The sequence below is a fragment of the Sorangium sp. So ce321 genome (assembly GCF_051530195.1).
Classification (GTDB): Bacteria; Myxococcota_A; Polyangia; order Polyangiales; family Polyangiaceae; genus Sorangium.
Genome location: NZ_CP150329.1, coordinates 461374 through 517961, shown reverse-complemented (window position 1 = coordinate 517961; position 56588 = coordinate 461374). Strand labels below are relative to the sequence as shown.

General features: G+C 71.5%; 49 protein-coding genes (2 of these 49 only partly in view). 28 read left to right on the top strand and 21 right to left on the bottom strand.

Annotation, left to right across the window (positions count from 1 at the left end; translation table 11 throughout):
* Nucleotides 1-83 carry the 3' portion of a PAS domain-containing protein gene (locus WME89_RS02050; RefSeq protein ID WP_438007606.1) on the top strand. The gene continues 2320 nt to the left of window position 1, outside the view, so the window shows 83 of its 2403 coding nt (coding positions 2321-2403); its start codon lies beyond the left edge, outside the window; the stop codon is at nt 81-83.
* Between the two features lie 77 nt (nt 84-160).
* Here the strand turns inward: WME89_RS02050 and WME89_RS02045 are convergent, their stop codons facing one another.
* A complete protein-coding gene (locus WME89_RS02045) occupies nt 161-1072 on the bottom strand; it encodes an MBL fold metallo-hydrolase (RefSeq protein WP_438007605.1) in 912 nt (303 codons plus the stop codon).
* Nucleotides 1073-1511: 439 nt separating this feature from the next.
* Here WME89_RS02045 and WME89_RS02040 point away from each other — a divergent pair, with 439 nt between their 5' ends.
* The 4 genes from WME89_RS02040 (at nt 1512) to WME89_RS02025 (ending at nt 6952) form a co-directional block, all read left to right on the top strand.
* The gene (locus tag WME89_RS02040; RefSeq protein ID WP_438007604.1) at nt 1512-2273 is read left to right on the top strand and encodes an AzlC family ABC transporter permease; all 762 of its coding nucleotides are present in this window, start codon (nt 1512-1514) and stop codon (nt 2271-2273) included.
* Entirely contained in the window at nt 2270-2599 is a 330-nt protein-coding gene (locus WME89_RS02035; RefSeq protein WP_438007603.1) for an AzlD domain-containing protein, read from the top strand. The genes WME89_RS02040 and WME89_RS02035 overlap by 4 nt, the downstream gene beginning before the upstream one ends.
* A 280-nt stretch (nt 2600-2879) precedes the next feature.
* Nucleotides 2880-6143 carry a protein kinase domain-containing protein gene (locus tag WME89_RS02030; protein ID WP_438007602.1) on the top strand — a complete coding sequence of 1088 codons (3264 nt, stop codon included), beginning with the start codon at nt 2880-2882 and terminating at the stop codon, nt 6141-6143.
* 53 nt (nt 6144-6196) lie between these two features.
* Nucleotides 6197-6952, top strand: a complete 756-nt coding sequence (locus tag WME89_RS02025) for a glutathione S-transferase (protein WP_438007601.1) — start codon at nt 6197-6199, stop codon at nt 6950-6952.
* A gap of 48 nt (nt 6953-7000) precedes the next feature.
* Here WME89_RS02025 and WME89_RS02020 read toward each other — a convergent pair whose 3' ends face one another.
* Entirely contained in the window at nt 7001-7816 is an 816-nt protein-coding gene (locus WME89_RS02020) for a DJ-1/PfpI family protein (protein WP_438007600.1), read from the bottom strand.
* Between the two features lie 309 nt (nt 7817-8125).
* Between WME89_RS02020 and WME89_RS02015 the strand changes: the two genes are divergently transcribed.
* Nucleotides 8126-9391, top strand: a complete 1266-nt coding sequence (locus WME89_RS02015; RefSeq protein WP_438007599.1) for a PAS domain S-box protein — start codon at nt 8126-8128, stop codon at nt 9389-9391.
* A 6-nt stretch (nt 9392-9397) separates the two neighbouring features.
* Here the strand turns inward: WME89_RS02015 and WME89_RS02010 are convergent, their stop codons facing one another.
* Nucleotides 9398-10072, bottom strand: coding sequence for a TetR/AcrR family transcriptional regulator (locus tag WME89_RS02010; protein ID WP_438007598.1), 675 nt, complete (start codon nt 10070-10072; stop codon nt 9398-9400).
* A 127-nt stretch (nt 10073-10199) separates the two neighbouring features.
* Here WME89_RS02010 and WME89_RS02005 point away from each other — a divergent pair, with 127 nt between their 5' ends.
* On the top strand, nt 10200-10808 hold the full coding sequence (locus WME89_RS02005) for a VOC family protein (RefSeq protein ID WP_437654426.1): 609 nt from the start codon (nt 10200-10202) through the stop codon (nt 10806-10808).
* Between the two features lie 217 nt (nt 10809-11025).
* On the top strand, nt 11026-11451 hold the full coding sequence (locus WME89_RS02000; protein WP_438007597.1) for an organic hydroperoxide resistance protein: 426 nt from the start codon (nt 11026-11028) through the stop codon (nt 11449-11451).
* A gap of 66 nt (nt 11452-11517) precedes the next feature.
* Here the strand turns inward: WME89_RS02000 and WME89_RS01995 are convergent, their stop codons facing one another.
* Nucleotides 11518-13422, bottom strand: coding sequence for an ABC transporter ATP-binding protein (locus WME89_RS01995; protein WP_438007596.1), 1905 nt, complete (start codon nt 13420-13422; stop codon nt 11518-11520).
* On the bottom strand, nt 13419-15362 hold the full coding sequence (locus WME89_RS01990; RefSeq protein ID WP_438007595.1) for an ABC transporter ATP-binding protein: 1944 nt from the start codon (nt 15360-15362) through the stop codon (nt 13419-13421). The genes WME89_RS01995 and WME89_RS01990 overlap by 4 nt, the downstream gene beginning before the upstream one ends.
* Nucleotides 15363-15929: 567 nt before the next feature.
* On the opposite strand from WME89_RS01990, the gene WME89_RS01985 reads away from it, so the two are divergent.
* The 5 genes from WME89_RS01985 to WME89_RS01965 are packed head-to-tail and all read left to right on the top strand — an operon-like array spanning nt 15930 to nt 20514.
* A complete protein-coding gene (locus tag WME89_RS01985; RefSeq protein WP_438007594.1) occupies nt 15930-16544 on the top strand; it encodes a response regulator in 615 nt (204 codons plus the stop codon).
* 46 nt (nt 16545-16590) lie between these two features.
* A complete protein-coding gene (locus tag WME89_RS01980) occupies nt 16591-17322 on the top strand; it encodes a sensor histidine kinase (RefSeq protein ID WP_438007593.1) in 732 nt (243 codons plus the stop codon).
* Nucleotides 17319-18218, top strand: coding sequence for a hypothetical protein (locus tag WME89_RS01975; RefSeq protein WP_438007592.1), 900 nt, complete (start codon nt 17319-17321; stop codon nt 18216-18218). The genes WME89_RS01980 and WME89_RS01975 overlap by 4 nt, the downstream gene beginning before the upstream one ends.
* Nucleotides 18215-19750: a sensor histidine kinase gene (locus WME89_RS01970; protein ID WP_438007591.1), complete on the top strand. Its 1536-nt coding sequence runs from the start codon at nt 18215-18217 to the stop codon at nt 19748-19750. Before WME89_RS01975 ends, WME89_RS01970 begins: the two co-directional genes overlap by 4 nt.
* A 14-nt stretch (nt 19751-19764) precedes the next feature.
* A complete protein-coding gene (locus WME89_RS01965; RefSeq protein WP_438007590.1) occupies nt 19765-20514 on the top strand; it encodes a response regulator in 750 nt (249 codons plus the stop codon).
* A gap of 16 nt (nt 20515-20530) precedes the next feature.
* On the opposite strand, the gene WME89_RS01960 is transcribed toward WME89_RS01965, so the two are convergent.
* A complete protein-coding gene (locus tag WME89_RS01960) occupies nt 20531-22069 on the bottom strand; it encodes a hypothetical protein (RefSeq protein ID WP_438007589.1) in 1539 nt (512 codons plus the stop codon).
* Between the two features lie 669 nt (nt 22070-22738).
* Here WME89_RS01960 and WME89_RS01955 point away from each other — a divergent pair.
* Nucleotides 22739-23650, top strand: a complete 912-nt coding sequence (locus WME89_RS01955) for a LysR family transcriptional regulator (RefSeq protein ID WP_438007588.1) — start codon at nt 22739-22741, stop codon at nt 23648-23650.
* 114 nt (nt 23651-23764) lie between these two features.
* Here the strand turns inward: WME89_RS01955 and ilvE are convergent, their stop codons facing one another.
* Both ilvE and WME89_RS01945 read right to left on the bottom strand, forming a co-directional pair.
* Nucleotides 23765-24658: a branched-chain-amino-acid transaminase gene (ilvE, locus tag WME89_RS01950; protein ID WP_438007587.1), complete on the bottom strand. Its 894-nt coding sequence runs from the start codon at nt 24656-24658 to the stop codon at nt 23765-23767.
* Nucleotides 24659-24663: 5 nt separating this feature from the next.
* Nucleotides 24664-25377: an IclR family transcriptional regulator gene (locus tag WME89_RS01945; protein ID WP_438007586.1), complete on the bottom strand. Its 714-nt coding sequence runs from the start codon at nt 25375-25377 to the stop codon at nt 24664-24666.
* Between the two features lie 235 nt (nt 25378-25612).
* Here WME89_RS01945 and WME89_RS01940 point away from each other — a divergent pair, with 235 nt between their 5' ends.
* The 4 genes from WME89_RS01940 (at nt 25613) to WME89_RS01925 (ending at nt 30285) form a co-directional block, all read left to right on the top strand.
* A complete protein-coding gene (locus tag WME89_RS01940; protein WP_438007585.1) occupies nt 25613-26314 on the top strand; it encodes an alpha/beta hydrolase in 702 nt (233 codons plus the stop codon).
* 167 nt (nt 26315-26481) lie between these two features.
* On the top strand, nt 26482-27216 hold the full coding sequence (locus tag WME89_RS01935) for a TauD/TfdA dioxygenase family protein (protein WP_438007584.1): 735 nt from the start codon (nt 26482-26484) through the stop codon (nt 27214-27216).
* A gap of 22 nt (nt 27217-27238) precedes the next feature.
* Nucleotides 27239-28048 (top strand): class I SAM-dependent methyltransferase, encoded by an 810-nt coding sequence (locus WME89_RS01930; RefSeq protein WP_438007583.1) that lies wholly within the window; start codon nt 27239-27241, stop codon nt 28046-28048.
* Between the two features lie 338 nt (nt 28049-28386).
* Complete coding sequence (locus WME89_RS01925; protein ID WP_438007582.1) at nt 28387-30285, top strand: DUF5939 domain-containing protein; 1899 nt, start codon at nt 28387-28389, stop codon at nt 30283-30285.
* Between the two features lie 43 nt (nt 30286-30328).
* Here the strand turns inward: WME89_RS01925 and WME89_RS01920 are convergent, their stop codons facing one another.
* The 4 genes from WME89_RS01920 to WME89_RS01905 form a co-directional block, all read right to left on the bottom strand.
* Nucleotides 30329-31657: a hypothetical protein gene (locus WME89_RS01920; protein ID WP_438007581.1), complete on the bottom strand. Its 1329-nt coding sequence runs from the start codon at nt 31655-31657 to the stop codon at nt 30329-30331.
* A 42-nt stretch (nt 31658-31699) separates the two neighbouring features.
* A complete protein-coding gene (locus WME89_RS01915; protein ID WP_437623115.1) occupies nt 31700-32338 on the bottom strand; it encodes a peroxiredoxin in 639 nt (212 codons plus the stop codon).
* A gap of 176 nt (nt 32339-32514) precedes the next feature.
* On the bottom strand, nt 32515-33834 hold the full coding sequence (locus tag WME89_RS01910; protein ID WP_438007580.1) for a S41 family peptidase: 1320 nt from the start codon (nt 33832-33834) through the stop codon (nt 32515-32517).
* A 251-nt stretch (nt 33835-34085) separates the two neighbouring features.
* Entirely contained in the window at nt 34086-34295 is a 210-nt protein-coding gene (locus WME89_RS01905) for a hypothetical protein (RefSeq protein WP_438007579.1), read from the bottom strand.
* A 423-nt stretch (nt 34296-34718) separates the two neighbouring features.
* Here WME89_RS01905 and WME89_RS01900 point away from each other — a divergent pair, with 423 nt between their 5' ends.
* The 3 genes from WME89_RS01900 (at nt 34719) to WME89_RS01890 (ending at nt 37284) form a co-directional block, all read left to right on the top strand.
* Nucleotides 34719-35207, top strand: a complete 489-nt coding sequence (locus WME89_RS01900) for an RICIN domain-containing protein (RefSeq protein WP_438007578.1) — start codon at nt 34719-34721, stop codon at nt 35205-35207.
* Between the two features lie 882 nt (nt 35208-36089).
* A complete protein-coding gene (locus WME89_RS01895) occupies nt 36090-36377 on the top strand; it encodes a hypothetical protein (protein WP_438007577.1) in 288 nt (95 codons plus the stop codon).
* A 118-nt stretch (nt 36378-36495) separates the two neighbouring features.
* Nucleotides 36496-37284: a hypothetical protein gene (locus WME89_RS01890; RefSeq protein ID WP_438007576.1), complete on the top strand. Its 789-nt coding sequence runs from the start codon at nt 36496-36498 to the stop codon at nt 37282-37284.
* Nucleotides 37285-37633: 349 nt separating this feature from the next.
* Here WME89_RS01890 and WME89_RS01885 read toward each other — a convergent pair whose 3' ends face one another.
* Nucleotides 37634-38614 carry a quinone oxidoreductase family protein gene (locus WME89_RS01885; RefSeq protein ID WP_438007575.1) on the bottom strand — a complete coding sequence of 327 codons (981 nt, stop codon included), beginning with the start codon at nt 38612-38614 and terminating at the stop codon, nt 37634-37636.
* Nucleotides 38615-38699: 85 nt separating this feature from the next.
* Here WME89_RS01885 and WME89_RS01880 point away from each other — a divergent pair, with 85 nt between their 5' ends.
* The 4 genes from WME89_RS01880 to WME89_RS01865 all read left to right on the top strand — a co-directional run bounded on the left by WME89_RS01880 (nt 38700) and on the right by WME89_RS01865 (nt 42154).
* Nucleotides 38700-39656, top strand: a complete 957-nt coding sequence (locus tag WME89_RS01880) for a LysR family transcriptional regulator (protein WP_438007574.1) — start codon at nt 38700-38702, stop codon at nt 39654-39656.
* 410 nt (nt 39657-40066) lie between these two features.
* Nucleotides 40067-40423 (top strand): YciI family protein, encoded by a 357-nt coding sequence (locus WME89_RS01875; RefSeq protein WP_437745607.1) that lies wholly within the window; start codon nt 40067-40069, stop codon nt 40421-40423.
* 80 nt (nt 40424-40503) lie between these two features.
* Nucleotides 40504-40917, top strand: a complete 414-nt coding sequence (locus tag WME89_RS01870) for a DoxX family protein (RefSeq protein WP_438007573.1) — start codon at nt 40504-40506, stop codon at nt 40915-40917.
* A 4-nt stretch (nt 40918-40921) separates the two neighbouring features.
* Nucleotides 40922-42154, top strand: coding sequence for an RNA polymerase sigma factor (locus tag WME89_RS01865; protein ID WP_438007572.1), 1233 nt, complete (start codon nt 40922-40924; stop codon nt 42152-42154).
* Nucleotides 42155-42287: 133 nt separating this feature from the next.
* Here the strand turns inward: WME89_RS01865 and WME89_RS01860 are convergent, their stop codons facing one another.
* From WME89_RS01860 to WME89_RS01830, 7 genes are all read right to left on the bottom strand, one after another.
* The gene (locus WME89_RS01860; protein ID WP_438007571.1) at nt 42288-45416 is read right to left on the bottom strand and encodes a Kelch repeat-containing protein; all 3129 of its coding nucleotides are present in this window, start codon (nt 45414-45416) and stop codon (nt 42288-42290) included.
* Between the two features lie 165 nt (nt 45417-45581).
* Nucleotides 45582-47165, bottom strand: a complete 1584-nt coding sequence (locus WME89_RS01855) for a S28 family serine protease (protein WP_438007570.1) — start codon at nt 47163-47165, stop codon at nt 45582-45584.
* 245 nt (nt 47166-47410) lie between these two features.
* Nucleotides 47411-48736, bottom strand: coding sequence for an LLM class flavin-dependent oxidoreductase (locus WME89_RS01850; RefSeq protein ID WP_438011880.1), 1326 nt, complete (start codon nt 48734-48736; stop codon nt 47411-47413).
* 47 nt (nt 48737-48783) lie between these two features.
* Nucleotides 48784-50136 (bottom strand): LLM class flavin-dependent oxidoreductase, encoded by a 1353-nt coding sequence (locus tag WME89_RS01845; RefSeq protein ID WP_438007569.1) that lies wholly within the window; start codon nt 50134-50136, stop codon nt 48784-48786.
* A complete protein-coding gene (locus tag WME89_RS01840; protein ID WP_437654456.1) occupies nt 50133-50921 on the bottom strand; it encodes an ABC transporter ATP-binding protein in 789 nt (262 codons plus the stop codon). Before WME89_RS01840 ends, WME89_RS01845 begins: the two co-directional genes overlap by 4 nt.
* Complete coding sequence (locus tag WME89_RS01835) at nt 50897-51826, bottom strand: ABC transporter permease (protein ID WP_438007568.1); 930 nt, start codon at nt 51824-51826, stop codon at nt 50897-50899. The genes WME89_RS01840 and WME89_RS01835 overlap by 25 nt, the downstream gene beginning before the upstream one ends.
* A complete protein-coding gene (locus tag WME89_RS01830; protein WP_438007567.1) occupies nt 51823-52986 on the bottom strand; it encodes an ABC transporter substrate-binding protein in 1164 nt (387 codons plus the stop codon). Before WME89_RS01830 ends, WME89_RS01835 begins: the two co-directional genes overlap by 4 nt.
* 332 nt (nt 52987-53318) lie before the next feature.
* Between WME89_RS01830 and WME89_RS01825 the strand changes: the two genes are divergently transcribed.
* Nucleotides 53319-53900 carry a TetR/AcrR family transcriptional regulator gene (locus tag WME89_RS01825; RefSeq protein WP_438007566.1) on the top strand — a complete coding sequence of 194 codons (582 nt, stop codon included), beginning with the start codon at nt 53319-53321 and terminating at the stop codon, nt 53898-53900.
* A 118-nt stretch (nt 53901-54018) separates the two neighbouring features.
* Here WME89_RS01825 and WME89_RS01820 read toward each other — a convergent pair whose 3' ends face one another.
* Nucleotides 54019-54972 carry a LysR family transcriptional regulator gene (locus tag WME89_RS01820; RefSeq protein WP_438007565.1) on the bottom strand — a complete coding sequence of 318 codons (954 nt, stop codon included), beginning with the start codon at nt 54970-54972 and terminating at the stop codon, nt 54019-54021.
* Nucleotides 54973-55116: 144 nt separating this feature from the next.
* On the opposite strand from WME89_RS01820, the gene WME89_RS01815 reads away from it, so the two are divergent.
* Both WME89_RS01815 and WME89_RS01810 read left to right on the top strand, forming a co-directional pair.
* A complete protein-coding gene (locus WME89_RS01815; protein ID WP_438007564.1) occupies nt 55117-55917 on the top strand; it encodes a dioxygenase family protein in 801 nt (266 codons plus the stop codon).
* Nucleotides 55918-55938: 21 nt separating this feature from the next.
* On the top strand, nt 55939-56588 hold the 5' portion of the coding sequence (locus WME89_RS01810) for a YceI family protein (protein ID WP_438007563.1). 7 nt of this gene lie beyond the right edge of the window; 650 of the gene's 657 nt are visible here — the first part of the coding sequence; the start codon lies at nt 55939-55941; its stop codon lies off the right edge, out of view.

Here is a 56588-nt window from a genome sequence, read left to right as displayed (position 1 = left end):
AGGCGCACGGCGGCAGCATCTGGGTCGAGAGCTCAGGCGACGGTCACACGACGTTCTATTTCACGCTGCCGCTCGCGGGGTGAGGGCCGGGCTCGCGCCGCCGCGCGCCGGGACCTGCGAGCGCCAGGCCGCGGTCAGCTCGGGGGTCCGAGACAGGCTGTCAGCGCGCCCCGGCGGCCGGCGAGGGCGCGGGGCCCCACTGCGGCTCGGGCTCGTCGACGCCCGCGCCGCCCGCGGGGACGGCGTGGCTTCGCCCGGTGATGCGCTCGAACTCCACGACGTCGTGGGAGCACACGAGGGTCACCTCGTGGCCGTGCTCCTTGCGCAGCGCGCGGAGCCGGCGCTGGTTCTCGAGCCGCGCGCCGCGGTCCTTCTCCATCATGACCTGATAGAAGCGCAGGCCCGGCGTGCAGCGCGGCCGCGCGAGGTCCATCTCGCGATGATAGAAGTAGGCGTCGCCGGCGAGGAGCAGCCAGCCGCCCTCGCTCCGGACCGCCACGCCGGCGTGGCCCAGGGTGTGACCGATGAGCGGGACGAGGAGCACCTCGTCCTTCAGGCCGAGGGCGGCGCGCGCGCCCTCGAAGCCGAACCAGCGCTCGCCCCCCGACGGATAGGCGATCCAGCTCGGCTGCGTCGACCACTGGGCGGGCCGGTAGCGCATGCGATCGAGGAGCGTGCGCCGGGCGAGCGCGGCGTCGCGCTCGTCGGCGAGCAGGTGGACCTCGGCCCCGGGGAAGTCGTCGAGGCCTCCGGCGTGGTCGAAATCGAGGTGGGTGAGCACGATGTGGCGGACGTCCTCGGGCCGAAAGCCGAGGCGCTGGATCTGCCGGTACGCCGTCATCTCGGCGCGGAATTCCGGCCGCACGAGGAAGAGGAAGAACCGGCTCAGCCGCTTCCTGGCCATGGAGACGTCCAGCAGCCCGAGCCCGGTGTCCACGAGCACCAGGCCGCTGTCCGTCTCGAGGAGCAGGCAGTGGCACGTCAGCCTTCCACGGAGCCCCAGCGTCTGCCCATCCATCAGCGCGCCGCCGATCGGGCAGGTCGAGATGCAGTTGAGATGATGGATTCGCATGCTACCCTCTCGCGGCCAGGCGCCCACGCGGTTGCATGCAGGTGCATGGGGCATGCCGGTCGAGGGCGTCACTGCCGGTGAGCGGCGACCTCGCCGGAGGCCCGACCCGGGTGGCCGCGCTCATGCCGATGCGCGCTTCATGTCAGGCGTTTCCGGGCTTTTCAGCCGTTTCCGGATGAGAGCGCTACCTTCCGCCACACCGAGACACTTGGCGACATCGATGCGCGGACTGCCCTGCTTCGCGGGCGGTGATCAGACGAGAAGAAGAAACGCCAAGGACGCCGAGAGCACCGAGGATGCCAGGAGAGAGAAGAGGAGCTCTTGTGCCTCTCTCTCCTGGCGTCCTCGGTGCTCCTGACGGTTTTCTTTTTTCTTTCTCCGGCCCGGCGGCCTTGACTTTCGGAGCGCGCCTGGACAGTTCCTAGCCCCCGAGCGCCGCATGTCCTTCGCCGCCTTCGCCCGCGCCACCGCGCTCCACCCCGAGTTCCGCCGCGGCGCGTACGACATGCTGCACGTGTCGTTCGGCGTGGCCGCCTGGGGCCTCGTGACCGGCGTCGCGATGGTCAAGGGCGGGCTCTCGGCGCCGCTCGCGGCGCTGATGTCGCTGCTCGTCTTCGCCGGCAGCGCGCAGCTCGCCACCATGCCGCTGATCACGTCCGGCGCGCCGATCTGGGTCATCTGGGCCACCGCCACCTGCGTGAACCTGCGCTTCGTGATCTTCAGCGCGATGTGGCGGCCCTACTTCGCGCACCTCCCGCGCTGGCGGCGGTGCCTGATGGGCTACTTCAGCGGCGACCTGAACTACGTGATCTTCATGAAGCGCTTCCCCGCACCCGAGCCGGCGCCCGAGCAGGAGCCGTACTTCTGGGGCGGCGTCGCGACGAACTGGTCCTCGTGGCACGGCTCGTCGCTGGGCGGCATCGCGCTGGCCAACGCGATCCCTGTCGAGTGGGGGCTGGGCTTCGCCGGCGTGCTCGCCCTGCTGGGCATCACCTGCTCGCTGCTGCAGGACCGGGCCACGTGGCTGGCGGGCGGCACCGCCGCCTCCGCCGCGCTCGCGGCCTACGCGCTGCCGCTGAAGCTCAACATCCTGGTGGCGATCGCCGCGGCGGTCGCTGTCGGCCTCGGCGTCGAGGCGGCCGAGGAGGCGCGGCGACGCGCGCGCGAGCGCGCCGCGGAGGCCGCGGAAGCCGAACGATGAGCGCCTGGGAGACCGCCGTCGCGATCGTCGGGCTGGCGCTGATCACCATCTGCACCCGCAGCTTCTTCCTGTTCCCCGACCAGGACCTGCCGATGCCCGGCTGGCTCCGGCGCGGGCTGCGCTACGCGCCGCTGGCGGCGCTGGTGGCGGTGATCGCGCCCGAGGTGCTGATGACGCAGGGCCACCTGATCGCGACCCTTCAGGACGCGCGGCTGCCCGCGAGCGTCGCGGCCAGCGTTTACTACTTCTCGCGCCGAGGCATCCTGGGGACCATCGTGATCGGCATGGCGGTGTTCCTGCCGCTGCGCATCGGGCTGGGCTGGTAGCGGGCGGGCTCGGCTGACGCCCGTGGCCGGGCGAGGCTGCTGTTCAGCTGGACCTGCAGCGCATCGTCGGGCGCGGTGGGCCAGGGCGCGAGACCGAACAGCGCCCGGACACTGAGCCTCTTCCGCAACACGAAACGGTCGTGAGCACGTCATGGTCTTGTAAACACCCTCCCCGTGCTCCCCTGAACAGGACACCAGCGCCTGCGGGGCTGTTACCCACGCTCTGGGTCGCTGCTCGCGCAGGTTCTCTTGATGGGCCGAGGCTGGTAGGCTGGGCGACATGTCGGACAAGGGTGTTCACCCGTCGGACGAGCCGGAGGTGTCCCCCGCGGACGCGCGCGGCTCGCCCGGGGCCCGGAGCCACCTCGGCGAGGGGGATGTCGTCGGCGAGCGCTTCCGGCTCGAGCAGCTGCTGAAGAAAGGGGGCATGGGCCGCGTCTTCCGGGCGACCGATCTGCGCCTCGGCGAGCAGGTGGCGCTCAAGCTGATGGATCCGGCGATCCTCGGGACCGAGCGGGCGCGCGCCCGCTTCCTCCGCGAGGCGCAGACCGCGGCGAGGCTGCGGGGTGCGAACGTGGTCCAGGTCCTCGACTTCGACATCGACGCTGCCACGCAGGCGCCCTTCATCGCGATGGAGCTCCTCCGCGGCGAGGACCTGGCCGAGCGGCTCGCGCGCGGGCCCCTCGCCTACGCCGAGACGGCGGCGATCCTCGCCGACGTCTGCAGCGCCGTCGGCAAGGCCCACGGCATGAAGATCGTCCACCGCGACCTCAAGCCGGCCAACATCTTCCTCGTCGAGGACGAGGACCGCCCCCTCTGCAAGCTCCTCGACTTCGGGGTCGTCAAGCTCGGGGATCTCGGGCTCGATCGCCAGGGGACGCCGCAGACCGACGCCGGCTCGACCCTGGGCACGGTGAGCTACATGGCCCCGGAGCAGCTCGCGAACGCCCGGGAGGTCGACCTCCGCGCGGACCTCTGGTCGATCGGCGTCATCGCGTACGAGTGCATGACGGGGCGCCGGCCCTTCCGCGGCGACTCGCTCTTCGAGCTGGTGCACCAGATCTGCAACGTCACCCCGGTCGCGCCCTCGCGGGTGGCCGACGTGCCGGGCGGCTTCGACGCCTGGTTCGCCCGGGCGACGCACCGCGACCGCGACCGCCGGTTCGCCTCCGCCCGCGAGCTCCTCGAGGCGCTGCGGGCCCTCGCCGGGCGCCCGCCGGAGCTCGTCGTGGAGAGGCTCCCCGATCTCCCGCCCGAGCCCATGAACCGCCAGAGCTGGGCCTCGGACGCCAACCAGATCGACATCGGCGCGCTCAAGGACCTGACGTTCAAGAACGCCGTGGTCCGCGAGTTCCTCGACAGCGCCAACAAGCACTTTGTCTCGGGGAGCAAGGGGCTCGGCAAGACCCTCCTGCTCACCTACAAGCGCTCGGTCCTCAGCGACATCTACCTGGCGGCGAACGGCCGCGACCGCCGCCACGCCGCCGTGCAGTTCATCCCGGAGGGGCGGCCGTACCTCGACCTCATGGGCGACCTGGCCAGCGTCGACCAGACCCAGGCCGCTCTCATGTCGGGCCTCTACGAGTGCAAGCGGCTCTGGAGCTTCAGCTTCCGCCTGTCGATCGTCTCGTACCACCCCGCCCTCCTCGGCGATCCCGAGGACCTCGCGCCGCTCCCCCGGGGCCTGCGCGGGTTCCTCGAGGGCCGGCCGGTCGAGCCGACGATGGTGGTGAAGGAGCTCCTGTCGCTGACCGTCCGCCAGATGAACCAGGTCATCGACGCGATGGAGGGCCCGCTCGAGCGGCGGCTCCGCTCGCTCCACAGCGGTATCTACATCTTCGTCGACAAGCTCGATCAGGCGCTCCGCCGGCTGCCGCGGGCCGCGTGGATCCACATGCAGGCGGGGATGATCGAGGCGGCGTGGGACCTGATGAACGCCAACCGGCACGTCAAGATCTTCGCCGCGATCCGCGAGGAGGCGTTCTCCGCCTACGAGTCCGACATCAAGGCCAACCTCTACGGCGCGACCTCGACGCTCCGCTACGCCAAGCACGAGCTCTTCGAGCTGCTCGAGAAGCTCACGTATTACTACGAGCGGCTGCCGCTCCGCGAGTTCATCCACCTCGACATGGTGAGCACCGGGCGCTCGGCCCGCGGGGAGAGGGCCTTCGACTTCCTCTATCGCCACACGCTCGGGCGGCCGCGCGACCTCGTGATCCTCGCCTCGGAGATCTCGCGCAACCGCCGGGCCCTCGACGAGCGGACGTTCACGCAGATCGTGCAGGGCACGAGCGCGGGCCTCCTGGTCGCCAACATCTTCGACGAGATGCGGGTCTTCCTCGAGGTGCTCTGTCACCGCGACAAGCGGAATCAGTTCATCGGCCTGCTCCCCCGCGACGTCCTCACCCACGACGAGGTGGTCGAGGTCTGGTGCAGCTTTCACGGGGTTGATCGCGCGTACTTCGACGCCCACGGCCGGAGCGCCGATGACGTCTACCACCCTTTCCGCGAGCTGTTCGAGTGCGGCCTCCTCGGGGTCCTCAGCGCCGACACGGCGGCCGGGGGCCACGTCCAGCGCTTCCGCCAGCCGCATGACGCGGTGGTCGGCTCGCGCCACGAGCTGCCGCGCTCGCGGTATTACCTCCTCCACCCCGCCTTCCGGGCGATGATCGAGCGGTTCCCCGGCGGCGGCCGGTTCAACGCGGTCCGCCACGTCGTCATCGGCCATGGGGAGCCCTGGCCTCGCCACGCGGACCTCGTGGTCGAGGTCCAGCGCGAGCTCTTCCGGCGCCCGGACGCCGGCGAGGAGATCGGCGAGGCGGTGTTCTCCCTCCTCGACCGGCTCGCGGCCGATATCGCCGATGGGGAGAGCGTCGACGCCGCGCGGCGGGCGATCGCCGCTTCGCCCGCCTTCGCCCGCCTCAGCGCCGAGCTCGACCGGATCCACTGGGACGAGCTCCACGTCGCGCTGCTCGACCTCTTCCCTTCCGGGCGGCGGTCGGAGCCGGAGCTGACCAACCGGGTCGAGGTGGCGATGCTCCTCATCGACATCGTGCGATCGACCCACATGATCCGCGACCTCGGCGACACCCGCTTCGTCGACCACCTGGAGCGGCTCCGCAGCGCCCTGCGCGAATCGGCGAACCTCCGCCTGCTGAAGGGGGTCGGCGACGGCTACCTCGCTGTCTATCCCACGGTGGCCCGCGCGCTCGAGGCGGCGCGCATGCTCCGTGGCGCGGTCGACGATCCTGCGCAGATACGCCTCGTCATCCACGCGGGCCTCGTGCGGATGAGCGACCATGACGTCATCGGCACGGAGGTCCACCGGCTCTTCCGGATCGAGGCGGTCACCGACGAGGATCGCGCGGAGGAGCCGCACACCGGGGTCACCGTGCCGCACCCCGGCCGGGTGACGCTCTCGCGGTCGGCCGTGGCCGCGCTCCCGGAGGCCGCGCGCGCGGGCTTCCGCCGGGCGGGCGCCTTCCGGCTCAAGGGGTTCGACGAGCCCGAGGCGATCTGGGTGGAGGCCGGCGCCGGCCCGTGAGGGCCTCCCGCCTCGACGAGCTCCTCGGCCACGTGTGGTAGCCTGTCGCCACCATGAACGAGCTGCTGGGTCTCGTATTCTCGCCCTGGACCGAGAAGGCGCGCTGGGCGCTCGACGTCCGGCGCGTCCCGTACACGTTCCGGCACTACCAGCCGCTGATCGGCGAGCCGGCGCTCCGGGCGAAGCTCCGCCGGCTCACGGGCCGCGTGAGCGTGCCGGTGCTGACCACCGACGAGGGGCGCGTGCTCGACGGCTCGACCGACATCGCGCGCTGGGCGGACGGGCGCGGCGCCGGTCCGACGCTGTTCCCGGCCGAGCACGAGGCCGAGATCGCGCGCTTCATCGAGCTGTCGGAGCGCGCCCTCACCGCCGGGCGCGCCCGCGCGCTGTCTCGCATGCTGGCCGACGACGAGGCGCTCGCCGAGATGGCGCCCGGGCCAGTCCGCCGCGCGCTCGGTCCCCTCGCCTCCCGGCTCGGGGCGCTGGGTGTCCGCCGCACCCTCCGCAAGTACGACGGCCACACGGCGGACGGCGAGGCGCACCGGCAGACGCAGGTGGCCGTGCTGGACGAGCTGCGCGCGACGCTCGCGCGGAAGACGCTGGCCGGAACGGGGGCGAAGACGCTCCTGGACAGCTTCACGTTCGCCGATATCACGATGAGCCAGGTGCTCGTGAACCTGGCGCCGCCCGCCGAGCTGGAGCTCGGCGCCGCCAGCCGGCGGTGCTTCTCCGAGCCCGAGCTGGGCGAGCGCTACGCCGACCTGATCGCGTGGCGCGACGCGCTTTACCGCGCCTTCCGGACCAGCTGACCGTCCGTGTCCGGCGCGTCGGTCCCGCGCGCGGTCACCAACGCGCGATCACCAGCGCGCCTGGGCCTGCTGGGCTGCCAGCCTGGCCTCGGCGAGCGCCGGCGCGATCTCGCCGCGCGTCTGCTCGACCAGCGCCGCGGGCGCGGACTCCGGCGATCCCGCCTGGAACGGCGGGGCGGGGTCGTATTCCATGATGAGCTGCGCCCTCTGCGCCGCCGCGTCGCCCCGCATCTTGGCGACGACCCGGAGCCCGAAGTCGATGCCTGACGTCACGCCGCCTCCGGTGATACGGTTCTTGTCCTCGACATACCGCGCGTCGACGCGCTCGGCCCCGAGGAGCGGCAGCACCTCGCGAAAGCCCCAGTGCGTCGTCGCGCGGTGTTCGCGGAGCAGCCCTGCCGCGCCGAGCACGAGCGCCCCCGTGCAAACGCTCGTCACGTAGCTCGCCTGCTCCGCCCTCGCCGCGAGGAAATCGAGGACATCGCCGTCCTTCATCACGGCGATCGTGCCCGCCACGCCGCCTGGCACGAAGAGGATCGCGAGCTCTTCAGGGCATGTCTCGAAGCTCGCCGAGGGGACGAGGGTGATGCCCGAGTCCGTCGTGATCGGGTCGAGCGTCTTCCAGACGAGGTGTATCTGCACGTCGTCGAGGAAGCTGAAGGCGGTCTGGGGACCGATGAGGTCGAGCGCGGTGAAGCCAGGGTAGACGAGCATGGCAATGTGCTGCACCGCGGAGCTCTCTCCTCCTGGCGTTGCGGGGGTTTGCCCGGGCGCGCCGTCGTCCTGCGCGCACCCGCCGATCGTCTGGAGGGCGGCGAGCGCGGCGCTCGCGGCGGCGAGATCAAGGATCTGTCGTCGTCTCATGAGCCCTGTCTACTCACTGCAACGCCGCTCGACCATGCGACAGGTTGTCCTGCGTCGCCATGTCGCATCGAGAGCTGCTCGGATGCGCACGCGCCTCCGAGGAGGCTCGTCCCGAGCTGGGTTGCTCCGGCGGGACCTGCTCCCTCGCGCCGCCGACGCCCCCGAGCTGACGACGCGCAGAATGCGCCACAGGGTGGGCCAGGTGGGTATACCAGCGCACGATCGCGACGTGTGTCCGCTCCACCGGGCTACAGGGTCGACTCTGGCGCTCGAATTTCAGCGCAGGGTCTGATACCGGTGGAATTTACCATGAACCAAGCGTGGCAGACGGACGAGCTCGGGCGGTTCTTCGAGCTGTCCGTCGATCTGGTGGGCACGGCCGGTTTTGACGGGTATTTCAAGCGGATTGGCCAGGCGTGGGAGCGGACGCTCGGGTTCTCGCGCGAGGAGATCCTGGCGATCCCCTTCATCGACCTGGTGCATCCCGAGGATCGAGAGCGCACGCTGGCCGAGTCGGCGCGGTCGTTCGCCGGGACCGGGAGCGTGACGTTCACGAACCGCTACCGGTGCCGCGACGGGTCGTATCGATGGATCGAGTGGAACTCCGCGCTTCATCGCGAGGCGGAGCTCGTCTATTTCGTCGCGCGCGACATCACGGATCGCAAGCGCGCGGAGGAGTCGCTGGTCGCGGCCGAGTCCCGGTTCCGGGCGGCGATCGAGGGCAGCCTGGACGCCTTCTTCGTGCTCCGGTGCGCGTTCGACGAGGCCGGGGAGATCGAGGATTTCGTGTTCACCGAGGCCAACCAGAACGCCATCGACGGGCTGAGGAGGCCTCGCGAGCAGATCATCGGCCGGCGGTTCACCGAGGTCGTGCCCTCCGCGCGCGCCCTCGGACGGCTGGAGACGTACGCGCGCGCCTACCGGACCGGCGAGCGGATCCTCGAGGAGCGGGAGAGCCAGAGTCCGGGGTACGAGGGGCGATGGCTCCAGAACCAGATCATCCCTCTCGTCGACGGGGTCGCGATCGCGGTCAGGGACATCACGCCCGCCAAGCGGCTGGAGGCCGAGCTCAGGGAGGCGCTCCAGCGCCGGGAGGTCTACGCCGGGGAGCTCGAGCAGAAGCACCGGCTGCTCGCGGAGGAGAACGCCGAGCGCCAGCGCGCCCAGGCGGTGATGCGGGAGCAGCGGGAGACGATGCTGGCCATGTCCACACCCATCATCCAGGCGTGGGAGGGGATCCTCGTGCTGCCGATCATCGGGACGGTGGAGACCGCGCGGGCGGCGCACCTCATGGAGCGGCTGCTCGCCGAGATCGTGCGGACGGGCGCGCGCTTCGCCGTCCTCGACCTGACCGGCGTCAGCGCGGTCGACGGCGCGACGGTCGCCCACCTCCTCGCCCTGGTGCGCGCGGCGAGCCTCCTCGGCAGCAGCTGCCTCGTGTCGGGGGTCTCGCCCGCGATCGCGCGGACGATGACGGAGCTCGGCGGGGCCGAGGGCGCGTTCAGGACCTTCGGTCTGCTCCAGAACGCCTTGAAGTATGCGCTCTCCCGCTGTGGCGCGGGGGACGCGCGGTGAGGCCGTTCACGCGCGATTGCGCGCCCGTTTGCCTGGTGCGGGGGAGGGCGCGGGGGCGAGCCATCGATCGAGCTCGCCCGCGACGTGGTGGAAGTCGAACGCTCCGGCGTCGACGCCGAGCTGGGTCATCGCGCCGATGATGAAGGACGTGATCGCGAGGGCGGCGGCGCGCGGGTCCAGGTCGGAGCGCAGCTGTCCGGCGCGAGCGCCTTGCCGCACGAGGTGCTCGACAGCGAGGTTCCACTCCTTGTGGGCGGCGCGGAACGCGGCCCGCGCCGCCGGGTCGCGCTGCGCGCGCAGGGAGAGCTCTTGCAGGACGGTCGCCAGGTGCGGATTGTCCTGGAAGCTGCGCCATGCGCTCTCGAGGTGCGCTCTCACGGGCGCGAGCGCGTCCGCCTGGCCAGCGGGGCTCGGGCCTGCGGGCCGGCGCTGCGCCTCGCCGAACTTGCCCGTCACGTGCGCGACGATGGCGGCGAGGAGCGCGTCCTTCGTCCCGAAGTAGTAATGCAGCGTCGAGATGTTGACGCCGGCGCGCGCCGCGATGTCGCGCGTCCGCAGCCCCTCGAGGCCCTTCTCGGCGATCAGCGTGTACGCCGCCTCGAGCAGATCGCGCCGCCGCGCTGCACCGAGCTCCGTGGACGAGGCCTTGCCGGCCGCGGCGGCGCGTCTGATCTTCGCCAAGCCCGCGCAAAGCTACAGGTTTCCTCCGCCCCCAGCAAGCGCCCGCGGCGCGCCGCCTTGACCGCTCGCCCGCCGTCGCGTACGTTCAATCAACTGATTGATTGACATTCGTTGCATGGAGGAACGCATGATGTCCCCGGAGCTCACTGCCGTGCCGCTCTCCGCGCGGGTCCAGCGCAAGGCGATCGGCGTGGGAATGCGCCTGTTCTTCGCCTGGTCGCACCTCGCGTACCGCCTGCTTCCGCCGTGGGGCGGCAAGCTGCGCGCGGTCGATCACCTCACCGTGCCGTGCTCGGATCTGCGGGTGGCCGAGCGGTTCTATGTCGGGCTGCTCGGCGCGCGTCTGATGATGCGTGTCGACGTCCCGTTCTTGACGCGCATGGGGCGCCCTGCCGACGAGATCGCGCGGGGCGTTCATCTGTCGGTCGTGTTCGCCGGGGGTCCGCGACTCGACCTCTTCGAGTCGTCGATCGGGCAGCCGCCGCGCGCGGCGTCTCATCCCCATTGCGCGCTCTGGGTGGCGCCGGGCAAGCTGCTTGCCTGGAAGAAGCGCCTGAGCGACGCGGGCGTGCCGACGTACGGTCCCACGCAGCTCGGCCCGCCGGGCCAGGCGTCGCTCTACTTCAACGATCCGTTCGGCAACCGTCTTGAGCTTGTCACGTTCGGGTTCACCGGCGAGATCCCGGTCGGGCCGCCCGACCTCTCCGCGCTGGACTACACCTGGACGGGCGCCTGAGCTAGCGCGCGCGGCTCGTGGACGCTCGCCGGCGGCGTGCGTGCGGTCAGCGCTGCGTGCCGGCGGCGTGCGCGCGGTCAGCGCCACCTCCTCGATGTCCGGCGCCCGCTCGTACCTCGTTGCGCACGATCGGGTTGGTGGTTATGGGTGCGTGTCCTGGCGGCTGCCTGGTCGGGCCCAGCCCGGCGGGGTTTTTCGCCACGAAAGGAGCGTTTCGATGCCTGTCGACGTGAAGTACACGACTCAAGCCACTGCTCATGGCGGCCGCGACGGCCGCGCCACCACTGCGGACGGTGCCCTTGACGTCAAGCTCTCGACGCCGAAGGAGCTTGGCGGTGCGGGCGGTGAGGGGAACAACCCGGAGCAGCTGTTCGCGGCGGGTTATGCGGCGTGCTTCCTGGGGGCTTTGAAGTTCGTGGCCGGGCAGGAGAAGGCCCGGATCCCGGCCGACGCCACGGTGACGGCGACGGTCGGCATCGGTCCTCGGTCCGAGGGCGGATTCGGCATCGATGTGGCCCTGCGCATCGCTTTGCCGGGTCTGGAGCGGGCGCAGGCGGAGCAGCTCGTCGAGAAGGCGCACCAGGTTTGCCCTTATTCGAACGCCACCCGCAACAACGTCCCGGTCCGCCTCGAGGTCGCCTGAGCCCCTGACCCGAGCCCCCGCCCTCATCCAACGCCCCCAACCACCGTAGGCCCCCGGCGAGTGAGCTCACTCGCCGGGGGCCGGGCCAGCCGCCAGCTCGCGATGGAGCGCCGCGAACGCCCCCCCTCGCGCGAGCAGCTCCGCGTGCGTCCCCTGCTCGGCCACCCGACCGTGATCGAGCACGATCACGCGATCCGCATTCCGGATGGTGCTCAGCCGGTGCGCCACGACGAAGCTCGTGCGCCCTCGCAAGAGCCGCCCCAGCGCCGCCTGCAGCCGCGCCTCGGTGAGCGCGTCCACCGAGCTCGTCGCCTCGTCGAGCAGCACGATGCGCGGCTGGGCGACCATCGCGCGCAGGAAACACACGATCTGCCGCTGGCCCAGGGACAACCCCGTCCCCCGCTCGCCCACCTCGGTGCTCAGGCCGTCCGGGAGCGCGTCGAGCACGTCGAGCACATCCAGGCTCCGCGCCGCGCCGCGGATCTCCGCGTCCGTCGCGGCCGGGTTGCCCAGGCGCACGTTGTCGAGCACCGTCCCGCTGAAGAGGAAGTTGCTCTGCAGCACCAGCCCGAGCTGCGCGCGCAGCGACTCGGACGAGGTCTTCGCGAGATCGTGCCCGTCGATGGTGATGGCCCCCGCCGTGGGCCGGTAGAGCTTCGCGAGCAGGTTCAAGATCGACGTCTTGCCGCTGCCCGTGTGCCCGACGAGCGCGATCATCTCGCCAGGCTCGGCGACGAGGTCGATCCCGTGGAGCACCGGCTTGCCCGGCTCGTAGGCGAAGTGCACCCCCTGGAAGGCGACCCGGCCGCGCACGGGGGGCAGCGCCGGAAAGGCGCTCTCATCGGGCCAGTCAGGCTCCCTGTCGAGCACGCGAAAGAGCCGCTCGGCGCCCGCCATGGCCGTGAGGGCCTGGTTGTACTGATTGCCGAGGACCGGGATCGGGTTGAAGAGGAGGTTCGCCAGGAAGAAGAACTCCACCAGCACCCGCAGCTCGATCGCGCCGCTCAGGGCCTGATAGCCGCCGACGACGACGAGGACGGCCAGGAAGAGCTGCCCGTTGAACTCGAGGAGCGGCAGGAAGACCGCCGAGTGGCGCGCCGCATCCATGTTGTAGCGGGAATGGTCGAAGATCAGCGCGCGGAAGAGCCCTCCGTTGATGTCCTGCCGCACGAACCCCTGCGTCACCCGGACCCCGGTGACCGACTCGGCGAGCGTGGCCGTGACGCGGCTGAAGCTCTCCTGCGCGCGCTGGTGCGCGGCGCCGAGGCGCCGGTGGAAATAGACGATGATCCCCCAGAAGACGGGGACCATCGCGACGACCACGAGGAAGAGGGGGAAATGCGAGTAGGCCATCAGCCCCATGGCGACAGCCATCGTGCCGAGCTGCACGGTGCTCACGAACACGACGTCCTGCACGGCGACCCGGATCGCGTCGATATCGGAGGTCATCCGGCCGATGAGCCGCCCCACCTTGGTCTTCACGAAGAAGCTCATCGGCATGGCGAGCAGGTGCCGCTCCAGCCGATCGCGCAGGTCGAACACGACCGCCTCCCCGAGCTCGAGGGCGAGGCGCGCGCGGAAGTGGAAGACGATCTCGGTGACCAGGGCGAACAGCGCGAAGCCGAGGACGGAGAGCAGCGTGGCGCGCACATCGCGGCGGGCCACCGGGCCGCTGATGATCGAGCCGACCCCCCAGGCCAGGAGCGGGAGCTGGATCGACCGCACGACGACCAGCATGAAGAGCAGGTTGCGCTTCCTGGCGTACGGCCGGGTGAAGCCGAGCAGGCGCCGCGCGAGCCCGAGGTCGAGCCTCCGGTGCTCGCCGTCGCGCTCGTCGTCGTCGAGCGAGGCGCGCGCGAGGCCGAGCCTCACGTCGATGACGGCCGGCGCCCCGGCGGCGGGGCGCGCCTGCTCCGGGGCCTCCGCGCGGTGGCGCGACGCGTCGCCGGGCGTCGTTGACGCGCGGCTCACGCCGGGTCCCCCGCCGGCGTCGGCGCCGCGGCGCGCGCGCCCGCGCGGCTCGCCGGGGCGGCGTCCGCGCGCGCCGCGCCCACGTGGGCGTCGTGCAGCGCCAGCGCGCTCGCGTAGTGACCGCGCCGCCCGAGGAGCTCCTCGTGGGTCCCCCGCTCGGCGACGCGGCCCCGGTCGAGCACGATCACCTGGTGCGCCCGGCGGAGCAGGTGGGGCCGGTGCGTGGCCATGAGCGTCGTTCGCCCCCGGGTGGCGCTGAGGATGGCGTCGAGGATCTCGCGCTCGGTGCTCGCGTCGACCGCGGCGGTGGGGTCGTCGAGCAGGAGCAGCGGCGGGTCGAGCAGCACGGCGCGCGCGATGGCGAGCCGCTGCCGCTGGCCGCCGGAGAGGTTGGCCGCCGACTCGCCGAGCTCGGTGTCGTAGCCCTCGGGCAGGTCCCGGATGAACTCGTGGGCGCGGGCGATGACCGCGGCGCGCTCGATCTGCTCCCGCGTCGCGTGCGGCGCGCCGAACGCGATGTTGGCCGCCACCGTGTTGCTGAAGAGGAAATTGTCCTGGAAGACGACCCCCATCCGCCGGCGGAGGAGGTCGAGGTCGTGGCGCCGGAGGTCGGTGCCGTCGAGGAGGACGCGCCCGGAGGTCGGGTCGTAGAAGCGCGGGATCAGGCTGAGCAGGGTGCTCTTGCCCGCGCCTGTCGGCCCGACGACGGCGACGAACTGCCCGGGCGCGATGTCGAGGTCGATGTCGTGCAGGACGGGCTTCGACGCGTCGTAGCCGAACGTGACGCGCTCGAAGACGAGGCGCCCCTCCACCTGGGCGATGCGCGCGGGCGCCTCGGGGCTCGTGATCTCGACGGGCGTGTCGAGCACCTCGAAGACCCGCCGCGCCCCGATGAAGCTCTGCTGCGCCGTGTTGACGATCGTCGCCATGCTCGCGATCTGCCCGGAGAACTGCTGCAGGATGCCGGCGAACACGACGAGCTGCCCGAGCGTCATCCGGTCGCGCGCGACGAGCAGCCCGCCCATGCCGAGGAGGATGACGAGGTTGATCTGGCCGAGCAGGTCGATGGTCGGGCTGAGCACGCTGACCTTCCGGAACGTGTCCTGCTGCTGCTCGCGGACCTCGCGGTTGCGCTCGTCGAAGCGGCGGTGGGCCTCGCGCTCCCGCCCGAGCCCCTTGATGACCTGGATCCCCTGCAGCCCCTCCGCGAAGCTCAGCACCATGCGGTCGACGAGCTCCCGGTTGCGCAGGTAGGCGGGCCGCACCCACCGCGCGAAGAGCGTGCTCGTGATCCAGAGCAGCGGCGTCGGGGCGAGGCACGCGAGCGTCAGCAGGACGTGCGCGCGCAGCATGTACGCGACGTACACGCCGAGGGACAGGACCATGATGACGCTCTGCAGCAGCACGCCGTCCACGAACGAGCGCACGAGCTGCACGTCGCTGGTGACGCGGTTGATGAGCGAGCCGCTCTTGTTGGCGTCGAAGAACCGGAAGCTCAGCCGCTGGAGCTTGTCGTACACCCGCGCCCGGAGATCCGGGACGATCTCCATGTGGACGAGGTGGCCCACCGAGAGCGCGTAGCCGTAGTTGAGCACCGCGCGGGCGGCCGCCATGGCGAGGATGGCGGCGCCGATCGAGAGGACCGCGAGCATGGGCGCCCGCTCGACGTCGACCAGCCGGCCGAGGCCGAGCGGCAGCGCGGGCGCGGCGACCGACCGGTCGAGGCGGTGGCGGAGGATGTCGATCGCGAGCCCGGTCAGGCCGAGCCCCGCGAGCCCGAGCGAGAGCAGGACGATCTGGTAGCCGAGGACGCGGAAGACCCGCCCCCGGTACACCCAGGTCAGCCCGAGGAGCCGCAGGAGGAGCGAGCGCCCGGCGCGGGAGCGCCGTGTTCGAAGCTCGGACTGGGTGCCGAGGTCACGACGTGAGCAAAACAACATTCTGGAGCGATTCGCCGGACGGCCAGGGCGCCCGGGGCCCGTAAGCTACCGGTTCGCACGGCGTTGGCCAGCAGCTGGGACACACGGCTCGGGCACCGAGGCGGGAGAGATGTGGTGCCCGGGGCCGCGCGCGAAATCGGGTCGGGCTGCGCGGGAGGCTCGTGCCCAGCGGAGCGAGCCTCGCGCGCGGCGCGCGCCGCGCGGTTCTTGCGGCTGGGCTTCCAGGAGAAGGATGCCGTTTGTTCTCGACGAACAACGCCGTCCCCGCGCGAATGTCAATTGAGCAAGCCGAACGGAACTCCATCTCTTCGCTCTGGAGCATTGAAAGCCCTGTTACGCCCGTTGACTCACGCAAACATGGTCATGTAGATCTCGTCACTGGCTGGCGCGGCCCGAGGGGGGAGGCGCCGCAACAACACAGCAGGGATCACCCAAGCGCGCTCGTGCGCACGCGAATCAGCGGGACGAGACTCGAGCACGCGATGGCGGCAGGAGGCAGCAGCGATGTCAGTGTCCTTAAGAGCTCATCGCACACTCTCACAGGTTCAGAGCGGCGCCGAGACCTCCATGCTGCGTCGAAGGCATCGAGTGCTCGTCGTCGACGACGACGATCGAGCGCTGCGCAGCATCTGCGCGGTCCTGTCTGCGGAGGTCCACGTCGTGACCTGCACATCGGCAGAGCAGGCCTTGAGGTTGCTCGAGGTGGAGCAGTTCCACCTCGTTTGCTCCGACTTCCTGATGCCTGGTATGAAGGGCGACGAGCTGCTCCGGAGGGTGTCGAGCATGCCGCTGTACACGAGCGGTCTTCTGATCACCGGGGCCGATGAGTACCTTCGTTCCAGGGATGGCAGCCACAACTATGTCATCCTGAAGCCGTTCGATCCTGAGCGGCTCATCGGGCTCGTGCTCCAGCTGGCCCGCCTCGCCGATATGAAGCGCTCGGTCCACACGATGGCGGGCTCTCTCGGGACGACGAGCCCCACGGCGCCGACCTGCGGGGGCGAGACGGTGTCCTGCGAGGCCGCAGACACCTGCGCCTCACCCGAGTCCTCACAGTCCGTCCCCTCTTCGAGGCTCATCGCCTGCTCGACGGCCGCACCGGCGTCAGGCCTCCAGCACGGGCCGGAGTCGACGAGAGCCGAGCGCCTCGCGCTCTGCGCCTCGGAGCGGCATCGCAGATGAGCTGGCGAGCAACGCAGCTGGCGAGAACGGAGGGTCGAGGAGGGGCATGATCAGCCGGGATCCCTTGGGCGCAGCAGAGCAGGCCGCGGTGACGGACGAGATCTTGTCCGTGCTGCGTCACGATCTGCGCAATCGCTTCGCCATCGTCCGCAATGCGTCGTTCTATATCCGGCGGAAGGTCGCGCGAGAGGCCTCTTGCAAGAAGGATCCGAAGATCGAGGAGTTCTTCGCGATCATCGACGACGAGGTGGTCGAGGCGAGCGCGCAGCTGGATGAGCCCGTCGACGCTGAGCGGCTCTTCGATCGGCGGACGGTGCGGGTGAGCGCCGCCGAGTGCGCGCGGCGCGCAGCGGCGTGCGCGCGTATAGGCGCCACCGGGGCTCGCGTCGAGCTGACGGCGCACGAGGGGGACGTCGACGTGGACCCGATCGAGCTCTCCGTCGCCGTGCGGTGCCTGATAGAGAATGCAGTGGAGTCGATGCCAGGCGGCGGCGTCGCGGTGCTCCGGGGTGCCTCGATCGGCTCACGTTATGTGATCGAGATCACGGACACGGGGGTCGCCCCCCGCGACGTGGACCGCGAGGCGATCATGTGTCCCTTCTACACCACGAAGCCAGGTCACTTCGGCCTTGGGCTGAACATCGCGAAGCGAGTCGCCCGACGTTATAGTGGGAGGCTCGTCGTCGAGCCGCGGGAGCAGGGCACCTCGGCGGTCATCGAGCTGCCGCTCGCCGCCTCGCCGGGCCCCGGCGACGTCGGGCTGGAGCCGGCGCGATGATCGCGGGCGAACGCCTCGCCGGGCGCTCGAGGCCGTCGCGGACGCCGGCGCCCTGGGCCGCGGCGCGGCGCGCGCCCGCGTGCCCGTCGCTGGGCGTCCTCCTGGCCGCGTCGACCGCGGCCGCGCCCGCGGCGTCGGCGCCGCGGCGGGTGGAGGACACGACAGAGCCGGAGCAGCCCGTGATCGAAGAGCTGTTCCTCGGCGAGCTCGCGTTTCCGCAGGAGGCGCTCGAGCTGCAGATCGCGAGCTCGCCGGCATGGCGACGGGACGGACGCCTGGTCCAGTTCAGCGTCCCGCTGCAGCTGGAGCTCGGCATCACCGATCGCCTCCAGATCGGCGGAGAGCTCCCGCTGGAGCTCGTGCGCCACGACAGGGGCGTCGCCGCCGGGCTCGGCGCCGTGCAAGCGGAGGCGCTGTACAACTTCCTCGATGACCGGGCGCTCGGACTGACGTTCTCCGCGGGCATCGAGGCCGGGTTCCCCGCCGGCTCACGCGAGCTCGGCGCGGCCGGGTACGCGCTGGAGCCGTTCGTGAGCTTCCACAAGACGCTCGGATCCGTTCACCTGTGCCTCTCCGCGTCGGCGGAGGTGACGCTGCCGACCGCGCGGAGCGACACAACGGAGATCGGCCCCGGCGTCGCGCTGGCGGCCGTCTTGCCTGTCGGCGACCTCGCGCCGACCGTGGAGCTCGCCGCCGAGCTCGACGACGCCGCGTCGCTGCTCTTCGCGCCCGGGGTGCGCTGGCACCCGGCGCGCGGCCTGGAGCTCGGCGCGGCGCTCAGCCTGGGCCTCGGGGACGACGCGCCCGATCTCGGGCTCTTGCTCCTCGTCACGAAGGAGATCCAGCTCGCGGACGACGACGTCCCGGAGCACGAAAGCAGGAGGCGCTCCCCATGAGCATCCGAGCAAGGCTGGCCTCGATCTTCGCCGTCGCGCTGGCGGCCGTCCTCATCGACGGGGGTGCCCTCTACTTCACCATCGATGAGATGCTGGTCTTTCAGAAGCGGTCCGAGATGTCTTACGAGGACCTGACGCTGCATGTCACCCTCGCCAGCGACACGAGCCAGTACATGAACGAGGCCGTGACGGTCGCGCTCGGCAACAGCCTCGGCCCGGAAGTGGCGAAGGCCGCCGAGCGCGTGACCCATGATCTGGCAGCCATCGAGGCGCTCAAGCGGAGGCTGAACGCCGCCCCGGAGCTCCGCGAGAGCACGGAGGAATCGACGGAGGAGCTGGAGCACATCGGCCTCATGCGCGAGAGCTTCGGTCGGCTCGTCGCGGGCGTGGCGGAGATGAACCGGATCGCGCATGAGCGGGCGAGCGAGCGACACGCGATGCTCGAGTACCTCGCCCAGCAGGAGTACGAAGAGCGGTTTCTCCCGCACATCAGCGCGGCCGTCCACGACGCGGAGCGCGACGTCGCCAGGGTCCTGGACGACGCGCGCCGCCTCCGCTGGCGGGTGGCGGCGCTCGGGGCGGCGGCGACCGGCGGCGCGCTCTTCATCCTCATCGTGCTGCTCGGCAGGCTCCTCCGCTCGATCGATCGCGGCTTCAGCACGCTGGTCGAGGGCTCGCGGCAGATCGCGCAGGGCGACCTCGACCTTCGCCTCCCCGCGCTCGATGGACACGAGTTCGGACGCATGAGCATGGCATTCAACGACATGGCGGCGAGCCTCTACTCCGCCCAGGAGTCCAAGCTGCGCATGGAGAAGCTCGCCGCCGTGGGGCAGCTCGCGGCGAGCGTCGGACACGACCTCAGGAACCCGATCGGCGCTGTCCGGAACGCAAACCACTATCTGAAGAAGCGCCTCTCCGGGACGGCGCTCGGCGCCGAGCCCCGCGTCGCGCAGTTTCTCTCGATCATCGACAGGGAGCTCGCGGCCTGCACCAAGATCATCGGGAACCTCCTCGATTTCGCGCGCGAGCGGCGCCCGTTGTTCTCGGAGTGTGCGGTGAGATCGCTCGTGGAGGACGCCATCTCCGTCGTCGACGCCCCGCCGCACGTGCGTATCCAGAACGAGGTTCCGGACGCGCTGCCTACCGTGGAGCTCGACAAGGACCAGTTCCGGCAGCTGCTCGTGAACCTGATCCAGAACGCGGCCGAGGCGGTCCCGGCCGGGCGCGAGGGGCACGTGCGGGTGGCCGCGAGGTGGACCGACGACAGGCTGGCCCTCTCGGTCGAGGACAACGGGTCAGGCATCTCCGACGAGACGCGTGCGCGGCTCTTCGAGCCGCTGTTCAGCACCAAGCTGAAGGGGACCGGCCTGGGTCTCGCGATCAGCGCGGGGATCGTCCGCCGGCACGGCGGTACGCTCGACGTGACGAGCGAGCTTGGCAGCGGCACGACCTTCGTCATCCAGGTGCCGGTGCACCAATCGCATGTCGTGAAGGCGCGCTCTTCAGCGCCCCCGGGACCTCACGGCGCATGACAGGGGAACCATCCATGGTCGAAGCACAGGCGGCGCAGGAGACGAAGCGGGTGCTCGTGGTCGATGACGAGGAGGGCATGCGCTTGACGCTCGCCGCCAACCTCGAGCTCGAGGGCTACGAGGTGGTCGAGGCGAGGGACGGAGCTCACGCGCTCGAGCTCGCCGCGCAGCAGAGGTTCACGGTGGTCGTCAGCGATGTCCGCATGCCCGGGCTCAACGGCGTCGAGATGTTCCGTGAGCTCAAGAGGCTCCAGCCGGATCTGGCCGTCGTGCTCATGACGGCCTTCGCGCTCGAGAAGCTCCTCGAGGAGGCGATCTCCGAGGGGGTTTACACGGTGATCCACAAACCGTTCTCGATGGACCACCTGGCGCGCATCGTCGCCCGGGCGGTCGACTCGCCGGCGGTCCTCGTGGTGGACGACATCCCGATGGTCGCGGAGTCGATCGTCGCGACGCTCCGGACGGCGGGGGTATCAGCGCACGCGGTTCACGACGGGCGGACTGCGGTCCAGCGCATCGTGGAGCGAGGGGTCGACGTGTGCGTGCTCGATCTCGTGATGCCCGTTCAAGACGGCATCGCGACGTGCGAGCAGATCATGGGGCTGAAGAAGCCTGTCACGGTGATCGCCATGACCGGTCACTCCGTCCCCGAGATGGTCAACGCGATCATGAGCAAGGGCGGATACACGTGCCTGCGCAAGCCGTTCGACGCCCGGGAGCTCATCCACACGATCGCCCGCGCGCGCGGGGACGTCGCGGCGTGAAGCGAGAAGTCCCGCGCTAGTACATCAGGTTGCCCTTGCCGAGCCGGTAGGTGATGTTGGAGCCGAACTGGTCGCGCGCGACCTTGACCCGCGAGATCGCCGCCGCGAGCCGGCGCTGGCGCTGCGACCAGCGCGTCGCCTCGAGGCCCGCCGCGATCTCGGCCTTCGCCAGCCGGAGTCGCTCCTTGGAGACGGGGTGCAGCGGCGTGCCGCCGATGGCGAGGACCTGCAGCGCGTCGTCGAGCTCGACCTCGGCCAGCTCCATCAGGCGCTCCTGGACGTCGGTCCTGCTGTCGTGGAACCGGTCGACCAGCACCAGGGCGGCGTCCAGGCGCTGCCTCGCCAGGTCGACGTTGAACGCGGCGCTCAGGACGCGGAGGAAGCGCCCCATCTTGATGATGTCGGAGTCGGGGAACGCGATCGGGGCGCCGAACCGCGCCTCCAGCTCCAGGCCGGCCGGCGACTCCTTGAAGAAATTCGAGATGTAGTACGCCACCGCGGCCTCGATGTCGGGCCCGAAGGCGCTCGTGTGGAAGAACGGCGGCGTGTCCACGGCCTCGATGAGGGGCGGGGTGTTGAACGTGCCGTCGCCGAACCCGTGCTTGAACCCGAGGCCGATGACGTCGAGGTTCGGCTCGGCCTGGTCCTTGCCGCCGAACCCGCCGTCGAACGCCCCGATGGTGCTGCACGCCGGGGCCTTCCGGGTCCCCGTGTCGAGGTTGCGGTTCAGCCCCGAGTCCAGGTGGTTCGCGCCCGCGTTGGAGTGGCACACGTTACAGCGGCCGCGCGCCGGATCGAGGAACGCCAGCCGCCCCTCGTCCGCCTCGGGGTCGGCGAGGACGACCTGCGTCAGATCGAGCTCGTTCGTCCGGCCGAGGCTCAGCTGGTAGGCCAGCGTGAGATCGAGCTCCTCCTCCGTCGGGAGCCGGAACGCGACCCCGGGCTCGCGGCCGAGATCGGTCGGCATGTGCTGCGTGATCCCGCCGGTGAGGAACTCGCGCAGCGAGCCGGTGCCCGGCGCGCCGTCGCCCGACCAGCCCGTGCGATGGACCTGAACGCCCTCCGTCCCGTTCGCCGGGTCCGGCGTGATGGTCGTCGCCAGCGACAGCGTGTGCTGGACCCCGCGCATCACGTACTTGTTGTCGAGGTCGTCATAACCATCGATGTTCACGCGGATCAGGCCGAGCGTCTTCAGCTCGAACGTCTCGAGCTCCTCCAGCTCGGGCTCCTGCTCGAAGATGAACAGCGGGTCGAGGGGGTTATTGTCGATGAGCGTGTCGATGAACGGGATGTCAATCGTGAAGTTGTTTTCGACAGGATGGCAGGTCCCGCAGGAACGGCCATTGCCCTCGAACGTCTCGCGAAAGAAGATATCAGCGCCTGCGCAAATTTCCCGCGTGACGAGCCCGGCGACCACCCGGGGGTCCTGTTCGCACGCGGTGAGCCGAGCCTGAGCGGTGAGCGCGCTCGACGCGGCGCCGTGGCGCTCGCCCCCGGGCGCGGGAGGCGCGCACGAGGCGAGGAAGGCAACGGCGGCGATCGGAGCGAGGATCAAGGAACTCAATTTCGGACTTGGCATGGCGCTCTCACTCCCTGTTACCGTCGTTCCGTACAGTTGCCGAAACGTGCTGTTCATGGGCCCGGCACATGGCGCCGGGGGAAATGCGGTGGAAACTGGCCCGTCACGGGTCAACACAGCTCGATCCAGGACCGCCGGGGTCAGCCGGAGGCGAGATGGCCACTCAAGGCCATCCAGGCGGCCCTCGAGGCTCGCCGAAGGCTCATGTCCGCTCGCGCGCGGCCCGATCCGGGCACCGTAGCCGATCTGCCGCGACGCGAGCCGCGCGGGGGCTCGCCCTCCGGGGCGATCTCAGGCGGCGTCTACTTAGCGGACCGGACCAGGTAGGGCAACCAACACCTGGGCTTACAGCACGATTCTGACTGCTTCATTTTCTCGACAAAGGCGACCGTGGGGATGACATGCGCCGACCGCCGATGTGCAACCTGGTTGCGGCGGCGACCGCGGGCGATCGCCGCCGAGACCGGCGCGAGCAGGAGCCGGAAGCAAGTCTCCGCGGGTGTGCTCTGAAGATCGAAGCGAGGCATCTGCGCGATGACCGGCGGCATCCTCCGCCTCCCCAGGCGGGGCCGTCCGTGCCGGCTCAGTGAAGAAGCTCTAGGGCGACCGATGGCGCGCTACCAACTCATTAGTAGCATGGGCCCCATGCATCCCGTGCATCTTGCCTCGATCGACCTGAACCTGCTCGTCGTCTTCGACGCCCTGCTCGCGGAGGGGAGCGTCACGCGCGCGGCGGCGCGCGTCGGGCTGAGCCAGTCGGCGATGAGCCACGCGCTCGGGCGCCTGCGCACGTTGATCGACGATCCCGTCCTGGTGCGCACGCCGCGGGGGATGATCCCGACGCCGCGCGCGCAGGAGCTCATCGGCCCCATCCGCGAGGCCCTCACCCAGATCGAGACGACGGTCGCGCGCAGCCCGCGCTTCGAGCCCGCGACGTCGCGCCGCTCGTTCGCCGTCGCCACGGTCGATTACGTGGAGCTCATCCTGCTGCCGCGCCTCGTGCACAAGCTCTTCGCCGACGCGCCGTTCGTCGACCTGATCGCGCGGCCGTACGACAACGAGATGTGGAGCTCGATGGAGACCGGCAAGGTCGACCTGGCGATCGGCCTGCTCCCCGCCGTGCCATCGGGGTTCTACCGGCAAAGGCTGCTCGAGGAGCACTACATGTGCGTCGTGCGGCGGAATCACCCCGTCGTGCGGAGCAAGCTCACGCTCAAGATGTACACGAGCCTGCCGCACGCGCTCATCAGCCCGCGCGGCGAGGGCGGCGGCCGGGTGGACGAGGTCCTGGCCCAACAGGGGCTCTCGCGCCGCGTGGCCCTGCAGATCCCGCACTTCCTGGTGGCGGCGCACATCGTCGCACAGACCGATCTCGTGCTGACCGTACCGGCGCGCATCGCGCGCGTCTTCGCCGGGATGGAGGCGCTGCGCGTCATGAAGCCGCCCGTGGAGCTCGGCGGGTTCTCGCTGGATCAGGTGTGGCACGAGCGGCAGGCGAAGGACCCGGCGCACACCTGGCTGCGGGGGATCTTCGCGGAGATCGCCCGCGAGAGCTGACGTGCCCTCCGGCGGGCCGCCTCCCCGGGCGACGGCCGCCGGACGACGGGCGACTTAATCGGTTAAGTCCCTTTCCGCTCGCCGCCTCGCTGCGCTCTCCTCTCGGCCCCCTGCCTACGCCGGACGACCGCCGGGCGGCGCGATGATCTCGACGCCCTCGCTCTCGGCGAGCCGCCGGTGCAGCGCGGTCAGGCGGCTCGTGACGGGGCCGCACTCGCCCCCGCCGATCGTGCGGCCGTCGAGGCTCCGCATCGCGATCACGCCGGCGCCGGTGCCGGTCAGGAACGCCTCGTCGGCGGCGAAGAAGTCGAGCCGCCCGAGCGAGCGCTCCACGACCGTGAGCCCGAGGCTGCGCGCGATGTCCATCACGGCCGCGCGGTTGATGCCCTCGAGGCACCCGTCGGTGACCGGCGGCGTCGAGAGCACGTCGCCGCGCAGCGCGAACACGTTCGCCACGCTCGCCTCGGCCACGTGGCCTCGCGTGTTGAGCAGCAGCGCGTCGTCGGCGCCGCGCTGCCTGGCCTCGAGCTTCGCGAGCGCCGAGCCCAGGTAGTTCAGGCTCTTGATCCGCATGTCGAGCGCGTCCGCGTCGGGCCGGCGGTGGCTCGACGTGATGAGCTCGAGGCCGCGCCGCCGCTGCTCGTCGCTGAACAGGCGGATGGCCCCCACGATGCAGAAGAGCCCGGGCCGCTCGCACGTCGTGGGGTCGACGCCGAGCGGGCCGACGCCGCGCGTCACGACGAGGCGGACGTAGGCCTCGCGCTCGCCGTGAGCGCGCGCGGTCTCCTCGACGATCCCGCGGAGCTCGTCGAGCGAGCGCGGCAGCGCGATGCCCACCGCCTTCGCGCCCACCGCGAGCCGCGCGAGGTGGCGGTCGACGCGGAAGAGCCGCCCCGCCGCGACGCGCATGCCCTCGAAGACGCCGTCGCCGTAGAGCAGCCCGTGGTCGGTCACGTTCACCGTCGCGTCCGCCACGTCGACGACGCGCCCATCGATCCAGGTCTTCATACAGTTCACCTCCTGCTTTCCCCATGAAGAGCGCGCGCGACGCGCTCGGCGACGTCGCGCGTGTGGTGCACCGCGGCGTCGAGACGCTCGCCGCGCAGGCTCTGGGCGGCCGCGGCGCAGGCGATGCAGCCGTGCAGGCCGCCGCGCGCGAGCACCGGGGCCGCGATGACGGTCAGCCCGTCGATCCACTCCCCCTCGTTGACGTCGTAGCCGCGCTTCGCGGCGCGCTGCGCCGCCCGCTGCGTCGCGGGGGCCACGTCCGGGGCGCCCACGAGCCCCGGCGCGTGCGCGAGGTAGAGCCGGCCGCTCGCCGTGACGTCGACCGGCACCTCGGCCCCGACCGTGGGCGCCGCGCGCAGGAGCCCCGTGCCCTCGGCCTTGTCGAGCACGACGAGCCGCCCGGCGCGCGCGGCGACGAGGAAGAACGTCTCGCCGAAGGCGCGCGCCGCCCGCTCCAGCTCCGGCCGCGCCACGCGCGCGACGGCGTCGAGCCCCTGCGCCCCGAGCCCGAGGCGGATGAGCCCGACGCCGAGCCGGTAGCGCCCCTCGCCGTCCTGCTCGACCAGCGCGTGCGCGGCGAGCGACGCGAGCAGCCGGTGCAGGGTCGCCTTGGGCATGCGCACGCGCTCCGCGAGCTCCGCCAGGGACGCGCTGCCGCCGCCCTCCCGCAGCGCCTCGAGGGCGCGCACCGCCTTGTCGACCGTCCCAGACCGTTCCATTATTCGGAATGCCGTTCCGATAAATGATCTACCCTGGAATCGGGCCGCCGTCCAGCGCGCGCCTGGATCGCGCCGCGGGCGCGCGGTATTTTGCGCGGAGCTCGATGCGGGGGCGGCAGGCGGGGGTGCGGGGGCGGGCCGGCCACCGGCGCGGGCGGAGCGCGGGCTGGTGCCGCTCGAGGGGGTCGGATAGCGTCGGGCCCGCCCGATCGCGGGCTGCAAAGGCGGGGAGCTCATGAGCGCAATCACCTCGGTCGTACTCGTCCATGGCGCCTGGCACCGGCCGTCGTGCTGGTCTCAGGTCGCGTGCCGGCTGCTCGACAGCGGGATCGACGTCCGTGTGCCCGACCTGCCGAGCGCCGGGCCCGCGACGGGCCAGCTCGGGGACCTCGCGGCCGACGTGGCCGCGGTCCGCGCGGCGCTCGCCGAGGTGCCCGGCAAGGCGGTCGTCGTCGCGCACTCGTACGGGGGGCTGCCGGTCACGGAGGTGGCGGCGAGCACGGGCAAGGTCGCGCACCTCGTCTACCTGTGCGCGTTCATGCTCGGCCCGGGGGAGTCGCTGCTCTCCGCGGCCAGCGGCCAGGACCCGCCGTGGTGGATCACCTCCGCCGACGGCAGGACGGTGACGCCCGCCGACCCGCGCGACATCTTCTACAACGACTGCACCGACGAGGTGGCCGCCGCCGCCGAGGCGGCCCTTCTGCCCCAGGCCAGGGCGTCCTTCACGCAGCAGCTGACCGCCGCGGCCTGGAAGGAGCTGCCCTCGACGTACGTGATCTGCGAGCGCGACAACGCCATCCCGGTGTTCGCGCAGGAGGCGATGTCGCAGCGCGCGCGGGAGGTCCGGCGGCTCGACGCGGGCCACTCCCCGTTCCTCTCGCGGCCCGACGACGTCGCCGCGCTCGTGCGCGACGTCTTCGCGAAGGCGTCCGGCTGAGCCGGCGCGCGAGCGGCGCCGCGACGGCAGGACGGCCGGCGACGGCCCGGGTCATCTCATGAAGCGATCATTCTGGAACGATCATTCTAGAATGATCGTTCCAGAATGATCCTTGATCCGGACGGCGACGGACAGGCCCGGTCGCCTGGGGCCTCTCGGTTCAGCGGGTGGTCTCGCCGAGCACATCGAGCATCGCGCCGGTGAGCGCGCCCGCGCCGGCGCCTCTGAACCGGTTCAGCGGGTGCTGTCTCTGCTGTGCGCCCTCCGGCGTCTGCCGTGCGCCCTCCGGCGTCTGCCGTGCGCCCTCCGGCGTCCGCCGTGCGCCCTCCGGCGGTCCGCGCCGTGCGCCCCGGCCAGCTGCGTTGCTGCGCGGCTGCTCCGGGGGCAGCAGCGCCGCGCCGCGCCCTGCCCGGCGGCGCCCGGCGCCCGCAGCTCTCGGCCCCTGGTACGCCCTGTGCCCCGCGTCGGCTGACGCAGCGCGCCCGCGCGCCGGCGCTCGCTGCTGGCCCCGTGCTCGCAGCGGAGCGGCGCCGGCGGCGCGGGCTCGCCCTGCCGAGGCTTGTCTCATCCACCCGGAGGCAATCGATGTCCCTCGTCCTCACCGCAACCGCAGAGCGCCCACCGACCTTCCACGCCGTCGAGGTGCGCCGTCACACGCCCCTCCTCGGCGCCACCGTGACCGGCGTCGACCTCAGCCGCGAGGTCGACGCGGCGACCGCCGCACGACAAGCGAGAGCCTGCTGCGGCTGCTCTTCGGCGTGCTCGCCGATCCGGTGCTGCACGCCCGGTTCAGCTGGAGGCCCGGCTCGCTCGCGATCTGGGACAACCGCCTCGTGCAGCACCGCGCCATCCACGACTACGGCGATCAGCGGCGAGTGCTGTATCGCGCCACGCTGGCCTGAGGCCAGGAGAGGTCCCATCCCCATGTCAGAACGCAAGCTCTTCTACCCCGAACGATTCAAGACCGCCTCGCGGTACTACACCACCGGCCGCCCCGCCTATCCGAAGCTCCTCAGCCGCCGCGTGGCCGAGCTGGTCGGGGTCAACCAGGACGCCAGCGTGCTCGATCTCGGGACCGGCCCGGGCTTCCTCGCGATCGACTTCGCGTCGCACGCCGGGTCGGTGACCGCCGTCGATCCGTCGCCCGAGATGCTCGCGGCGGCCCGGGAGAACGCCGCGCGCGCCGGCGCCTCGATCCGCTTCGTGCAGGGCAGCTCGTACGAGCTCGGGCCGCACCTCGGCCGCTTCAAGCTCGCGACCATCGGCCGCGCCTTCCACTGGATGGACCGCGTCGAGACCCTCCGGTCGCTGGACGCGCTGCTCGAGCGGGGCGGCGCGGTGGCGCTGTTCGGCGAGACGTACCCGGAGGTCCCGGCGAACGCGTGGCACAAGGAGTTCCAGGCCCTCATCGACAAGTACTCGACCGAGGACCCGGCGCGGCCGCAGATCCGCGAGTCCGCGAAGAACGAGGCCGTGCTGCTCGACTCCGCGTTCAGCCACCTCGAGCGCATCTCCGTGCTCGAGCCGCGCGAGACCCCCATCGAGCGCTTCGTCGACCGCGCCCTGTCGTTCGCGGCCACCTGGCACGGCCGGCCGGGGTCGCGCGAGGAGGACCTGGCCGTCGAGGTCCGCAAGGCCATCGCGAAGCACGCCGGCGCGGACGGCACCGTCCGCGAGGTCCTCGAGGGGCACGCGCTCGTCGCCCGCCGCCCGCGCGAGGCGCTGGCCGACTGACCCGCGGCGCTCGGGCCGGGCGGTGCCCCCGCCGCGCGCCGGGAACCGGGTTGTCCCCGGAAAGCCCGGGCCGTAGAGAGGCCTCGATGCTTCCTTCCGGTGCCGCGGGCCGCCTCCTCCGCGCCTGCGCTGCAGCGTGTGAGCTCTGGCGACATGTGAAGCCACACTGGAATCCCGTCGCAATGTAAGCTCGTTCGCGATCGGCCCGTCGCCCTACGGCAAATGCGGGCAATGCCTGGATGTAATACCAGCTGCCCCGAACAGCCGCGCTCCTGGCAGCGGCTAGACTGGACGCCGAGATGGGCAGGTGAGCCCAGGTCGACCCACGAATCGGCGCCATGAACGAGCACCCCTGGACGAGCGAGACACGAGACCTCGGTCCACCCATGGAGTGGCGCTTCTCGTTCGATCTCCAGGCCAGCCCCGAGGAGCTCTGGCCGATCCTCATCGACACCGACCGGCTCGATCGCGCCATGGGGCTCCCGCTCATCGCCTACTCGGAGCGAGACGGCGTGCTCCGGGGCGCGTCGAGCGCCCTCGGCTATTCCTTCCAGTGGACGGAGCCGCCGTGGGCGTGGGTCGCCGAGCGGGAGATGAGGGCCCTGCGCGTCTACGACAACGGGGTGGCGACGCACCTCTCCATCGCCTTCTCCCTCGCGCCGCGCAGCGCCGGGGGCACCCGGGTCGAGATCCACCTCGCGTGGTACCTGCGGAGCCCGCTCTCCCGGCCTCTCCTCGCCCTCGGCGAGCGCCCCCTCCGTGAGGTGTACCGGCGGGCCCTCGCGCGCCTCGACCAGCAGATCGCGGAGGATCGACCCCACCACCAGCTCCTCGCGGAGCCCCCGCCGGCGCTCGGCCGCGAGGTCAAGCAGCGCCTCGCCTCCCTGCGCGAGGCGCTCCGCCAGGACGGCGTGCGGGAGGCGGTCGTCGACGCCCTCCTCCGCCACGTCGAGCGCGCGGACGACACGGAGCTCCGGCGCATCCGCGTGCTGCCCCTGGCCCGGCGGTGGCGCATCGACGAGCGCGAGCTCACCATCGCCTGCCTGTACGCGACCCGCGCCGGGCTGCTCCACCTCGGCTGGGACCTGATCTGCCCCCATTGCCGCGGCGTCCGGCAGCGGGCGCGGGTCCTCGGGGAGGTGCCGCCGAGGGCGTCGTGCGCGGCGTGCGCCGTCGAGTTCTCGACCGACGCGCCCCAGGCGATCGAGGTGACCTTCCAGGTGAACCCCTCGATCCGGCACGTCGAGCCGCGGGTGCATTGCCTCGCCGAGGCGTCCACCAAGGAGCATATCAAGGTCCAGCAGCCGCTCGGTCCGGGCGAGCGCCGCGCCGTCGCGACGCGCCTCGCGCCGGGGCGCTACCGCGTGCGGGCCATCGGGGAGCCGCGCCATCGGTTCCTCGACGTCGACCCGCGGTCGCCCGTCCAGGAGGTGACGCTGCACACCGGCGACAGGGGAGCTGTCGTGGCGGGGCCCTCGCCGATCATCACGCTCGTCAACGAAGCGAAGGAGCGGCGCACGCTCGTCGTCGAGGACGTGCGGTGGGTCGACGACGCGCTCCGCCCGGCCGCGCTCTTCGGGCTCCAGGAGTTCCGCGACCTCTTCGCCTTCGAATACCTGGCCTCCAACGTCCAGATCCAGGTGGGAGAGCAGACCGTCCTGTTCTCGGACATCGTCGGCTCGACACGGTATTACGAGCGCCACGGCGACGCGCGGGCCTTCGCCGCGGTGAAGCGCCATTTCTACGAGGTCCACGCGGCGGTGCGGTCGAGCCGCGGGGTGGTCGTGAAGACGATGGGCGACGCCGTCATGGCCGCGTTCCGCGACCCGGGCGACGCCCTGCGCGCGGCCATCGCGCTCCAGGAGCAGTTTCACCCGGATCGCGACGACAGCGGGCTCCGCCTCCGGCTCAGCCTCACCATGGGCTCGTGCCTCGCGGTGAACCTCGACAAGGGGATCGACTACTTCGGTCGCACCGTGAACCTCGCCGCGAAGCTCCAGGGGTTCGCGTCGGCGGGGCAGATCGTGTTCCCCGCCTCGCTCCGGGACGACCCGCGGGCGAGGCGCGTGCTGGAAGCGCAGAAAGAAGCGCAGAAGATCGAGGCGCAGGAGCTCACGCTCGACCTCCCCTTCCTCGACGAGCCGCTCGACGTGTGCCGGCTCGACCTGCACCGCGAGGAGGTGGCGCCCTCGATCCGGGCGCGAGCGCCCCGGTCCCGCAGGGCGGGGCTGCACTGAGCCGCGCCCGGCCGCGAGCGCCCGCGCCCGCGGACGACGCGCTTCATCCGTCGTCGGGCAGGTACAGCTTCACGTCGTCGAACTCGGCGGTGCCCTCGTAATAGTTGATGTGCGGATCGCCGAAGAAGAAGTGATCCGGGTAGGCCGACCCCGCCGGCCATGTCTCGAAGGTCTCGCCGAAGCGCACCGTCTCGTTGTGGCCCGGCGGCGCGTACTCCTCGGGGCGCTGGTTGTAATGCCATGTCACCGGCGGCTCGCGGAAGCCCCTCCGCGCCGCGTAGGTCGTGCGGCCGCCGTGGTGGAACCTGCCCGAAGCGGACATCGCGTAGCCCGCGCCGTCGCGCTCGATGGTGAACACGTACGCTTCCCCGTCGAGGTACTTGTCCGTGAAGACGGGGCCCTCCTTCCACCCGCCGGGCGTGTACGACGTGAACTCGTTGCCGTTCCAGGGGGTCCCGAACGCCTCGCCGCTGAGCCAGAGCATGCTCACGTACCGTGAGCCGTCCTGCTCGGCCCGGCCGGTGAGCGGGCTCCAGACCGACGACCAGGGGCCTGCGTCGCCGAAGTTGTTGTCCGTGTCCATCACCACCTTGCGGTGATGATGGATGAAGACGTTGTTGTGAGGCGCCGGCCGCGCGTAATCGGTGATGCAGAGAAAGTAAACACCGTTACCGAAGACCGCGGACAGCGGCGTCGTGCTCCTGTCGCTGAAGCGCCACGGGTCGGCCAGCTCGTCCCCGTCATAGCCGTTGACCTTGCCCCCGTGCTTCCAGCTGCCCTGTCGCGGGCCGCCGAAGGCGATGTTCGAGACGGTCACCTCGACGCGGTACCGCGCCGGCAGGGGCGCGGTCGAGCGGAGGATCGCGCCGTCGTGGTGGCGCGTGGAGACGAGCCTCGCCTTGCCGCCCGCCGCCTCGAACCGGCCGCCTGTCTCGGGGACGCCGTCGCGGTCGCTGTCGCGGCCGTACAGCTCGACCGTGAGCCAGCCCCCCTCGCCGTGCGTGAAGGACTTGCGGAAGGAGCGGAACCGCCGCAGCCCCTCGCGGAACACCTCGCCGCCTTTCGAGGAGAAGAAAGCGCCGTCCTCGTCGAAGGCATCGACGTGGTAGGGGCTCCCGTCGCCATAGGCGTCCTCGGTCCACGCCGCGGGCTCCTGGAACGGGGCGTCGAAGGTCTCGTGGTGCGCGAGCCGCCACCGCGGGCTCTCGGCCCGCGCGGGCGGCGGCGGGGCGGCGCCCCGGGCATCTGGCGCCTCGCGCGCACCGGGCCTCTCGCGCGCATCCGACGCCTCACGCGCGGCTGGCCCCTCGCGCGCCGGCGCGCGGGCGCAGGCCGACAGCGAGAGCGCGAGCAGGGCGAGCAGCCGGGTCATGCGTGGTGCGCGCGAGAGGGGGCGGGCGGCGCCGCCGTCGGCTCAGCGGTTCGGCTGCGGGGTGAGGCGCAGGTACGGGCGGACGGCGTTGTAGCCCTTCGGGAACTTCTGCGCGAGGACCTCGGGGTCCTGGAGCGACGGGACGATCACGACGTCATCGCCCTCCTTCCAGTTGGCCGGCGTCGCCACGGAGTGGCTGTCCGTGAGCTGGAGCGAGTCGATGATGCGCAGGAGCTCATCGAAGTTGCGCCCGGTGCTCGCCGGGTACGTGATCGTCGCGCGGACCTTCTTGTTCGGGTCGATGATGAACACCGAGCGGACCGTGAGCGTGTCGTTCGCCTGCGGGTGGATCATGCCGTAAAGGTTCGAGACCTTCCGGTCCACGTCGGCCAGGATCGGGTAGTTCAGCTTCGTGCGCTGCGTCTCCTCGATATCCACGGTCCAGCGCTTGTGCGACTCGACATCGTCGACGCTGAGGGCGATGGGCTTGACGCCGCGCTTGTCGAACTCCGCCTTGAGGTTCGCGACCGCGCCGAGCTCGGTCGTGCAGACCGGGGTGAAGTCCTTCGGGTGCGAGAACAGGATCACCCACGACTTCCCCGCCCACTCGTGGAACCGGATGGTCCCGTGCGTGGACTCTTGCTCGAAATCAGGCGCGATGCTTCCGAGTTGCAGGCTCATGTCAGTGTCCCTCCTGGCCGCGGCCATGTGTCCGCTATGGCGGAGGAATGTCCGTCAAGCCGCTCAGCGTGTCAAGCCATCGCTGCGCTCTTTCACGCGCGCCGGAGCGGCGCCTGCGGCCTGCCGGGCGGCGCCGCGGGGCGGGCGGTCCGCCGGGCTCGATCGGGGCGCGCGGCTCAGAGGGCGCCGACCTCGCGGCGGAGGCCTTCCCAGGGGATCTCCCGCGGCGGCGCGCGGCGTCGCTCGCCGGACTCGCTCGCCTGCGCGGGGCTCGAGCACTCGCCGTGCTCCAGCAGGTGCAGGGCCTCGGCGAGGCACGTCTCGCCCGCGTCGCCCAGCTCCGCGTTGAGCGTGTCGTCGGCGGCGCAGTCGGGGGTGAAGCCCTCGTAGTAATCCCCCTCTTCCTTCGCGTTGAGCACCCGGAACGAGATCGGGTTGAGGATCTTGCCGCAATAATCCCAGCCGTGCATGCCGACGGGCTTGCCGTGCGTGGTCGAGCCCACGAGCTTGACGTCCATGTAGGGGCGCAGGCTGTTGATCAGCGTCTCGCTGGCGGAGGCCGTGCCGCTGGCGGTGATGACGACCAGCCGGGACAGCGGGAGCGCCGGCTGCTCGAGCGCCTCGAACGAGGCGCGCTTGTCCCAGTCGCCATGCCTGTCGTTGTGCGCGGTGATGTCGAGCAGGGCGTCGCTCGCCCCGGGCTTGTGGATGAGGCTCGCGAGGTGCCTCTCGACCGCAAGGCGCCCGCCTCCGTTGTAGCGCAGGTCGAGCACCAGCTCGCTCACCTGGCTCTCCCTGAACGCCGCGAAGGCGCGATCGAGCTCCTCGGCGGAAGGCTCGATGAAGGTGGTGAGCATCAGGTAACCGACCTTCGCGGGACCGGCCTGCACGACGCGCTGGTTGAGCACCGTGGTGACGGCATACCACGCCTTCTGGACAGCGACCGTGGAGGCCTCCTCGCCCGCGCGCTCGACCTTCAGCGACATCTCGACGCCTTCCTCGTCGGGGCCCGACACCTCTTCCCAGAGGTCGTCGCGCGCGACCTGCTCGACGTCGATGTCGTTGATGGCGAGCACCCTGTCGCCCCGCCGGAGGCCCGCCGCCCCCGCGGGCGAGGCGGGGTGGACCAGCGCGAGCCGGAGGCTGCCCTCCTGGTCGTAGCCCCACCGGAAGCCGAGCCCGAGGGTCTGCCCCTCCCGGAAGTAAGCGTCGTAGTCGCTCTTGCTCGAGACGTAGCTCCAGCGATCGCGCGGCTTGTCGATGAGATCCTCGAGGAGCGCCTCGGGCGAGGGGTACGCCCGGTAGTCGAGCTCCGGCACGAGGTCGTACCAGAGATAGACGTCCTTCATCAGCTTGAAGAGGTGCTCGTTCTGCCCCGCCGTCGAGCAGTCCGCGGCCTGCTGGTCCGTGTCGGACGGGGCGCAGCCCGCCGCGAGGGAGGCCGCGAGCGCGAGGGCACAGGGGGAGAGGACCGCGACGAGCTTCGAGGCGACCATGCCCCTCAGCTCACCACGAAACGGAAACGGCGAGCAACGCCGATCTGGAGACGGGATCGGGCTGTCGGCGGTATCGGAGGGCCGAGCGCGCTCGCGCCCGTAGGGTGAAGCCTACCGCCGCCGGGAGGTGGCCTTCGCGGACCCGCACCGCATGACCGAGCAGCGGGCACCGTCCCCCAACGGGCCGGTCGAGCCGCGCGGTCTACTGGACCAGCTCCGGCTGCTCAGGTCCCGGGAGCGGATCGTCCTCGTCACTGGTCGGCGAGGGCGAGCAGGTGAGCAAGGTCGCCCGGCTCTCGACGCTGCCCGTAGAGACCGCCTTCACGCGACTCCGCCTCGGCCGCAAACACATCGCGCACGTGCTCGAGCGCTGGCGTCGCCTGCGGTAGACCCCACCTTCCCGGCCAGACCGGCGACGGCGAGCAGGGCAGCAAGGTCGCCCGGAGCCTCGGGATGCCCATCGGGACCGCATTCGGGCGGCTCTCCCGGGGACGGAAGCGCCTCGCGAACGTGAGCAAGCGCTGGCGTCGCTTGCGCTAGACCCCGCCTTGCTGGCCTCTCAGGCGATAGAAGATTTCTTATGCGATCCGGCTCCCTCCCGCAAAAATGACGCTGTATCGACAAATTATCCATGCATAGAGCGAGCCGCCTTCACTCCACAGCCAGCGGGCATACCCTGCTGGCATCAGGTAGGGTTCAAAGAGCGTAATCCGTTCCCTGTTTTCCTATTTGCCTTGCCAACCCGCCTACCTGATGGGACCTTCCACGCTCCAAAGGCGGAGCGTGTTCGGCCCGCCGCGCTGCGGAGCGCGCGTCGATCGAATAACCGCCGAGGAGCCGCAGTGACGCCCCGCCCCGGGCGACACAATAGCCAAGGAGTATTTATGAAGAAAAGGATCGCTATCATCTCGCTCTTCGCGTCTCTGCTCTCGCTCTCGGGATGCGTCGCCGCTTCCGACGACGAGGCAACCGAGGATGATGCTGTTGCAGAGGCCACGTCGGCGCTGAACGGAGGACCGTGGACCTGGGTAAACACTGCCACGTCGAGATGTCTCGATAGCAACAGCTCCGGAGGCGTCTACACGCTGGGCTGCAACCGCGGCTCTTACCAGCTGTGGAGGAACACCCCGTCTACCTATGGAGATACGATCATCAATGCGCAAACCGGCTTGTGCCTGGACAGCAACCCCAGCGGAAGCGCCTATACCCTGGCCTGCAATGGTGGATCATTCCAGCAGTGGACGGTGACTTACAAGGGTACATACGGGTGGGAGATCAGGAACGTCGCAACCGGGCTGTGCCTGGACAGCAACCCCGGCGGCAGCGTCTACGCGCTGGGTTGCAATAACGGTAATTTCCAGCGCTGGAATTGAGCTGAACCGAGTCGGGTGGACCCCGGGTCCGCGATGGAGGGCCGCGGAGCCGTGCCGCTCCAGCTACCCCCATCGCCATCCCACGCTGGAAAGCCAGTGGAGATACCGTCCCTTGTCAAGAAGACGTGCCTCCGGCAGGGTGGATGGGAGATGAGGCCGGCCGGCAGGGCGGGAACCCACCGCCGCCTGCCCCGCCGTTCGGTAGTGTCCGACCGCTCGTCTCCGAGCTGCGCCAGCACGCCAGCACGCAGACTCGGGGTCGGCCCCGCCGGCCTGGTGCTCGCCGTGGAGCTCCGTCGCTGCGAGGCCATCCCTCTGCGAGGCCCTCCGAGCCTCAGCCCTCGGCAACGAGGCGTCCGGCCGGTCGTGCCCCCGGCGAGCGGCTCTTGGTCGTTCCGCTGTGTCGCGCGCGGCATCCTGCGCGAGCGCGCGAGCCGACCGCCGGATCGACGCGGTTGCGGAGCGGTTCCGGGGCGATCCGGCCGTGAGCGCGACGATGCTGCGCGTCGGCATGCACCGGGGGTTCCTGGCGGGACGATTCCGCGGCGCCGAACCCGAAGCGCCTCGTGACCGCGCTGGAGGTCGCAGCGTCGGCCCGGGCCGAGCTCGCGGAGCGGGATGTCACCTGGCGAGCGAGTCGAGGCCATGTCAGTGGTCTGGGTCTGGGCCGTGGCGGCGCGGGTCAACGCGGCGGGCGCGGTCGTGGGCCGGAGCGGCGTGCGCGTTGTGCGCAGGACGGGCGGCCGATGAGCGGCCGGGCTCTGGCGATGGCGGTCGCGCTGCTTGTGAGCGCGGGGCGCCTGAAGGAGAGGAGGCGGCGATGATGTTCGTGATGTGGCCGGCGCTGTTCCGCCTCGGCTCGGCCGCGGGTGGGAGCGTGGCGTGGACGCGATGAGCGCCGGCGTGGGGCTCACGGTCGAGGCGGCGCTCGACGAGACGGGCGGTCTGGTCGTCGCGCTGCACGTGGAGCGCACCGGCAAGATGTCGCCAGGCGAGCTGGAGGCGAAGGCGCTGCTCGATCAGGCGCCGGCGCGGTGCACGGTCGAGATGCGGGCGTCGCTCCTGGAGCAGCTGGCCGCGCTGGTGCCGGTGCGCTGCTCGGACCGCGGCGTCGAGGCGGATGTGGCGGCGCTCGCGAGGGCGATGCGGAACGGAGCGGTGGTGTCATGAGGCCGATCTTCTCGATTCGTCCGGTGAGCGAGCGCGGCGCCTTGGAGGCGCTGGCCGGGTGGTTCTTCTGGCGGGCGCAGGCGCGGCAGGTGCGGCGCTCCGGGCCCAGGAGGTCGGCGTGAGCGCGCCGCCCGCGTACGTCGGAGTCAGCGGGATCGTCTCCCGCACCGAGGTCCTCGCCGCCATCTCGGCCTTCCCCGGCCGGCAGCTCATGGTCGGCGTCCTCGCCAGCGACAAGACGCTCGCCGGCCAGCAGAATCTGTGGTGGCGCCGGTACCCCAAGATCGCGAGCATCGCCGGGATCTTCAGCGACGACCCGCGGTGCCTCAACCTGGTCCACTACGGCGCCGACACGCCGCCCGACGGAGACACGCTGGCGCGCCTCTTCGAGATGAGCGGGCACCGCTGCCACGGGTTCCAGTTCAACGGGGCCTGGCCCAGCGCGCACGACCTCTGGGCCTTCCGCAGGCTGTACGAGCGCACCGGGCGGGAGCCGCGCATCGTGCTCCAGCTGGGACGCGGCGCCGGTGTGGCGCACGTCGCGCCCTACGCGAGCCGAGGCCTCATCACGGACGTGCTCATCGACGCCAGCGGCGGCACGGGGGAGCCGCTCGACGTAGAAGGCGCGGCGGAGGTCTTCGGCGCGCAGCGGGCGGCCTACCCGCACCTCGGCATCGGCGTGGCCGGCGGGCTCTGCGCCGAGACGGTGCCGCAGGTGGCCCCGCTGCTCCAGCGTAGCGCGAGCGTCGACGCCGAGAGCGGACTGCGGGACGGCGACGACGGCGGCGGGCGCCTCGACCTGGAGCGGGTGAAGGCGTACCTGGAAGCGGTAGCGGAGGCGGTGAGGCCGAGCCGATCACCGTCGAGGCCCGGCGCGCCGTCTCCGCCATGGTCACCGTCGAGATAGTCGAGCGCTACCTGCATCGTGCCGGATGACACCTCGCAGGGGACGGCCCCGTCGACAGTGGGAGGGCGATCGAGGACAGCGCAGGGGGGGTCTGGAGCACCGCGCAGGGGGTCTGGAGCACCGCGCAGGGGGGTCTGGAGCACCGCGCAGGGGGGTCTGGAGCACCGCGCAGGGGGTCTGGAGCACCGCGCAGGGGGGTCTGGAGACCTGCGCGACCCCCGTCGCGCCATTCCTGGACCCGCTTCGGCGGTCCAGAGACCCGTTCTCGCGGTCATCGCCCCCCCAGCAAGCGATCGCCCGCCCCTCGCTCCGGCTTCGCAGAGCCGCCGGCGACGCCGGCGCCTCGTCCTCAGGCAGCGCAGCGCAGCAGGATCTTCCCGTGAACGGCGCGCGCCCGCAGCGCCTCGAGCGCGTCGGCGACGCGATCGAGCGGCCATGTCGCGTGAACGACCGGATCGAGCGCTCCGCGCTCGACGAGCGAGAGCACCCCGTCCATCGTGCGCGAGAACCGCTCGGGCGCCTCATTCACCACCGTGAACAGGTCGCTCAGGGCGAGCGATACGCTGCGTCCGAAGCCGTCCGCGAGCGCGGCGCCGAGCTCGGCGCCGGGCGGCCCTCCCAGGAAGCCGAAGGACACGAGGCGGCCGAAGGGAGCGAGCAGGCCGAGATCGCGCGCGAGCGTCGCGCCGCCGGTCGCGTTGAGCGCCACATCGACGCCACGCCCGTCGGTCAGCGCGCGCGCCCGCGCGACGACGTCCTCGCGGCCATGGTCGATCACGGCGGCGGCGCCGTTGCGCGTCGCATGGTCGACCTTGGAGGCGTCGCCGACGAGCGCTATCGGGCGCGCGCCGAGGTGGCGGGCGAGCTGCAAGGCGGCAGTCCCCACGCCGCCAGCCGCGCCGTGCACGAGCACCGCCTCCCCGGGCGCCACCCTGGCGCGCTCGCGCAGGAGCACCCACGCCGTCGCGTAGTTGACGATCGACGCGGCGGCGCGATCGAGCGGCAGGCCGTCGGGCACGAGCGCGGCGCGGCGCGCCTCGACGTCGGCGAGCTCGGCGAACGCGCCGGTGTGCGGCGTGCCCACCGCGACGACGCGCGCGCCCACCGCCGGCCCGCGCGCGCCCTCGCCCAGCCCTTCGACCGTCCCCGCGAGCTCGAGGCCGAGCCCCACGGGCCTCGGCGAGAGGGGGAGCTTCCCGTCGGCCAGGAGCAGATCGATATGGTTCACCCCGGCGAACGCGACGCGCACGCGCACGTGCCCGCGTGGAACGGGGCCGAGCTCCCGCTCGCCGATCACGACGCCGCCCGCGCCCGGGCCCGACCTCAACAATGCAGCTCTCATCCGTGCTGTCCCTCCGCGTTGAACAGGCCCCAGCGTGCGGGCGCGCGGTCCGCCCGTCCAATGGATGCACGGGATGCTATGCATTCACGCCGTGAATCTCGCCGCGCTCGACCTCAATCTGCTCGTCGTCCTGGAGGCGCTGCTCGAGGAGCGCAGCGTGACCGCCGCCGGCAAGCGCGTGGGCCTGAGCCAGCCCGCGACGAGCAACGCCCTCGGCCGGCTCCGCGCGCTGCTCGGCGATCGCCTGCTCGTCCGGCGCGGCCGCGCCCTCTTCCTGACGCCCCGCGGGGAGCAGCTCCGGCGCGACGTGCGGCCGGCCCTGGATCGTCTGCGGGCGGCGCTCGCCCGCCGTCCGGCGTTCGACCCCGCGGCGCTCTGCGATGAGCTGCGGGTGGGCATGAACGACTACGCCGCGTACGTGCTGCTGCCGCGGCTCGTCCGGCAACTCCGGGCGCGCGCGCCGAGGGCCCGGCTCGCCGTGCTGGCGTTCGAGACGCGCGACGCCGCCAGGGCGCTCGACGCGGGCGAGGTCCACGTCGGCCTCGCAGTGGAGGGACCCGGGCTCACCGGGCTCGAGTCCCGGCCGCTGCTGCGCGACGACTTCGCCCTCGTGTGCCGGCCTCCCGCGCCACGGACGCTGCGCTCGTTCCTCGCGCGGCCACACCTGCTCGTCTCACCGCACGGCGGGCGCGTCGGCGTCGTCGATCGCGCGCTCGCCGCTCAGCAGCTCGAGCGCGATGTCCACGTCACGCTGCCGCACTTCCTGATGGCGCCGCACCTGCTTTCGGGCACCGACCTCGTCGGCGTCCTCGCCGGGGAGGTCGCGCGGGACATCGCCCCCGCGCTGAAGCTCGTCGTCGCGCGGCCGCCGCTCGCCCTCCCCGGCTTCACCCTCTCGGCCGTCTGGCACCCCCGGCTCACCGACGATCCCGCGCACGCGTGGCTGCGCGAGCAGCTCGCGGAGGCCGCGGCCGAGCAGCAGGCGTCGCGGCGGGCCTCCCCGCCCGCGCCGCGGTCGCGCGACGCCTGACGCGGCCTCCCGCACCGGCAGCGCTTGCGGAGGGCGGCGCTGACGAGGCGGTGGCTCGTCCCCTTCGGGAGGCGGATCTCGATCTGCGACGCGGAGCTCCCGTAGCCGGCTCTCGCCCTGGCTGACGGAGCTCCCGTGGCGGCTCTCGCCCTGGCTGACACGAGGCTTCCTGATACACTTCGGACGGATCGTGCCGAGGTCGCAAGGTCGACCCCATGGACCGCGCCCCCAGATCCTGCGGCGGCCAATCCAATCGGGCGAAGGGCGGCCCGCCGATCTCACGCGTCGGCTTCGCGCTCTTCTGCGCGCTGCCGCCGTGGAGTAAATTCTTCGGGGGCCGGTAGAAATCCTCGGGGCTCGCCCGTCATTGTCACAGCGGGACATGCGGTTCCGCTGGAGGAGCCAACGACATGCGATTCATGATGCTGATCCACCACGACGAACCCGCCCTCGCCGCGGCCCCGCAGAAGGAGCTCTGGGCCGAATACGCGGCCTTCAACGAGGCGCTCGCCAAGGCCGCCGGCTCTGCTCCGGGTGAGCGGCTGCAGCCGAGCTCCGCGGCGACCACCGTGCGCCAGCACGACGGCAAGACCGACGTGCTCGATGGCCCCTATGCGGACACGAAGGAGCAGTTCGCCGGCTACTTCTTCGTCGAAGCCCCGAGCCTCGACGAGGCGATCGCCTGGGCCAAGCGCTGCCCCTCGAGCAAATACGGGTCGATCGAGATCCGTCCCGTCATGGATCCCCAGGCGGGTGGGAAGCGCTGATGGTGTCGGGCGAGGCCATCCGTGCTGCCGAGGCGCGCGGTGTCACCGACAGCGGCAGCAGTCCACATGGGAGGCAAGCCGTGAGGCTGACCGCGAGGTCGATCGGGCACTGGATGACGACGGGGATCGTCGTGTTCGCGATGACCAGCGGAGGTATCGCCGAGCTCGCGCGGCGACCGGAGACGATCGACGGCATGAAGCATCTCGGTTATCCCGTGTATTTCGTGATGATCCTCGGCGCGTGGAAGCTGCTCGGCTCGCTGGCGCTCCTGGCCCCAGGGTTCCCGAGGATCAAGGAGTGGGCCTATGCCGGCGTCTTCTTCAACATGACGGGCGCAGCAGTGTCCCACGTGGTTTGCCGCAGCCCCGCGTGGCACGTCCCCGTGACGCTGGGCTTCGCCGCCCTCGCCGTCGCCTCGTGGGCGCTCCGGCCGGCAAGTCGGACCCTCGGCCGCCCGTCGATCGTGGCCCCTCAGGTAGACCAGAAGGCGTGATGTGATGGACGAGGCCAGTCGTGCTGCCGAGCGCGTGGCGCGCGAAAGCTACGGCCGCCTCGTCGCCTTCCTGAGCGCGCGCACCCGCGACGTGGCGGGCGCCGAGGACGCGCTCGGCGAAGCCTTCACGTCAGCCCTGCGCGTGTGGCCGGTGGACGGCGTACCGGACAATCCGGACGCTTGGCTGCTGACCGCGGCGCGCCGACGGCAGACCGACACGGCGCGCCGGACGCAGACCCGCAAGGCCGGGGAGGAGCACCTGCAGCGGATCGGCGACGAGATCGAAGCGGTGGCAGACGAGCAGGACGCGATCCCGGACCGCCGGCTCGCCCTGATGTTCGCCTGCGCCCATCCGGCGATCGAGCGCGCCGTGCGCACGCCGCTGATCCTTCAGACCATCCTCGGCCTGAGCGCCGAGGACATCGCCGCTGCCTTCATGATTCCGCCCAAGACCATGGGGCAGCGGTTGGTCCGGGCCAAGACCCGCATTCGCGACGCAGGCATTCCCTTTCGCGTGCCCGACCCGGAAGAGCTGCCCGAACGCCTCGACGCCGTCCTTGACGCGATCTATGCCGCTTACTCCAAAGGCTGGAACGAGGTGGGCGACGACGCCATGCCCGAGCTCGCCGACGAGGCGATCTGGCTTGGCCACATGGTCGTCTCCCTGCTCCCCGACGAACCCGAAGCGAAGGGCATGCTGGCGTTGATGTTCTACACCGCCGCCCGCCGCGCGGCCCGGCGCGACGCGGCCGGCGCCTATGTGCCGCTCGAACAACAGGACACAGGTCGCTGGAACAGCTCGCTGATCGCGCGCGCCGAAGGCCTGCTGCACCAGGCGAGCGCTGCGGGGCCGAGCGGTCGCTACCAGCTCGAGGCGGCGATCCAGTCCGCGCATGTCGCCCGCCGCCTGGCCGGCATCTCCAGCTGGCCGGCGGTGGTCGCGCTCTACGACCATCTGCTGGCGCTCACTGGCTCGCCGGTGGTCATCCTCAACCGGGCTGTCGCGCGCGCCGAGGTGGACGGTCCGGGCGCGGCGCTCGCCGATCTGGCGCCGCTCGAGGCCGACAAACGCATGCTCTCCTACCAGCCCTATTGGGCCGCGAAGGGTCACCTGCTCTCCCGCGCCGGCAACACGGCCCCGGCCGTCGAGGCGCTGACGGTCGCCATCGGACTCACGACCGACGAGGCCCTGAAGGCATACCTCCTGAAACAGTTGACGTCGCTACAGGCGACCTGAAGCTCCTCAGCAGCAGAGGCGCCCAGGGAGTGTCCAGCGATCGTGGCGAGCTCGGCGCGACCGCGGCGCCGCCCCATGTCCGCGCGGAGCGCGCGCCCGCCGCGGGCCGTCCGTTCGCGGGCTGCACGCCGCCTCAGGCGCGATCGCGCCGGCCGCCGCGAGGTCTTCGCAGCGCCGAGCAGGCGGCGGCGAGCGCCAGCAAGCCGAGCTCCAGCGGGCCGCGCGCGGCGGGCTGCGCCGCCGCGGGCGTGGCGAGGTGGCAGGCGCCGTTGTGGAGGTAACCACCGTTGGGCGGCGGCGGGACACAGTCGCCCGAGGCGTCGCAGACGTAGCCCTCCACGCAGTCGTGGACCGAACCACACGGCTTCGTTTGCTGCCCGGTCCGGGGCGAGCAGGCGAAGGGCGGGTAGTCGGGGTGCAGCGATGTGCAGACGCCGTCGGCGGAGGCGCCGCGATGATCCGAGCAGGATTCGCAGACATAGACATTGCAGGCCTGATCGCAGCAGACGCTGTCGGAGCAGAAGCCGCTCTGGCATTCGACGGCTGCCTTGCAGATGCTGCTCGTCGGCATCGGGCGGAACACCTCGACGCTGTCGTCTCTGTCTTCTCCATCGAAGCCGCCGGTGAGGACCACCTGCCCGTCCGCCAGCAACGCGGCGGTGTGAAGATTGCGGGCGGTATGCAGGGGACCGAGCTGAAGCCACCTGCCCGTGGCTGGATCGAACATCTCGACGCTATCGAGGCGGAAGATCCCGGCAGAAAGGTCGCTGCCGCCAGCGACGAGCACCTGCCCGCCTGGCAGCAATGTCGCGGAGTGCTCGACGCGGGCGGCGGACATGGGCTCCACGGCGAACCACAAGCCGGAGGCCGGGTCGAACACCTCGGCGCTCTCGAGCACTCCTTCGATGCTGTCGCCGCCGGCGACGAGCACCCTCCCATCCAACAGCACCGTGGCCGTGTGTCCATAGCGGGCGGCGAACATGGGCGCGACGGGGAACCACATGCCGGAGGCGGGGTCGAGCACCTCGGCGCTCTCGAGCGCTCCTCCGATGCCGGAGCCGCCAGCGACGAGCACCCGCCCATCCGGCAGCGCTGTGGCGGTATGGTGAGCGCGGCCGTCGTGCATGTCGCCGACGGGGGACCACGTACCGGAGGCCGGATCGAGCACCTCGGCGCTGTCGAGGTGGAAGACGTCGACATCGAGGTTGTTGCCGCCGGTGACGAGCACCCGCCCATCCGGCATCAGCGCGGCAGCGTGGTCGTTGCGAGGCGAGCTCATGCGCCCGAGCGGGCGCCACATGCCGGAGGCGGGGTCGAGCACCTCGGCGCTGTCGAGATGTTCTCCGCCGCCCGAGCCGCCGGCGACGACGAGCCGTCCATCGGGCAGCGTCGTGGCCGTGTGATCCGCGCGGCTCGTGATCAGCGGCGCGCCCGATCGCCATGTCTCGGTGACCGGATCGAACACCTCGACGCTCTCGAGCGCTCCGGTGCGAGCGCCGCCGACGACGAGCATCCGCCCGTCCGGCAGCGCCGTGGCGGTGTGCCCGATGCGGCCGGTGGGCATGGTCCCGAGGGGCAGCCACGTGTCCGAGGCCGGATCGAACACCTCGGCGCTGTCGAGTGCGCCCCCGCCTGCGACGAGCACCCGCCCGTCGGGCAGCAGCGCAGCCGCGTGGTTGGAGCGGCCGAAGAGCATCGGCTCGCTGAAGAGCCATGTGCCGGTGACCGGGTCGAACACCTCGGCGCGGTCGCGGAGCCCTTCAATCCCGACGCCCCCCGCGACGAGGACCCGACCGTCCCGGAGCGTCGTGGCGGTGTGCGAGCTTCGCGGGAAGCGCATGGGCTCGACGGCGAGCCACGTGCCGGTGCCAGGGTCGAACACCTCGGCGCCCTCGATCCGTCCTCCGACGACGAGCACCCGCCCGTCCGGCAACGGCGTGGCGGTGAGCGCCTGGCGGGCGGAGGTCATGGGCTCGACGGCGGTCCACTTGCCGGTGTCGGGATCGAACACCTCGGCGCTGTCGAGCTCTTCTCCCATGGCATAGCCCCCGGCGACGAGCACCTTGCCGCCCGGCAGCGGCGCAGCGTCGTGCCGGCAGCGATCGGAGATCATGGGGTCGACGGCGGTCCACTTGCCGCTGTCGGGGTCGAAGATCTCGGCGCTGTTGATCGTCCCGTCCTCGCCGCCTTCCGGGCTGCTGCCACCGACGACGAGCACCCGTCCGCCGGGGAGCGGCGCAGTCTTGTGGGCAAACCGGGCGGAGATCATGGGCTCGACGGCGGTCCACTTGCCGGAGTCCGGATCGAAGATCTCGGCGCTGTCGAGCGTCGTCCCGAAGTCGTAGCCGCCAGCGATGAGCACCCGTCCATCCCGCAGCAGCGTCGCTGTGTGCGTCGAGCGGGCAGAGAGCATGGGCTCGACGGCGAGCCACGTGCCGGTGTTCGGGTCGAACATCTCGGCGCTACGGAGCCCTCGGAAATCCTTGCCGTCGCCGCCGGCGACGAGCACCCGTCCGTCACGCAGCGCCGTGGCGGTGGGGCCCTCGCGGCTTTCGTGCATCTTTTGCTTGAGCTTCCACCGCGGATCGACGAGCACGGCCTCGCCCTCGGCCTCGACCCACAGCTCGAGCCGCTCGCCGCGCGCGACGAGGCGCGTGCCCACCGGCCGTTGCCCAGCCGCGTACGCCTCCGGCGCGGTCACGCGGAGCTGCGGTATGCCGCGCGCGTCGGCCAGCTCCACGGCGTCGCCGCGCTGGCGCAGCGCTGCCCCGTCGACCTGCCAGGTGGCCACGGGCGCGTCGCGGCGGACCGCGCCGGGCTCGAGCAGCAGCCATTCTTCGTAGCCGTCCTCCAGGGCGGTCCAGAACGAGGTCCCGCCCGTGCGCGGATAGGCGATGGCGTTCTCCTCGGCCGCGGCCTCGCCCGCGGCGCCGAGCTCGCGCACCAGCGCCACGGAGCCGTCGGGGAGCGGGAAGCGGAGGGCGCCGCCGCCGTCGCGCGGGAAGCGGGGGCGCAGCGCGGCGTCGCCGGGCAGCTCGGCGAGCGCGCCCTGCGGCCGCACGGCCTCGAAGCCGTCGGCCGCCGCGGTGAAGGGGAAGGAGCTCTGGAGGATGGCGTCGGCCTGCTCGGGGAAGTGCCGCCGCAGGGCGCGCGCGTCGAGCAGGTCGGTCACCTCGCTGCAGCCGAGCGAGGCCAGCACGCCGCCCCACAGGAGCGGCAGCGTCCACAGGCCAGGGCGGCGTGTCGAACCAGCGACGAGCATCTCGAACATCCTATCAGCCGGGGTGCCGGCGCAGCGCGGCCGAAAGCGCGGCGAGCGTCAGCAAGCCGAGCTCCAGCGGCCCGCGCGTGGAGGGCTGTGCTGCCGCGGGGGTGATGACGTGGCAGCCGGATCGACCGGTGTTTGTGGCGGGATTTCTGACGCCCGCTACCCGTCGCGCCTCATCCAGCGCCGGCCCCGGAGCAGCGGCCGCAGCGTCTCCCGGGGGGGCTGGCGCGGCGCGACGCCCGTCCAGGCCTCGATCGCGCCGAGGGCCAGCGCCTGATCGGCCGGCGCGAGCGCGAGGATGACGGCGCCGTGGGTCCCGCCCGGCGCGATGAAGCGGTGGGTGTCCCGGGCACCCCCGATCTCGAAGGCAGCCGCTGTGTACGGGTCGTTCTCGCCGTAGATGAACAGGAGCCGCTCGCCCTCGGCGGCGAGCCAGCCGGAGACGTCCTGCATCGCCCCGGGATCGAAGACAGGGCCCTTGCCAGGCCCTGGCTCGATGAACGTGGTGGGCACGTTGGCGCCGGGGTAGAGGAGCAGATCGGCGAGGTGCGCCTCCGCGAAGCGCGGATAGCCGAGCTCTGACGCAGCTTGCCAGTTGTACGGCTCGAAGAGGAGGAAGTAGGGGTCGGACCAGAGGTGGGGGGCGTTCGCCTCGTTGAGGAAGGCCCATACCTCGTCGTCGTCCGACGCCGCGGTCGGGACGCGCTCGCAGAAGCTCGAGTCCTGGTACTGCCAGAGGGAGAAGACCGACTCGACCACGGCGATCTCCAGCGCCTGCTCGATGCCCAGATGGTCATAGGCGTCGCCGAGCTCCGCGGCCTCGGCCTCCATGTAGCCCAGCATGGCCGAGCGCCGCAGCAGCACCTCGCGCTGGAAGCCCTGGAGGGCTTGCCGGCACGCGGGATCGCCGCGCTCGGCCACGAAGTCGACGTAGCGCGGGTCGGAGATGCCAGCGCTGTGCGGGGCGACGTAAGCCACGGTGCCGTCCACGTCGGCGGGATAGAAGCGGCGATGATAGACAGAGGTCATCCCACCCTTGCTCGCGCCGGTGGAGATCCATTTGCCCTCGTAGAGCGGCCGGATCGCCGCGATGGCGCGGTGAATGTCCGCGGCGGCCTGCTCGATGGTGAGCAGCGACCAGTCCGCGGGCTCCGGCCGGGAGGGGGTGAAGAAGCGGTGCTCGACCCGGATCTGGTTGGCGGCGAGCAGCTCGGCCGGCTCCTCGAGCGACTGGTGCCCGAGGGAGAGCCGGTATCCCTCGGTGACGAGCACCACGGGCGCGGCGGGGTCGCGGTGATGCAGCACCACGCGCTGCTGGAAGTGCACGCCGCCGGGGTGGGCGTGATCCGCGGGCTGGTCGAGCTCCATGACGAAGTAGCGATAGCCAGGGAGGTCGGACTCCTGCTCCTCGACCGAGAGGCCCTCGATGGCCTGGAGCTGCTCGAGGAGCTCGCCCGGATGGGCGGCGCCGGTGCCGCCGGCGCCGCCGGGGCCGCCGCCGGTCGCGGTGCCGCCCGTGCCGCCGCCGCCGGTCGCGTCACCGCCCGCGGTGCCGCCGCCGCCGGTCGCGTCGCCGCCGCCGGTCGCGTCGCCGCCCGCGGTGCCGCCGCCGCCGGTCGCGTCGCCGCCCGCGGCCGCGCCGCCTGTGTCCTTCGGGAGCGATCCGCCGTCAGCGTCGTCGCCGCAGGCCGCGACCACGGCGACCATCGAGAAGGCTATCCATGTCAGCAGAGGAGTGCGCATCCAGCGCGGATGGTACAGGAGCAGGCGCTCGGCTCGAATGGCGTCGAGCGGAAAAGCGCGAAAGGGTGCGCCGCCGGACGTCGGGCAGACACGATGTACGCCAGATAGGGTGGTGCTGTTGCTTGAACATCAAGACGGGAACGCGGGAGGAACCCCCGATGATGTTCCCACCTTCATGATGTTCCCACCTTCATGGGAAACCTCTCCGGGCGAGCGACAGCTCTACCCGGGCGAAGGCGCGCGCCCTACGCGCTCTGCCGCGTGAGGTCGGCCCCGGGAGCCCAGCGCCGCGCGGTGAACCGGTTCGTCGGGCGTGGGAGCCCGTAGTGGTCGCGCAGCGTGACGCCCTCGTACTCCGTACGGAACAGGCCGCGCTGGCGCAGGACCGGCACCACGTGATCGACGAACGCCTCCAGGCCGGACGGGAGCAGCGGCGGCATCACGTTGAAGCCGTCCGCGGCGCCGCGCGTGAACCACTCCTCGATCGTGTCGGCGATCTGCTCCGGCGTGCCGGTGAACGTGCGGTGCCCGCGGCCCCCGCCGAGCCGCGCCAGCAGCTGCCGCACGGTGAGGCGCTCGCGGCGCGCCAGCTCGGTGACCAGCGTGAAGCGGCTCTGCGCGCCGCGCACCGCGCTCACGTCGCCCACCTCGGGCAGCGGGCGGTCCAGGTCCGCCTCGGTCAGCTCCACGCCGATGAGGCCCGACAGCTGCCGCAGGCCATACGCGGGGACCTGCAGCTCCGCCAGCTCGGCCTCGCGCGCCCGCGCCTCCGCCTCGGTGCTGCCGATGACCGGCACGATCCCGGGGAGGATCTTCACGAGCGCGGGATCCCGGCCGGCCGCCGCCACCCGCCGCTTGAGGTCGGCGTAGAACGCCTGCCCCTCTTCCAGCGTCTGCTGCGCGGTGAACACCGCCTCGGCGAACTGGGCAGCGAACTCCCTGCCGTCCTCGGACGAGCCAGCCTGCACGAGGAGCGGGTGGCCCTGGGGCGTGCGCGGCACGTTGAGCGGGCCTCGCACGCGGAAGAAGCGACCCTCGTGGTCGATGCGGTGGATCTTCTCGCCGTCGGCGAACTGGCCTGCAGCCTTGTCGCCGATCAGGAAGTCGTCCTCCCAGCTGTCCCATAGCTTGAGGCAGACATCGACGAACTCCGCCGCGCGCTCGTAGCGGTGCCGGTGCTCGGGCACCTCGTCGAGGCCGAAGTTCTGGGCTGCGTCGCTGCCAGCCGTGGTGACGATGTTCCACCCGGCGCGGCCGCCGCTGATGTGATCGATCGTCGCGAAGCGGCGGGCCAGGTTGTACGGCTCGTTGTACGTGGTGGAGGCCGTCGCCACGAGCCCGATCCGCTCGGTGACGGCGGCCAGCGCCGGCAGGAGCGCGGTGGGGTCGAGCCTGCCGACAGGCCGGTACCGGATGTCGCCCTGCAACGCCGGGCCGTCGCCGAAGAAGATCGAGTCGAACGTCCCCCGCTCGGCCACGCGGGCCAGGTGCCGGTAATGCGCGACGTCCCACGTGCCGGTGAGGCTGCTCTCGGGAAACCGCCAGGCCGACTCGTGGTGCCCGATGGTCATCAGGAACGCGTTGAGGTGCAGGCGTCGCTGGGGAGATGTGGCTTTGCTCACTCTGCCGCCTCGACCAGATCCCGACCGTGGTTGAGGTTCGCCGGCCTCGGCAGGCCGTAGCGGTCGCGGAGCGTCCTGCCTTCGTACTCCGTCCGGAACAGGCCGCGCCTCTGCAGGATGGGCACCACGTGGTCGACGAACGCCTCGAGCCCCGACGGCAGCACCGGCGGCATCACGTTGAAGCCGTCGGCGGCGCCCTGCTCCCACCAGTGCTGGATCGCGTCCGCCACCTGCTCGGGCGTGCCGGCGAACGTCCGGTGGCCGCGGCCGCCGCCGAGCCGGCCGATGAGCTGGCGCACCGTCAGCCGCTCCCGCCGGGCCAGCGTCACGATCAGCGTGTAGCGGCTCTTCGCCCCCTCGATCTGGTCCTCACTCGGCAGGTCCTTCGGCAGCTCGGCGTCGAGGTCGAGGTCCTCCGGCTTCACGCGCAGCGTCTGCGCGAGCTGCCGCTTCGCGTACTCCGGCTTGATGAGCCGATCGAGCTCGGCGTCGAGCGCGTGCGCCTCGGCCTCGGTCGCCCCGATGACCGGCACGATGCCCGGCAGGATCTTGATCCCCTCCGGATCGCGCCCCAGCGCGCGCACGCGCGCCTTGAGGTCGGCGTAGAACTGCTGCCCGTCCGCCAGCGTCTGCTGCGCGGTGAACACCGCCTCGGCGTAGCGCGCCGCCAGCTCCTTGCCGTCCTCCGACGAGCCGGCCTGCACCAGCAGCGGATACCCCTGCGGCGGGCGCGGCACGTTGAGCGCGCCCTCGACCTTGAAGTACCGGCCCACGTGCCGCGGCGCGTGGATCTTGCGATCGTCGCCCCAGACGCCGTTCTCCTTGTCGCCGAGCGGCGCGTCGTCCTCCCAGCTGTCCCACAGCTTCAGCGACACGTCGATGAACTCGGCCGCCCGGGCGTACCGGTCGCTGTGCGCCGGCAGCTCCTCGAGGTTGAAGTTCCGCGCCGCGTCCACGCCGGCGGTCGTCACGATGTTCCAGCCGGCCCGGCCCCCGCTGATGTGGTCGAGCGACGCGAACCGGCGGGCCAGGTTGAACGGCTCGTTGTACGTGGTCGAGGCCGTGGCGATGAGCCCGATGTGCTGGGTCACCCCCGCCAGCGCCGCCAGCAGCACCGTCGGCTCCAGCGTCCCGGCCGGCCGGCGGCCGACGTTGTTCCAGAGCACCGGGCTGTCGGCGAGGAACAGCGAGTCGAGCCTGCCCCGCTCCGCGATGCGCGCCAGGTTCTTGAAGTGCTCGACGTTCGTGTTCGCGAACGGATCGCTCTGCGGCAGGCGCCACGACGCTTCGTGGTGGCCGACGCTCATGAGAAACGCGTTGAGATGCAGTTGTCCAGGCCTGTGGGTCACGGGGCACTCCGTTCGAGTTCAGGGTTCGAGTCGATGTCTTCAGCGGCCGCGGCGGCCGGCGCGACGCCCAGCGCGGCCAGCAGCGACTCGCGGTGTCCGAGGAACCGGGGGTGGCGGAGCGGGCGCGGGGCCGGCAGCTCGATCCGCTGCTCCTCCGCGATGCGGCCCTCGACGAGCACGAGCACCCGGTCGGCGAGCGAGATCGCCTCGTCGACGTCGTGGGTGACCAGCAGCACGGCGGGGCGGTGCCGCGCGCACAGCTCGCGCAGGAGGTCGTGCATGCGCATGCGGGTCAGCGCGTCGAGCGCGCCGAACGGCTCGTCGGCCAGCACGAGCTCCGGCTCGCGCACGAGCGACCGCGCCAGCGCGACCCGCTGCTGCTCGCCGCCGGACAGCTCGACCGGCCACGCGCGCTCCCGCCCGGCGAGCCCGACCTCGGCGAGCGCCGCCAGGCCGCGCGCCCGCGCCGAGGGCTCGTCGAGCCCCAGGATCACGTTGTCGAGCACCCGCGCCCAGGGCAGGAGCCGCGTGTCCTGGAACACGACAGCCCTGTTCTCGGGCACGCGCAGCTCGCCCGAGCCGGTCACGTCGTGGTCCAGCTCCGCGATCGCCCGCAGCAGCGTGCTCTTGCCCGATCCGCTGCGGCCGAGCAGCGCGACGAACTCGCCCGCCTGGATGTCGAGGTCGATGCCGTCGAGGATCGTGCGGGCGCCGAAGCGGCGGACCAGGCTGCGGATCCGCACCGTGGTCGGCGGCGCGGTCAGCCGGCCAGGATGCGACGCCATGACAGGGTCCTTCGCTCGATGAGCCGGACGGCCGAGTCGGAGGCCAGGCCGAACAGCCCGTACACGACGAGGCCGAGGAGGATGATCTCCGTCTGGCCGTACGAGCGGGCCAGCGACATCATGTGTCCGATGCCGCTCGTGGCGTTGATCTGCTCGACGACGACGAGCGCCAGCCACGCGCCGGTGACAGCGAGCCGGAGGCCCATGAGGAAGCCCGGCAGCGCCCCCGGCAAGGCCACCTTCCGGACGAACTGCCACCTGGAGAGGCGGACCGTCTCGGCCAGCTCCACGTAGCGCGCGTCGATGGTGCGCAGCGCGGCGTGGGTGTGGACGTAGACCGGAATGACGACGCCGAGGGCGATGGTGAACACCTTCATCTGCTCGCCGATGCCGAACCAGAGGATCAGCAGCGGGATGAGCGCGAGCGTCGGGATGGCGCGCTTGATCTGCACCGGGCCGTCCACGAGCGCCTCGCCGACGCGGGTGAGGCCGGAGAGCAGCGCCAGGACCGTGCCCAGGCCGACCCCGAGGGCGAGCCCGAGGAAGGCCCGCTGCGCGGACGTGAGCAGGTTGGACACGAGCCGCCCGTCGGCGATCAGCTCGCGGGCCGTGGCCACCACGGTCCACGGCGCGGAGAGCACGCGCGCGTCGAGCACGCCTGTCGCCGACGCGGCGGCCCAGCCGGCGATCAGCAGCGCCGGGCCGATCGCCAGGCCGTACGGGAGGCGCTGGCCCGGGCCCAGGCGGCGCCGCGGGCGGCGGCCGGAAAGGCCGCGGGCGGCCGAGCCGCGCGCGGGCGGCGCGACCGTGGCGCCGAGCGGCGCGTAGACGTCGGCCGTGGCGGTGAGATCCGGGCGGCTGGAGAGGCGCGGCGAGGCGGCCCTCGTGGGCAGTGCTGTCGTCATGGCGTGCTCCTGTCGGCCGTCGCCGGCCGGTCCGTCGATGCGGCGCCCTGGGCGGCGCCGGCCACCTCCGCTCCGATCGTCTGGAATCGACGGTCGAAGATCGTCCTGGCCTCGAACCGCTTCTGGCCGGAGGCCTCGGCGAGCAGGTCGACGGTCTCCTGGGTGAGGGCGATCGCCTCGGTCCAGTCGCCCGGGTGCTGCGGCTTGCCGGCGGCCTCGATGAGGAAGCGCCCTTCCCTGGCCGTCAGGCCCTGATCCTTGACGTAATACGCCTCGATCCACGCGTCCGGATGCGCGTGAGCCCACAGCTGGGCCCTGGTCCGCCATTTGACGTACTCGCGCAGCGCCGCCGCCTTGTCGGCGCTCTCCAGCGCGGCGGTGCGCACGTAGAGGAAGCCGAGGTTGTCGCGGACGCCGTGCGCGATCGACGAGGCGCCCTCGGCGCGGTACTCGTTGAGGTAGCGCTGCAGGATGGTGCCGGACAGCGGCGCGACGTCGACCTGGCGGCTGGTGAGCGCCTCCTTGAACTCGCTGCTGCTCAGCTGGACGAGCGTGACGTCCTGCTGCGACAGCCCCACCGATCTCAGCACGCGCTGGACGACGGCGCCCTGCGCTTGCCCCGGCGAATAGGCGATCTTCTTGCCGCGGAGATCGCGCGTGGACGACAGGCGCACGCCCGGCGCCGTGGCCAGCTCGTAGACGGGCCGCTCCCGCACGTGCACCGCGATGATCTTCACGTCGAGCCCGGTGAAGGTGGCGTGGATGGGCGGCGTGTCGCCGACCGAGCCCGCGTCGAGGACGCCGGCGCGGAACGCCTCCACGGTCTGCGGTCCGCCGCTGATGTTCTGCCAGTCCACGACGAAAGGCAGCCGGTCGATGTCGCCGGAGAGCTGGAGTTGCTTCTGCACGGTCGGATCACCGATGCTGAGCCGCGTCTCGCGCGGGAACTCGGCCGGAATCGGAGCGTCCGGTGCGAGCCGGGCAGCGGCGCTCGCGTCGCCCTCGCGCTTGCACCCGGGCAGGGCGATGAGCGCCGCGAGCACCAGAAGAAAGCGTTTCCTGTCGATGAACGTGCGCAGATGGACCTCGGTGCGCGGCTGGAAGCGGGGCCGTCCCTCGGGCGCCCAAGCGCCGCCCGGCCTCCCAGCAGCAACTCCCATGCCGTCGCGACGCTCGTTGATCGGCGGCGATCCCCCGCTCTCCCACGCCCGCGGTCGCGCGGCGCCGGCCGGTCATGGACGGGGATCTGCGCTCTCGTTGCTTCCCCAGCAGCAGCTGGTGGTGGTCCGCTGCTCCGACGCGAGCACGATCTGCATCCCCCGGCGCTGGCCCGGGCGTGCTGGGTGGGTCATCGCAGGACCGTCGCGCTGTCGCGGGTCGTTTTGGACAACGCGTTCCAGAATCGGGCGTGCTGGGTGGGTCATCGCCCAGGACCGTCGCGCTGTCGCGGGTCGTTTTGGACAACGCGTTCCAGAATGGCTAACGTCGCCTCGTGGCACGGCCCAAGGAGTTCGACGTGGAGAGCGCGCTGGAGCGGTCGATGGATCTCTTCCTGGAGCGGGGCTACGAAGCGACGTCGATGAGCGATCTCGTCGGTCATCTCGGCATCTCCCGGCAGAGCCTGTACGACACGTTCGGTGACAAGCAGGCGATCTACATCGCCGCGCTGGAGCTCTGGCGTGACCAGCAAAACCAGAGCTTTCTCCAGCTCCTGGGGAGCGACGAGCCGATCCGGAGCGTGGTCAGGCGGGTCTTCGAGGGCTTCATCCAGCAAGATCTGGACGGCGAACGCTCGCGCGGGTGCGCGATGGTGAACGCCATCGTCCAGCCGTCCTCGTCCGACGAGACGATCGCAAGGCTCGTCAGCGACAACGCCCGGAGCCTGGAAGCAGCCTGGGCGAAGCGACTGCGCGAAGCCCAGGAGCGCGGTGAGATCGGAGCGCATCATGATCCTGTCGCGCTGGGGCGGTTCTTTGCGAGCGCGCTCTCCGGGCTTCGTGTCACCGCGAGGACGACCCGCGATCGGCAGGCACTTGAAGATGTCATGCGCGTCGCGCTCGGCGTGCTCGGGTAACCTCGTGGTCAGTTCTGGAACGAGCGGTCCAGAATGCGTTCTGGAACGAGCAGTCCAGAATGCGTTCTGGAACGAGCAGTCCAGAATGCGTTCTGGAACGAGCGATCGGTGCACCCCGTCAGCCGGAAGCCTCGCGTCGCCCCCGGACGCCGAACGCGTCGAGCAGGTAGTCGCGGAAGGCGCGGATCTTCGGAGGCAGAAAGCGCGTCCCCGGGTGCACGAGGTACAGGGGTGCACCGCCGCTGATCGCGTGGTCATTGAGCACGGGGACGAGCCTCTTCGCGTCGAGGTCGCTCCGCACGTTGACCTCGGGGACGAGCGCGATCCCGGCCCCGGCCAGGGCGGCCTCGCGGCAGAAGGAGAAATCGGAGGCCGAGATCGCCGCGCGCACGCGGATCTCCGCGCGCTCGCGGCCGTCGCGCGACTGGAGCGCGATGGTCGCGTGCCCGCGCGTGGTCTGGGACAGGAGCAGCCGGTGCGCCTCGAGGTCCGCGGGCCGGCGCACGGGCCCATGCTTCCGGAGGTAGGCCGGCGCCGCGAACAGCCCGACCTCGATGAGCTGGAGCCGGTGGGCGATGAGCGACGAGTCCGGGAGGCTCGCGGTCGCGCGCAGGGCCACGTCGATCTGGTGGGCGTCGAAGTCGAGCAGGGCCTCCGTGAGGACCATCTCCAGCGAGATCTCGGGGAAGCGCTCCGCGAAGCCGGTCGAGAGCGGCGCCAGGATGCTCAGGCCGAGATCGAACGGCGCCGTCACGCGCAGGTGACCGCTCGGCCTCGCGCGCGCCTGCTGCACCGCCACGTTCGCGTCCTCCAGCAGCTCGAGGGCCCGGCCCACCCGCATCCGGTACGCGAGGCCGTCCTCGGTCGCCTGCACCCGCCGAGGGCTGCGGCGCAGCAGCTCCACGCCGAGCGCGTGCTCGAGGCGGGTGATGCGGCGGCTGACGCTGCCCTTCGTCTCACCGAGCGTCTTCGCGGCCGCGGTGATCGATCCGAGATCGGCGACCAGGCAGAAGGCCCGCAGATCGACGAGCTCCGCGTCGATGGTTTCCTTCTTCGCAACCTGACGTTTCATCGGGCGTGGATTGTACCACTCCTGGAAACGATCTAGGGTGGGCTCATGGATCGCCGGGCTGCTCTGAGGCTCCTGCTCGCGGCGGGCGGGGTCGTGCCCATCGCGGGCGCATGCCGGCCTTCGACGTCGACCGAGGGAGGTCCCATGTCCGAGACGCAGAACCAGGCGCGCGTGGGCCGCATGCCGGCGCTCTTCCTCGCGCACGGCTCGCCGTTCCTTCTCGACGATGGCGCGTGGGTGGCCGAGCTGGGCTCCTGGGCGCAAGCGGTGCCGCGCCCGAGGGCGATCCTGATGCTCTCGGCCCACTGGGTGGACGCGCCGGTCACGCTCGGCGCCACCGAGACCGCGCCGCTCGTCTACGACTTCTACAACTTCCCCGAGAAGTACTACCGCGTGACCTACCCCGCGCCCGGCGCCCCCGCGCTCGCGCGGCGCGTCCGCGAGCTGCTCGGCCCGCTCGGGCCGATCGCGGAGGATCCGCGCCGGGGCCTCGACCACGGCGCCTACGTGCCGCTGATCTGCATGTACCCGGGCGCGGACATCCCGGTGCTCCAGGTCTCGCTGCCGACGCTCGCGCCGGCCCCGCTCCTCGCGATGGGACGGGCGCTCGCGCCGCTGCGCGACGAGGGGATCCTCCTCGTGGGCAGCGGCTTCCTGACCCATAACCTCCGCGCCGCGGACTGGCGCACCGCCGCGGTCGCGCAGCCCTGGGCCACCGAGTTCGACGCCTGGTGCGCCGAGGTCCTGGCGCGCCGGGACGTGGACGCGCTGCTCGATTACCGCGCTCGCGCGCCGGGGGTGCGGATGGCGCTCCCGACCCACGAGCATTTCGTGCCGGTCGTCGCCGCCATGGGCGCGTCGATCGACGTGAGCGAGCCGGTGGGATTCCCGATCACGGGGCTCACCTACGGCTCGTTCACGAAACGTTCTGTGCAGTTTGGCTGACCGACAAGGAGAATGTCTCTCATGTTCACCGCTCGCATCGCTCGCATCGCCCTCCCCGCCGCTCTCCTGCTCTCGCTCGCGGGCTGCGAGGACCCGACCAAGGACAAGCCCAAGGCGACCATCTCGTCCGCCGCGCCGGTGCAGCCCCAGGCGGCCGCGCCCTCCGGCCCCGCCGAGACGCTCCCGATCGACGCGGCCGCCTCGACCATCGGCTTCGTCGGCTCCAAGGTCACAGGCAAGCACGAGGGCAAGTTCGAGAAGATCTCGGGCTCGATCGCGCTCGCCGGGGGCAAGGCCGAGGGCGGCAAGCTCAGCATCGAGGCCGACACCTCGTCGGTGAAGAGCGACGCGGAGAAGCTCGACGGCCACCTCAAGTCGGCGGACTTCTTCGATGTGGCCCAGTACCCGAAGGCGACCTTCACCTCGACCCAGATCAAGGCCGGCGGCGAGAACGGCGCGACACACACCATCACCGGCGAGCTCGACCTGCACGGCGTGAAGAAGACCATCTCCTTCCCCGCGACAATCACCGAGGGCGCCGATGTCGTGTCGGGCAACGCGGAGTTCGTGATCAACCGGAAGGATTTCGGGATCGTCTATCCGGGCAAGCAGGACGACCTGATCCGCGACGACGTGCTGCTCAAGCTGTCGCTCAAGGCGCCGCGCAAGCA

Excerpts from the sequence above, each read along its gene's own strand:
- WME89_RS02045 (WP_438007605.1), bottom strand. The coding sequence starts at position 1,072 with ATGCGAATCCATCATCTCAACTGCATCTCGACCTGCCCGATCGGCGGC.
- WME89_RS02040 (WP_438007604.1), top strand. The coding sequence starts at position 1,512 with ATGTCCTTCGCCGCCTTCGCCCGCGCCACCGCGCTCCACCCCGAGTTC.
- WME89_RS02035 (WP_438007603.1), top strand. The coding sequence starts at position 2,270 with ATGAGCGCCTGGGAGACCGCCGTCGCGATCGTCGGGCTGGCGCTGATC.
- WME89_RS02030 (WP_438007602.1), top strand. The coding sequence starts at position 2,880 with ATGTCGGACAAGGGTGTTCACCCGTCGGACGAGCCGGAGGTGTCCCCC.
- WME89_RS02025 (WP_438007601.1), top strand. The coding sequence starts at position 6,197 with ATGAACGAGCTGCTGGGTCTCGTATTCTCGCCCTGGACCGAGAAGGCG.
- WME89_RS02020 (WP_438007600.1), bottom strand. The coding sequence starts at position 7,816 with ATGAGACGACGACAGATCCTTGATCTCGCCGCCGCGAGCGCCGCGCTC.
- WME89_RS02015 (WP_438007599.1), top strand. The coding sequence starts at position 8,126 with ATGAACCAAGCGTGGCAGACGGACGAGCTCGGGCGGTTCTTCGAGCTG.
- WME89_RS02005 (WP_437654426.1), top strand. The coding sequence starts at position 10,200 with ATGATGTCCCCGGAGCTCACTGCCGTGCCGCTCTCCGCGCGGGTCCAG.
- WME89_RS02000 (WP_438007597.1), top strand. The coding sequence starts at position 11,026 with ATGCCTGTCGACGTGAAGTACACGACTCAAGCCACTGCTCATGGCGGC.
- WME89_RS01990 (WP_438007595.1), bottom strand. The coding sequence starts at position 15,362 with ATGTTGTTTTGCTCACGTCGTGACCTCGGCACCCAGTCCGAGCTTCGA.
- WME89_RS01985 (WP_438007594.1), top strand. The coding sequence starts at position 15,930 with ATGCTGCGTCGAAGGCATCGAGTGCTCGTCGTCGACGACGACGATCGA.
- WME89_RS01980 (WP_438007593.1), top strand. The coding sequence starts at position 16,591 with ATGATCAGCCGGGATCCCTTGGGCGCAGCAGAGCAGGCCGCGGTGACG.
- WME89_RS01975 (WP_438007592.1), top strand. The coding sequence starts at position 17,319 with ATGATCGCGGGCGAACGCCTCGCCGGGCGCTCGAGGCCGTCGCGGACG.
- WME89_RS01970 (WP_438007591.1), top strand. The coding sequence starts at position 18,215 with ATGAGCATCCGAGCAAGGCTGGCCTCGATCTTCGCCGTCGCGCTGGCG.
- WME89_RS01965 (WP_438007590.1), top strand. The coding sequence starts at position 19,765 with ATGGTCGAAGCACAGGCGGCGCAGGAGACGAAGCGGGTGCTCGTGGTC.
- WME89_RS01955 (WP_438007588.1), top strand. The coding sequence starts at position 22,739 with ATGCATCCCGTGCATCTTGCCTCGATCGACCTGAACCTGCTCGTCGTC.
- ilvE (WP_438007587.1), bottom strand. The coding sequence starts at position 24,658 with ATGAAGACCTGGATCGATGGGCGCGTCGTCGACGTGGCGGACGCGACG.
- WME89_RS01945 (WP_438007586.1), bottom strand. The coding sequence starts at position 25,377 with ATGGAACGGTCTGGGACGGTCGACAAGGCGGTGCGCGCCCTCGAGGCG.
- WME89_RS01940 (WP_438007585.1), top strand. The coding sequence starts at position 25,613 with ATGAGCGCAATCACCTCGGTCGTACTCGTCCATGGCGCCTGGCACCGG.
- WME89_RS01930 (WP_438007583.1), top strand. The coding sequence starts at position 27,239 with ATGTCAGAACGCAAGCTCTTCTACCCCGAACGATTCAAGACCGCCTCG.
- WME89_RS01925 (WP_438007582.1), top strand. The coding sequence starts at position 28,387 with ATGAACGAGCACCCCTGGACGAGCGAGACACGAGACCTCGGTCCACCC.
- WME89_RS01920 (WP_438007581.1), bottom strand. The coding sequence starts at position 31,657 with ATGACCCGGCTGCTCGCCCTGCTCGCGCTCTCGCTGTCGGCCTGCGCC.
- WME89_RS01915 (WP_437623115.1), bottom strand. The coding sequence starts at position 32,338 with ATGAGCCTGCAACTCGGAAGCATCGCGCCTGATTTCGAGCAAGAGTCC.
- WME89_RS01910 (WP_438007580.1), bottom strand. The coding sequence starts at position 33,834 with ATGGTCGCCTCGAAGCTCGTCGCGGTCCTCTCCCCCTGTGCCCTCGCG.
- WME89_RS01905 (WP_438007579.1), bottom strand. The coding sequence starts at position 34,295 with ATGGGCATCCCGAGGCTCCGGGCGACCTTGCTGCCCTGCTCGCCGTCG.
- WME89_RS01900 (WP_438007578.1), top strand. The coding sequence starts at position 34,719 with ATGAAGAAAAGGATCGCTATCATCTCGCTCTTCGCGTCTCTGCTCTCG.
- WME89_RS01880 (WP_438007574.1), top strand. The coding sequence starts at position 38,700 with ATGCTATGCATTCACGCCGTGAATCTCGCCGCGCTCGACCTCAATCTG.
- WME89_RS01875 (WP_437745607.1), top strand. The coding sequence starts at position 40,067 with ATGCGATTCATGATGCTGATCCACCACGACGAACCCGCCCTCGCCGCG.
- WME89_RS01865 (WP_438007572.1), top strand. The coding sequence starts at position 40,922 with ATGGACGAGGCCAGTCGTGCTGCCGAGCGCGTGGCGCGCGAAAGCTAC.
- WME89_RS01860 (WP_438007571.1), bottom strand. The coding sequence starts at position 45,416 with ATGCTCGTCGCTGGTTCGACACGCCGCCCTGGCCTGTGGACGCTGCCG.
- WME89_RS01855 (WP_438007570.1), bottom strand. The coding sequence starts at position 47,165 with ATGCGCACTCCTCTGCTGACATGGATAGCCTTCTCGATGGTCGCCGTG.
- WME89_RS01850 (WP_438011880.1), bottom strand. The coding sequence starts at position 48,736 with ATGACCATCGGGCACCACGAGTCGGCCTGGCGGTTTCCCGAGAGCAGC.
- WME89_RS01840 (WP_437654456.1), bottom strand. The coding sequence starts at position 50,921 with ATGGCGTCGCATCCTGGCCGGCTGACCGCGCCGCCGACCACGGTGCGG.
- WME89_RS01835 (WP_438007568.1), bottom strand. The coding sequence starts at position 51,826 with ATGACGACAGCACTGCCCACGAGGGCCGCCTCGCCGCGCCTCTCCAGC.
- WME89_RS01830 (WP_438007567.1), bottom strand. The coding sequence starts at position 52,986 with ATGGGAGTTGCTGCTGGGAGGCCGGGCGGCGCTTGGGCGCCCGAGGGA.
- WME89_RS01820 (WP_438007565.1), bottom strand. The coding sequence starts at position 54,972 with ATGAAACGTCAGGTTGCGAAGAAGGAAACCATCGACGCGGAGCTCGTC.
- WME89_RS01815 (WP_438007564.1), top strand. The coding sequence starts at position 55,117 with ATGTCCGAGACGCAGAACCAGGCGCGCGTGGGCCGCATGCCGGCGCTC.